We start from the raw sequence: 57,671 nt of genomic DNA, 5'->3' as shown, positions 1-57,671 counted from the left end.
ACAAGGATGTGAACATTTTAGGAGGTTGCATATGAAAACAATCAATTCGGCTCTTTTTTTAGCGGTGTGGATGCTGGGCGGTATGGCAGTTGGCAGCGGATTCGCGGCGGATGCCGTGGGGAATCAGCAAATGAAGGTGTTTTCAGAAGCGAAGAAGGGGTACGTCATGACAGACAAAGTTGAAAAAACCGAGGCACAATGGAAAGCGGCGTTGACCCCTGAGCAATATAAGATTATTCGTTTGAAGGGAACGGAACCGGCATTTGGCGGTGCGTTCTGGAACCATCATGAAAGTGGTATTTACCAGTGTGTTGCCTGCGGTAATGACCTGTTTAGTTCAACGACCAAATATAATTCCGGGACCGGCTGGCCCAGTTTTTGGCAGGCGATTGCTATGGCGAATATCTCACTCGCCCCGGATCGTACATTGGGTGCTCCGCGCACCGAAGTATTATGCAGTCGCTGTCAAGCCCATCTGGGGCATGTTTTTGATGATGGGCCTAAACCCACGGGAAAACGCTACTGCATCAATTCGGAATCTTTGAAGTTTGTAGCGAAGTAAAAAATCAGCCGGAGACTTTGTAACCTTTCAAAACCAGCAGGGGCCGGAGTTTTTCCCGGAAATCCCCCTGGATTTCAATATGGTGATCTTTGACCGTGCCGCCGGTGCCGCATTTTTGTTTGAACTCTTTGCATACCTTTTTTAGCGCGTCGTCTGATAGTGCCAACCTTTCAATGATGGTCACTGATTTTCCGCCACGTCCTTTTTTTTCGATGCGTAAAAGCGCTTTTCCCAACCCTGGTGCCTTTTTACCCGGGGTTGCTTTTGGGGGAAGGTCAGAGTAGACGAGTTCGTAATCCGGATCAGACATGAAAGACTCCTTTGGTTAGGTTGGAAGTATCCTATAGGAAAAAAAGGGAAAAATCAATTCCATAGGGCGCCGGCCACCGGAATACGAAAAAGATTAAAAAAAAAATTTTTTTATTGACCTTTCTAATCATTACCAATACCATCATCTTAGTAATGATTAGAAAGGTGTTGGAATAATGAAGGTTTCTACCAAAGGGCGGTATGCACTGAGAGCGTTGCTGGAAATGGCGGAAAATAACTCGGGAAAACCGATTTTTTTATCGTATATTGCCAACCGGCAGGCGATTCCTGAGAGGTATTTGATTCATATTTTTGGGGCGCTGCGCAAGGCAGGGATTGTGAATAGCTATCGTGGCGCTAAAGGCGGATTTCAATTGGCCCGACAACCCAAGGATATTTCTCTGGCAGATGTTCTCGACGCAGCCGAAGGTCCGGTACAACTATTGGACTGTCTGCAAAATCAGTATGAGAATTGCAACCGGTTGTCTTTTTGTGCGACCCGGTCGATTTGGGAGAAGGTTAATCAAGAGGTGAAAGTTGTTTTTGAGAATATGACGCTGGCCCAGATGCAAATCATGTTTCGCAAAGAAAAGGAAAATGTTGAAGGGAATTATTCAATCTGAAAAAAATCAATAAAGGGATCATATCCACAAAAACAAGAAAGAGTGATGAACATGAAAATCAGTAATAGTATTTTGGATTTAGTCGGGAAGACACCTTTGGTACGCTTGAAAAATATGGCCAAGGATTTGAAGGCTGAGGTTTTGGTGAAGTTAGAGTCGTTTAACCCCGGTGCCAGTGTGAAGGACCGTATTACGCTGTCAATGATTGCTGCAGCGGAGCAGCAAGGCGTATTGCGCCCGGGTGGGGTTATTATTGAACCCACCAGCGGGAATACGGGTATTGGCCTGGCCATGGTTTGTGCGGTTAAGGGATATCGCTTGATATTGACCATGCCGGATACGATGAGCATGGAACGGAGGCAGATATTGAATGCCCTGGGTGCGGAGATTATTCTCACACCCGGCGCAGAAGGTATGCGCGGGGCGATTTCCCGGGCGGAAAAACTCGCGGCCGAGATGCCCGGGGCCCACATACCCCAGCAATTTAAAAATTCGGCTAATCCTGAGATCCATCGCAAAACAACCGCAGTGGAGATATGGGATGATACGGATGGCAAAGTGGATATTTTTGTGGCAGGTGTGGGAACCGGCGGAACTATTACCGGGGTCGGTGAGGTTTTAAAATCACGTAAACCGGAAGTGAATGTGGTGGCCGTGGAACCCGCCACCTCGCCGGTTTTATCCGGCGGGAAACCGGGACCGCATAAAATTCAAGGGATCGGTGCCGGGTTTATTCCGGACGTGCTTAATCGTGATATTATTGATGAGGTGATCACTGTGGTGGATGAAGAGGCCGGTGAAGCAGCCAGGCGGTTGGCACGGGAGGAAGGTATCTTAGCAGGGATTTCTACCGGGGCCAATGTTCATGCTGCGCTGGTGACGGCACGCCGCCCGGAAAATGCCGGCAAGACAATTGTGACAATTGGTTGTGACACAGGTGAACGCTATCTTTCTACCTGGGTTTTTAATTAAAAATATTTTTGTCTGACTTTAAAAATACAGCACTTAGAGCGACTAGCAAATAATTTTGACAGCAGAGAATTGAAAGCAAAAACACTAGTAAAGGAGATTTGGAAAATGAGTGATAAAAACTATCGTTTTGAGACCCAGGTTTTACATGCCGGGCATGTGCCGGATTCGGTAACACTTTCCCGGGCGGTTCCGCTGCACCGGACCAGCAGTTTTGTTTTTCGTGATACCGAGCATGCAGCCAATCTATTCGGGTTGAAGGAGTTGGGCAATATTTACACGCGCCTGATGAATCCCACTCAGGACGTGCTGGAAAAAAGAATTGCCGCGTTGGAAGGCGGTACGGCAGCACTGGCACATGCTTCAGGCACAGCTGCTGTTTTTAACACGGTGATTAATATATGTCAGCAGGGGGATGAGGTGGTGGCGGCCCGCAATTTATATGGCGGGACCTACACCATGTTTGACGCTATTTTGCCGAAATTTGGAATTAAGGTCCATCTGGTGGATCCGGGTAAGCCGGAAGAATTTAAAGCAGCTGTCAATGAGCGCACCCGGATGTTATTTATTGAAAGCATCGGTAATCCGGCGCTGGAAGTGACGGATATTGCAGCTATCGCGGCTGTGGCCCGGGAGCATCATTTGCCCCTGGTGGTGGATTCGACTTTTGCCACACCTTATCTGCTCCGGCCGCTGGAACACGGTGCAGATGTTGTGATTCATTCACTGACCAAATGGCTGGGCGGACACGGGACCGGCATCGGCGGTATTGTTGTGGACAGTGGTAAATTTGACTGGACGGATAAAAAATTCTCCCTTTATACCGAACCGGAACCAAGTTATCATGATTTGCGGTTTGGACTGGATTTGGGTCCTTTGCAGCCCCTGGCCTTTATTTTGCGTATGCGTCTTGTTCCCTTGCGCAATCTGGGGGCGTGTATTGCTCCGGACAATGCCTGGCAGTTTTTGCAGGGGATCGAGACATTGCCTTTACGGATGCAGCGGCATTGTGAAAATGCGCAGGCCGTGGCCGAGTTTCTGGCAAAGCATGATCAGGTCAGCTGGGTTCGCTATCCGGGTCTGCAATCCGATCCGGGGCATGCGACAGCTGCCAAGTATTTAACTAAGGGTTTTGGCGGTATGGTAGTATTTGGGATCAAAGGCGGCGGCACCAAGGGTCAGAAATTTATTGAGTCGCTGGAATTGATTTCTCATTTGGCCAATGTCGGGGATGCCAAGAGTCTGGCCATTCATCCGGCATCGACCACACATTCTCAATTGACTGCCCAACAGCAGCAGGAAGGCGGGATTACACCTGATCTTGTCCGGCTTTCGATTGGGATTGAAAATGTGGAAGATATTATTGATGATATAAAACAGGCGCTGAATAGAACAGTTTAAGCTTGGAAAAAAAGTGGAAACCATAATTTGGCATAACACTGTTGAGATAAGACATCCGAAGGGTCTTTTGGAAAAACATTGCGCGGCAACTGCAAAAATATGGTGGTTTTTAAAGCCTTGTTCGGCTGGGCAAATTGTGAAAACGATTTCCGCTTCAATATTTTTTCAAAAGACCCTTCGGATGTCTGTCAAAATATGTTTATTTTACAATCATGCGCGTCAAAATTGAAGAATCAGTGGTCAATCGAGATCACCATGGATGCTGATTTTTCCAGGAAAAAACGCACCCCAAGTGTTCAGGGGACATGGTTAGACCTTATCGGCATTGCCGGCTCTAGCGTGTGGACACAGTGTCGGTTTTCCTGAAAAAACCGGCATCCATGGCGATTCAGTGACAGTGGATAACGTTTATTTGGACAGCAATATTTTACAATAGGTTTATCAATCCAAAAGTGTCTAACGCTTGTTATTTAGACAGTCACGATAAAGATAGGATGCGGCTATGAAAAAAGCAATCGTCCTTTATTCCGGAGGGTTGGACAGTATGTTGGTGATCGGTTTGATGCAGCGGGCGGGGGTCGAGGTCATTCCTGTCATGTTTCAAACCCCGTTTCACAATCCTTATAGCAAATCAGGGATGATTAATTACGGGAAAGTCGTACAGGATCAATTTTCAGTGACATTGCGTGAAGTTCCTTTGACCGATGATCTGCTTGACGTGATCCGCGACCCCAAACACGGCCGGGGAAAAAACATTAATCCCTGCATCGATTGCCATTTATTGATGCTGCAAACGGCCAAACAGCTCATGCAGACATGGCAGGCTGATTTTATTGTGACCGGCGAGGTGTTGGGACAGAGGCCCATGAGCCAGCATAAGCAGGCGTTGGACTTGATTGCACGTAAGTCAGGTTTGGATGGGCTGGTGGTAAGACCGCTCTCAGCCAAATTGCTGCCGCCAACAATACCTCAGACCGAGGGGTGGGTTGCTGAGGAGTTTTTATTGGATATTGGCGGCCGTGGGAGGAAGCGGCAGATGGCGCTGGCCCAGGAATGGGGTCTGCAAGATTACAGCACACCGGCAGGCGGCTGTTTGTTAACAGATTCAGGTTACTCGCGTAAATTGAAAAATCTTCTGGAATCGGATATGCTGGATATTGAAAATTGTCATTGGATCCAATTAGGGCGTTTTTTTAATCTGAGTGAGAAATGTAAACTGGTCGTGGCACGGAATGAAAAAGAGTGTAAATTACTTGTCAAACATTCCCGGACAGAGGATTATATTATAGAGCCCCGAGAGGGCAAGGGGCCGACCGCGCTGTTGCGCGGAGTAGGGAGCGAGGATCATGCCGGGCTGGCAAATGCAATTGTGGCTTATTACTGCAAGCATGACGGCCCCCTTGATCTGGTGATCAAGCATGGTCAGGCACCGGAACGTATTGTGACGGTGGCTGCAGCCGATGAGGCGGAGGTCAAGCAATGGCTGGTGATGTAATATGAGGGATGAAAAATTCGGGGTAGAGAAAATCGCTGCGCAGCATACGGCATCGGATGAGCACGTGATGACGATTATGGTGGTGGGCAAAAATGCGATGCTTCGGGACACCCTTGCCCGGCAGGCTTTGGCCCGGGGGCACCGGGTTGGCGTGGTGGTCTCTAAGGAAAAAGAAAATACGTTTCAGGAAGAAGATGGAATTTCGTGTATTGTGTCGGAAAATTTTTTAACCGCCGATGCCGCCAGGGTCTCTCTGACAGGCTATGATGCCGTCATTGATGCCACCACACCGGAGTTCGTATCCCTTGAACGCAATGTTGAAAAATATGCAGAAAGTTTGCAGGCGCATAAAACACGCCTGCTGCGTTGGGGAAAAGAAGCGGATGTGAAAAAGATTGTGATGGTTGATCAGGCGGCGCTCTTCGCTGCGCCGGGAGAATCATCCGTCGCCCGGGAGACGCATGCAATCAATAAAATTGGGTTCGGCAGGGCCTATTCCCTTATTTGGGATGATTACCTGCAGCAGTGCCGGGAAGCCGGAAATGTGATGCGTGTTCATCCGGCGGAAATTTATGGTCCCGGCGGGTGGCTGCAAACGAAGATTGTGGAGCCGCTTAAGTATACCGGGCATGTTCCTGTCATCGGGGAAGGTGGCAATCGGATTCCACCTTTGCATGTGGAGGATGCGGCCGGAGCGGTTTTGGTGACACTGCTGCAAGGGAAGAGTAATGAGGATTATATTTTTGGCGGCCCGGCAGTGGTTTATCATGATTTTTTAGAAATGGTCACAGGGTTGATGGGGCTGGCGTTTCATCTGAAAAAAACATCATTGTGGTGGGAGAAAATCCGGCGCGGGATCATGGCATCAGAACACAAAATAGCCGGTTATGCGGTGGATACGAGCAAGGTCCGTCAGGCGTTTGCGTGGGAGCCACTCTATGGAAATCTTCAACAGGGTATCGCCCAGGCGCTCAAGTCGCTGGGTGTGCTGGCCTGGAAATAATTGACCTGACATGTGAAATAGTCGGTGCCTGGGAATCGTTTGCCGGGACCATACAGAAAATCAACCCGGAGATACTATGCCGTCTGTAAAAGAAAAATTTAAAATACTTTTTTTGTGTACGGGGAATTCCTGCCGCAGCCAGATGGCCGAGGGCTGGGCCCGTTTTTTGAAAAATAATCATCTGGATGTTTATTCAGCTGGGATTGAAACGCATGGACTCAATCCGCGTGCGGTGAAGGTGATGGCTGAAGCGGGTGTCGACATATCCCGGCACCAGTCAAAGTTGGTGAATATACTTTTGGATGTTGCGTTTGATTATGTTATCACGGTATGCGGGCATGCCCGGGAAAATTGTCCGGTTTTTCCGGGTTCAGCTAAGGTGATTCATCAGGGTTTTGACGATCCTCCCCAATTGGCGCGCGATGCGGATTCGGAAGAAGACGCGCTGGTGCATTATCGCAGGGTTCGCGATGAAATTAAAATATTTATCCAGGCCATGTCGGAAAACATTGTCAAGGGCGGGGCGGATCATGTCTGAAAAGAAAAAGTATCTGTTTGGAAATATTGAAACCGCGGCCGGTCCGGTGATGCTGACAACGTCGGGTTTGTGCGCAGCCGATCATTGGGGCGGATTTCTGGCGCGGTTTGATATTGGGCGTATGGATTATACAGTAGCACCGGGGATCTATGGGTTGAATCAGCCGGATGCGAATTCACCGGTATTTGTGTCAGCCAATTACAAAATGAGCTTTGATGCATTGCGCAGCCGGTTAAAAAAAATCAGTGCCTGGATTTTGGTGCTGGATACCCACGGGATCAATGTTTGGTGTGCAGCCGGCAAAGGGACGTTCGGAACCGGGGAAATGATTGCGCGCGTCAAGTCGGTGCGCTTGGATGAAATTGTGACGCATCGCAAATTAATTGTGCCCCAGTTGGGTGCGCCGGGTGTGGCGGCCCATCAGGTGAGGCAGGCCGGCGGGTTTCAGGTTATCTATGGACCTGTCCGCGCCAAAAATATTCCGGCATTTATTGAGAATGAATTTAAGACAACTGAAAAAATGCGGCGTATCTATTTTACGGTATTTGACCGGGCGGTTTTAATTCCCGTTGAAGTCATTGGGCACATGAAATATGTTTTTTGGGCATTGCTTTACTTTATGCTGCTGTCCAGTGTCCATCGTTATGCATTTTCTTTGAATGCCGCACTGGCCGGCGGGATTATCGCGGCGGTATTTTTGTTTGCCGGCTTGGCCGCCGGGACGATTTTAACCCCGCTGCTGTTGCCGTTTATCCCCGGACGCGCTTTTGCAGGCAAAGGGGCGCTGATGGGGGTGCTGGTCTATGGTGTTTTAAAAATGACCGTGCCGGCGATGGCCGCTTGGGTGATCTGGGATGATTTGGCTTGGAGTCTGATGGTGGTTTCATTGGCCTCTTTTTCAGCTATGAATTTTACCGGGACATCAACCTATACATCTTTGTCCGGTGTGCTCAAAGAGATGAAAATTGCCGTTCCGATTCAGATCGCCGTATTTGTGATTGGTGTGGTGATATGGACCGTGGGTCAATTTACTTAAACAGGAGGAAGCCGTGCTGGGGAATCACTACTTAAAAAATGTTGTCACACTTAAGTATGATCGTGAAAAATGTATTGGTTGTAAAATGTGCGTTCAAGTATGTCCGCATGCCGTCTTTCGCATGGAAGGGAGCAAAGCGGTCTTGGTGGAAAAAGATGACTGCATGGAATGCGGCGCCTGTGCGCGTAATTGTCCGTCTCAAGCCATCACGGTCCGTGCCGGGGTGGGGTGTGCTTCAGGGGTTATCAAAGGATTTTTAACCAATAGCGAACCGACCTGTGACTGTGTCCAGGACGGGAAAAAATCGTCTTCATGTTGCTGAGGTATTGTTGGCGCCATTGTGAAAAACAGCTTTTCTCCTGAATCGATCAACGTTACAATAAACGTCATGCGAAAATTTTTCTTTCTGTTGACCGCTTGTTTCATCGCCGGTCCTGCAAGCAGTGCGGTTGATTATCAAAATAGTCAGTGTGCCTGTGTGGGATCGAAAACACCCGCACACAGGGATGCCAGGGAAATTCGTCAGGCCTATCCTGCGGATGACCATATCCTGCGTTTTATTTTTAAAACCCAAACCTATTATATTCTTGTCCGGCGTCATCGGGTTTTTCGTGTGTTTTCAGGTTGGGAAACCGGGGAAGGTGATACCCATGTCTGGGCGGTACTGGACAAGCAGGGTCAACTGGTGGAATGGCTGGTTTTTCCCGGGGGGGAACGAACGGACATGCAGGCCCACCGGTATTCCGCAATCCTAAAAGACGGACCTTTGGGAAATGTGTATCCGGAAGTATTGGAACTGTTGCGGCGGAATTTGGCGGGTCACTGGCCGGCATTTATAAAACGTGTACGAATGAATATTTATCGTGTGGATACGCTGGGGCAGGCGACGCCATGAAAGGGATATTATTCAGCGGGGTCATGGGGGTGTTGTTGATTTATGCCGGTAATACCTGGTGCGCCTGGGATGGCCGCGTAAAGCAGGGGTATCAATCACAGCAACAGTTTTTTGAACCAACCAAGGTTAGGCCCTGGCTGGATGATACGGTGAGTAGTGCGACGCGCACCATGGATGAAGCCGGACCTTTTACAGAAATCGAAGCAATCTATGATTTTGAATTCCTGAAAGGGACGCTGGGGGTGGGTGTTTTTGCCAGGGTACTTGAGTATGCCGGGGCTTCGTTTCATGCCATTGTAATTCCGCAAGTAATCTATCAAAATCGCAGCCATAAATTCCAGGCAGGCCGGTTTCGTCCCGGTGTCCGGGGGAGTGGTTTGCTGATTGCGGATAGTCCGGTGGCAGGTGTTGCGTATGTAAATCGTTTTTTCCATTGGGAGCATGAGGTGTTTTATTTCGGACTGATGGAACCGTCGGCATTTCAAAAAAAGGCGGTATATTTTTCCGGCTATAGCGAAACCATCCACATGGCAGGCGGGAAATTGTGCGCGCTGTTGGTCTATGATGCGTCAACGCCGTTTGCGGACGCATCCCGTGCGATGAGTGATCCGGGGTTTTATTCCAGCCTGTCCGGTGACTGGGAATTTGAAAATAAATGGTTTTTGCAGGGAGAGGCTGCCTACGGAAATCAGGCGGGCTCGGTTTTGGCGGGCCTGGATATGCCTTTGTTCCCGTTTTTATCCTGGCAGACGCGGATACGTTATCAAGATGAGGGGTTTGCGCCGTTGCTGGGAATGTATTCCCGGGACAGCGGGAAGCAGACATCTTTTTTGCTGCGTTTCCCCTGGGATTTTTATTCTGAACAGTTTATTATTGCACCCCAATTTGGTGTGAAGCATACGCCGGAACAAGACTATTGGATGCCGGGGATCAAGCTGGAAAGTAGTTTGTGTGATGTGATTTGGATCAGCGCACTGCTGGCAGCCGAACAACCGCAGGGCGACTGGGGTGCTTACGGTCATTATGAATATTCCCGGATCAAGGTGGTCTGGATGATGACAGAATCATTCGTGCTGGATTACACGTGGTCTAAGACGTTTGATGGTTTTTTTGATTGGAAAGAAATTCAGAATCAGGTTGGGGTAGTATGGCGATGGTGAAGATGAAAGTCCGCAGATTGATGCTGTTGCTGTTGGCTGGGATGGTGATCACCGGAGTATTTTTCGCAGCGCGCAGCATCAAAGTGACTGAGACGCGCAAGGCAATCGGTACCCGGGTCACGATTACTGTGATCGTGAAAAATCAGCCTCTGGCAAAAAAAATGATTGCGGGGGCGTTTGCTGAGATCAGTCGGTTGGAACTGATCTATAGCGATCGGCTGGAGAACAGTGAATTAAGCCGTATCAACCGCAGCGCGTATTTAAAGCCAATGCGTGTTTCAGATGAAATGGGCGCAACCCTGGACCATGCTTTTTACTGGTATGAGCGGTCCGGCAGCCGGTTTGATATTACCGTCGGGTCGCTGGGGCGGCTGTGGGGATTCAAAGGTGCGCGCATCTCAACGCCGCCGGGCCAAGCTGCGATTCGCCAGGTGACCGAGCATTTGGGCATGGATAAAATCCAGTGGGACCCATCATCCAAAACCATTCGACTGGGCCACGCAGATGTTCAACTCGATGTGGGCGGGATTGCCAAACTCGAGATTCTTCGCAAACTCCGGGACTATTTTCAGGCAGCGGGCCAATACAAGTATCTGGTCAATTTAGGTGGGGATGTCCTGACCGGACAACGGGGTGAATTGGTTAAATGGAAAGTCGGCATTTCCGATCCCGATGATCCCACAGCGATTATCACACGTTTGGAATTGGAAGACAGCCTGGTGCTTACTTCCGGCGACTACTTCAGGCACTATGAGGTTGAGGGCCGGCGTTTTCACCATATTCTTGATGCGAAAAGCGGCTATCCCGTACGGACGATTAATGCCGCAACTCTGGTGATGCCTGCCAATTATCCTGATCCCATGCCCTCGATTGTGGTTTTTCTGCTGGGCCCGGAAGCTGCCCTGGACATGATTGAAACTTTACCTATGGTGGAAGGTTTGATATATTCGGAGGGTCAATTGGCCCGTTCCACCGGATTTGGCAGGCTTGAGGTGGAATGACTATTGGTAAGGATATACCGGGTTTTGCGTTTCACCCGTGGTGTTTTCAGCATTGGAAAGTGAAAAATCTCCGGAAATATTCATGGGGTGCTGTTGGGCTAATGGTTTTTGGCGGGCAAATTTTTTTCCAACGCTGAAAACATCATCGGGGTGAAGTTTATTAATCATTAGGACAATGGTTAAGTAGTTCCTGCGAGTATTTGTTTTGTTTATACGAGCTACGCTATAAAGGATATGGCAAAAAATATTGCCAAACAGACAGTACTGTGAATTAAGCGGGTTTGCGTTTTCGTATAAACAAAACAAATACTCGCAGGGACTTAAGCGAAGTAAATATTTACCATAATTTTCATAAGTTGAGTATATCAGGGAGGGAATGTTGAAAAAAACGGTTATCATGTTTATGCTGTTTTTAATCCCCAATGCGCTTATGGCTCAGGTCTATACCGGTCAGGTGGTTGACGGGAGCACTGCTGCGGCAATCGGCGGAGCGAAGATTTTCGGGGCCAAGGGCGTTGTGGTCACAACCGACCAAGCCGGTTATTTCATACTTGAGGCAGATACTGCTCAGGTGGAAGTATCTGCACCGGGATACCGCAAGAAAACACTCGAACTCGATTCCGGCAATACCCGGATTGAGTTGTATGATTTTAATGTTTACGAAATGAGCCGGTTTGTGGTCAAAGCAGATCAGGATGAAGCTGTGATCCAGATAAGTAAACAGGATTTAAGTGCAGAGATCATCAATCAGACTACAGCCTCGCTTTTTCCGGATGTCATGAAGGTGGTGCAGCTGCTGCCCGGTGTTGCCACCAATCACGAGATGTCGAGTCTGCTGTTTATCCGCGGCGGCGACCCGGATGAGATGTTGGCCATCCTGGATGATATGGTGATTATTGATCCCTACATGTGGGGCGGGATGATTTCGGTGTTTAACCCCAATATGGTGGAAAAGCTTGAGTTTCAATCCGGTGGTTTTTCCGCCCAGTGGCCTCAAGCCATGTCCGGGATTTTGAATGTCAAAAATAAAATTGGCAATCCCGAGAAATTCAAGGGGTTTATCGATCTCTCAGCGACAACGCTTGATGTTTTTGTTGAGGGGCCTTCGCTTGGTCCGGCAGACAGTTCATTTATGTTCGGATTGCGGCGTACTCATTATGATTTATTAATCAATCTGCTTTATGCGGATGAAAGCCTGGTTTTTCCTTATTTTTATGATGGGCAGCTCAAATTGGCGTTTCCTTTTGACAAAAATATGGTGACACTTAATTCGATTTTTTCCTTTGAAGGCATGCATATGAAAAGAAGCCCGGAAGAGGGCTATTCATCTGAAAACACGGGAGAAAGGGAATTTATGTTTTGGGATGTGAATTTTAATCTCAGTCTGGCATCGGATTATAAATTTTCCGAGACCCTTTCCGCCTTGACCTTGTTGGGGGCGTATTATAATCAGGGGGAATATAGTTTCACGGATGCTTTCACGCCGTTTAATATGGAAAAAGACCAGGTGATCATTCAGTTGCGGCATGTCTGGCAATGGGATATTTCGGAAAGTCAACATGTCCGGGCCGGCGTATATTTGTTTCCTGCCTGGGGTGAAGTAAGCATTGTAAATTCGGTCCGGTTGCCGACCGGGAATAATAGTTACTATGTGGATACGATTGATGAACGAATGCAGACCGGCGGGGTATCTTTTGCAGGAGTTTTTCTACAAGATGAGATCATGCTCTTGCGCGATCTGTTCTATATCAATCCGAGTATCAATGTGCAGTATTACACCCCCAACGAACAATATATTGCCAACCCGCGCATCATGCTCAAAGTGCAGCCGCTGCCGGTGTGGGAAGTGAATCTTGCAACCGGTTTATACAGCCAGTATCCGATCTCCGGACAGCAGATTGATGATTCACTGGGGAATCCGGATTTACTGGCCGAAGAGGCCTTGCACTATGTTGCAGGAACCAAGGTTACTATTATGGAAGATGTTTCCATTGTGGTGGATGGTTATTACAAGGATTACAGCGGATTGATTGTCTCTGATGCTGATCCTGACATCAATTACACCAACAATGGTGATGGTTATGCCTACGGCCTGGATGTGATGCTTAAACGTGAGATTGGCGGCAAGTGGGACGGCTGGCTGAGTTACAGCTGGATCAAGACCCAACGCCGCATCAACGGCCGCACCGATCCTGAGACCCTGGGCCGGCCTGAGAGCGCCACGCCGGTCAATGAATGGTATACACCTATCACGGAACAGCCGCATACCCTGAATTTGGTGGTAAATTATAATTTTACTGAGACGTGGAAACTGGCATTGACCCAGAAATATTCATCCGGCAGTCTCTACACCCCCATTGTGAGCGGGGAATACCAAGCAGCGATCAATGAATGGACACCCGTGTATGGAAAATATAACAGCGAGCGTTATCCGGATTATTTATCAACCGATATTAAACTGAGCATGCCGTTTTTTGGATTGGCAAACTGGCGTTCTTATATCCAGGTTACCAATTTATTTGGCAATGCCAATGTCAATTCCTATCAGTATAAAAATGATTACTCGGATAAACGCGAGATTAACCAGTTGCCGCGCCTGATCATCGGCGGCATTCGGTGGAATTTTTAAAAACTTTAAAAGGCGCTATCCACAGATTGCACAGATCACACGGATTATGCCCTGCGCTATGATGTTAAAGTATTTGATTTGTAGGACCAGCAGGTTCCGCGGATTAAAAACTTAAAAATAAATCGGGTTAAAGAGGTAAAGGCAAATAGGAAAAATTTTAAAAATATTTAGGTCTTAACCCTCAAATGGTTTGAATCTTGATTTTGGAAAAACAGGTGATTATACTTTTGTCATAAAAGCTTTTGTGGTTTTATTCTTGGGAGATTGAATCTGTGGAATTTGCGAAATCTGTGGATGAAGGTTTTAAGGTTTTTTTCAGTAGATGGGAATTTTATATTAAAAGTTTGTGTTTTTCTGTCTGAACCAATAAAACAGGCGGTGGTGTGTGCGGATTGTGTGTTGGGTGTTTTTATTGATGCTGCTGGTGAACGGATTATCCGCTCATCCGCATCTGTTTATAGAATCTTCCTTAATAATTCATTTTGATGAAAAGGGTTTGGCCGGTATTGAGGAAACCTGGGTTTTTGATGAAATGTTCAGCGCGTCGGTTATTGACGATCAGGATAAAAATCAAGACGGGAAATTTGATGAAGCGGAAACTGCGGTGATCAAAGAAGAAGCATTTGATAATTTAAAAGATTTTGATTATTTTACCTATATCCGGATTAATGGCGAGCCGTTTGCTCCGGAATATGTTAAGGGTTTTAAGCCGTCGATTGAAAAAGACAAACTGGTTTATAATTTTTATGTACCCTGTCATGTAAGCGCATCTGTTGCGAACAAAAAAATTGAGGTTTCCATATTTGATACCAGTTATTTTACAGCTGTGACGATGCTGGATGAAAAACCGGCATTGCAAGGTACGCCGGATGCTTTTGAAGTATCCACGTTAATGTACCGTAACAAAGATTTTGTGTTTCTGGGACGGGATGGGTTTCCTGAAACACTGACAATAAAATTAAGGAATAAAAAATGAAGCAGATAGTAATATTGCTGGTGATGGTTCTTCTGACGGCAAGTCTGGCAGCCTGTGCCTATGCGACCAATCCGTTTACAGGAAAAGGCGCTTTGCAGAAAAAAAGTATGCTCCAGACAAAAGGCAAGGTCAATCCCTGGATACAGCCGATTGTCACTTTCAGTCAAAAACATCAAAAAACATTCAAACAAAAGCTGATCAGTTTTGCCAAGCAGATGAAAGAAAAGCCCTTTGGGAAGGCGTTTTGGCTTTTTTTGTGGTTCGCTTTTTTGTACGGTATTTTTCATGCATTGGGTCCCGGTCATGGCAAGTCGATTGCGATTTCATATTTTTTGAGTCGTCCGGGAAAAATTGTTCACGGATTTATGATGGGGAATTTACTGACGTTTAGTCATGTATTTTCAGCAGTCGTGCTCGTCATGATATTCTATTTTGTTTTTAAAGTCAGTGGATTAACCGCGTTCGATCAGTTCAGCGGCTATATCAAAGTGCTTAGCGCAGTATTACTGATGGGCGTTGGGGTGTATTTAATCGGCCATAGTATTCATGAATACAGACACTGGTCTTTTGCGGTGGAAGAAGACGGCCGGAAAGTGCCGGATATAAAAAGCCTGGTCATGACGTCCTTGGTGACCGGACTGATACCCTGTCCGGGAGCCGCGATCATACTGTCCTATGCCATTTTAACCGGTATTGTTGTGCAGGGATTGCTGGCAATGATCGCGGTATCGCTGGGCATGGGACTCACCACATCGTCGATTGCATTGTTTTCCATTGTGTCGCGCCGGACGTTTTTAAAAATAGTCCGGAAAAGTACCGGTCATTTTAAAATAGCGTACACATCATTTTCATGTGTCGGTGCATCCGCCATTATTTTAATAGCGATATTCATGCTGGTTGGTTAGGTGTGTGTGGAATACGTCCCCATCGGTGATTGGTGCCAGGCACCGAATTATCCTTTAAAATAAATACTATTATTGCATATTTTATTGCAAAAGAAAGGTTAACTTATATTTGACAAATGAACGAATAAGGTATAATATTACAAATAACGTTAATTTGATATAAAAAGGTAAAGTCATTATGGAGCAAAATCCCAAATATCAACAAATTCTCGAAACCGCGCGCAAACTCTTTATCAAGCACGGGTTCAGACGCATTACGATTGAGGAGATCTGCCGGACTGCCAAGGTGAGTAAGGTCACATTCTACAAGTTTTTCAAGAACAAGATTGATATCAGCAAGAAGGTGCTGGATGGGATTGTGAATGAATCATATGAGAAATATGATCGTATTATGGCATCGCCGGTTCCTTTTCGGGAAAAAGTGGAACAGGTGTTATTATTCAAGATTAAAACAGCCCGGGAATTCAGTGGAGAGCTTATCCGGGAATTGGTGGAAGCGGATCCGGAGATCTGCTGGTATCTTCAAAAGCAGCAAAAACGAAGCTTTCAATCTGCCATGGAAATGCTTGAACAGGGGAAAAAAGAAGGTGTGATCCGGCAGGATTTGGATCCGCAGTTTTATATGTTTATGCTCCGGCATGTCAATGAGATGTTGAAGGACGAACACCTGAAGGCGATTTTTCCGGATACACGCAAACGGAGTGAAGAATTGATGAAATTCTGGTTTTACGGCATGTTTGATGCCAGGGGTTAATCGTGAGGAGGCAAGATGATGAAACGCGTATTGATGATCAGTGTGCTGTGCATGCTGCTTCCGGGGATGTCTTGGGCGCAGATGACAGCCAAGGAGATTATTCAGAAGATTGATGACAATCAGGTTTTTGACAGCCAAGCTTTTAAAGCCCAAATGATTATTCAAAAAGGCAAACGGACTTTAACCAAAACCTTTTACGGTTATGGAAAAAAAGAGGGCGGGAAATCTTTTATGGAATTCACCAATCCGGAGGACAAAGGGGTGAAGTATTTAAAGATGGATGACGAACTTTGGATCTATTTTCCGGATGCCGATGACGTGATGAAAATATCCGGGCACATGCTGCGCCAGGGGATGATGGGCAGTGATTTGTCGTATGAAGACATGTTGGAAAATGACAGCCTGGATGAACAGTATGCCAGTCAGCTGAAAGAGGATGTGATGATCAATGACCGGCCTTGTTATGTGGTTGAGCTGATTGCCAAAGTGCCGGATGTGAGTTATGCCAAGCAGATATTATTTGTGGATAAGCAATGGTATCTTCCGGTGAAGATCGAGATGTATGCCCGGGGCGGCAGGCTCTTGAAAGAAATGATACAATCGAAGATCGAAAAAAACGGCAACCGCTGGGTGGCCATGGAAGGCAGTATTCAGGACAAGCGGAAGCGTAATTCCATGACGACCTTTAAGTTTACTGAAATTGAATTTGACAAGCCTTTGCCGAAAAAGATTTTTACCAAACAGAATTTAAAACGATAGGTTTAAATGCACATGTAGGGGCGTGGTTCCCGCGCCCAACATAAGTGCATGGGAAGGTTCTGGATCTGCCCATTGCCATCAGGAGCGCGTAAAATGAAAAAAGCGGTTTTGGTTTTCATTTTTAGTTGTTTTTTAACTTCGTCGGCACTGGCCGGGCTTGATCTGAGCGGCACGGTTCGCAATGATGCGGTCTGGTTCTTTCAGGATTCGGATGCCGTGTTTGTGAACCTTCTGGAGAACCGACTGCGTTTCATGCGTAAAACACCGGATTGGAAATTTTATTCAGACCTCAAAGTGGATGTGATGTACAGCGATCAACTGGCAGCGGAATTCGGAATGCCTGCGGGCACAGATATGGTCACTGCGGATTTGTTGCGTGCCTTTATCAAGGTTTACTCGGAGTATGGAGATATCACGGTGGGTAAGACCTATGTGAATTTCGGGATTCCGGGTGTGTTCAATTCCTTTGAGCTGGACCAAAAACTCAATATTTCAGACCTCAATGCCACCAAATCCGGTATTCTGGCTGTGGCATATGATTTTGATTTCAGTGACATGACCATTGGCAAACTCTATGTGAGCCCGGAAGCCAGTGAAGGCAGTGTTTTAGCCGGCGGCATGCTTTCCACCAACATAGGCAGCTTTGATATGGGAATGGTGATGAATCGTCTTGGTTGGGATGACAATGTGGCTGGCCTTTTTCTGCAAGGAGACCTGGAACTGGGGGTGCAGGGAAGCTGGGCAATACACTTGGATGACGACGGGCAATATCAGTATTTTGAAACAACGCTGGGCTTGGATTACAGTTTTTTTGACGGCAAAGTGACGGCTGCGATTCAGGGGTGTGTTTCAGACAATTGGATTAGAATTCCCGGAACCATGTTTACCTATGGGAGCATATTGGTGGGCAGTTTTGATCCGCTGGAAAATGCACATCTTTATGCCAACCTGACCTATGCACCCGATGAATTTATCCAGTGGCGCATAGATGGTTTCTTCCATAATTATGATGCCAGCGGCCTGGTGATCCCATCTGTGCAGACTGTTGTGGCGGACGGATTGACCTTATCTGTGCAGTGCATTTTCCCGACTGGCACCAGCGACTCGGTCTACGGCCACGAGGCCTATGGTAATGCGATTGCGTTGGTTCGGCTGGAAGCGAAATTATAAAAGTGTTCATCGCTGAGACGCAGAGAACGCAGAGAACGCAGAGAAATATTGGGGAACTAAAAAGTCCGGTCATTGGGGAGCGATACCACGTGTGAAGATGTGATGAAGAAATTTTAGGAAAATCATAGCGATTACTTTGCTTCGCTCGTAAGGATATGACGGGCAAGGAAAATGTGATGTTCGTTTGTTAGATTACTGAAAAACAAGGTATATGCAAACAAAAGGAGATGATTGCAATCATGCTATTGGAAGTGAAAAATCTCAACAAAACTTATCGCTCAGGCAAAGTACATTTTCAAGCATTACATGATGTTACGGTAAGCATTGACAAAGGCGAGTTTACAGCCATTGCCGGTCCTTCCGGATCTGGCAAGACCACGTTGCTCAATTGTATCGGCACAATTGACAGCGCGGATAGCGGGCAACTTCTTTTGGATGGGATTGATCTCATCGGCAAAACATCCGATCAACTGGCCAAGCTGCGCAAAGAATATTTTGGTTTTATTTTTCAGACGTATAATTTAATTCCGGTATTAACTGTTTACGAAAACATTGAAATGCCGCTCAAACTTCTTCGTCAGGATGGTGCAGATGTTTTGGGAAAAAAAGTCATGACGATGCTTGAAAAAGTCGGTCTGCGGGGATTGGCCAAACGCCGACCTTTGGAACTTTCCGGCGGCCAGCAGCAGCGGGTCTCGATTGCCCGGGCCTTGGTAAAAAAACCGAAAATGGTTTTGGCGGATGAACCCACCGCCAATTTGGATTCCAAGACCGGTGAAGACATTGTTGGATTGATGCAGGATTTGAATAAAAATGAGGGCGTGACATTTGTTTTTTCAACCCATGATCCCTTGATTATGCGGCATGCCAAGCGGCTGATTGAAATTCGTGACGGGAGGATCGCGTCGTGAGTTATTTGTTTAAACTCGCCTTGAAAAATATTCAGCGTTCTAAAATCCGGACCGTGTTGACTTTTCTCATATTATCGTTTGGCGTTGGGATTTATATTTTTTTTTCCTGTCTCATGGATGGTTTTGACAAAGACTCCATAAAAAATGTGATTGATTTTGAAACCGGGCATGTCAAAGTCCGGAGCGCGATGTTTGATGAAGATCGCCCCTATGAAACGGAAAATTTCATCAAGAATTCTAAAATCGTCATCGGGAAAATAAAGACCTTGGGATTCGTTACCGGTGTGACGGAGCGACTCCAATTTTCAGCGGAATTGGATAATGGTATGGATGCCATGCCGGTTATTGCAGTTGGGATTGGACCGGCAGACAACGCTGTTTTCAATATGGAAAAATATATTGTTGAGGGTGCATTGGAAGAAAACGGCGCTATTATTGGTAAACCGTTGGCCAAGGATTTGGGATTACAAAAAGGGGATATGGCGTATTTAACCTTTCGTAACCAACAAGGCATGATGACCTCGGCGGAAGTCATGATTACCGGACTGATTCAGTCAGCCAATCCGCAAGTGAATTCTTCCGCAGTCTTTATCAAGCTCGATGAGGCGCGTCAATTAATGATGACCCGCGATGCTGCGGAAATCACCATTAAAACCAATGATTTTTTTAAAGCCGAGGAATATACCGCCAGGCTTCGCGATACCCTTGAGGGGTTGGATGTCGGCGTATTTAGTTGGAAAAAGCTATCTGAAGATTTTCGGGCCATGATGACCATGAAGAAAAAATTCCAAAATATATTTGTTCTTATGATTATGGTGATTGCCATTGTGGGTATTGTCAATACCATGCTCATGTCGGTATATGAGAAAAAACGTGAGATCGGGACCATGAAGGCCTTGGGTTTTACGGACAAAGAGGTTCAGAAATTATTTCTTGTCGAAGGAACTTTGATTGGGGTGGCGGGTGGCATTATCGGTTTGGTGCTGGGGACTCTGTTCAATGCTTATTTTGCGTTTAAGGGAATGAATATGGATGCCATGCTGGGTGATCAGGATTGGGGGATGCCTGTCATGGGCGTTATTAAGTCTACCTGGATGCTCAGCGCTTATGTTAAGGCCATGATCTTTACGCTCGCGGCCAGCTTGATTGCCAGTTATTATCCTGCGAAGAAAGTAACCAAAATGCAGGCCATGGAATGTCTGAGAACCGTGCAATGATATTTTTGTAGGGGCGGACCCATGTGTCCGCCCTGATGGGCACGGATTTGGGCCGACACATGGGTCGGCTCCTACGTTCACCGCAGAGAACGCAGAGAAAACCAATTGTTGAAGGCATGGAAATGATTAAAGGTTTTAATTATCAAATATTTTCTGCGCCCTTTGCGCCTCTGCGGTGAAGGGTTGAAGATTGGAGGGTTTGACCATGTTGTTCAAATTTGCATTTCGCAATGTGCTTCGAAATAAACGGCGCAGCTTTTTAACCGCCTTGGCCATTTTTTTCGGTGCTTTAATCGTCGGTTTGGCCCAGGGCTGGATTAATGGCATGATTGATCTCATGATGGACAATTATATTGTCTATCAAACCGGCAATGTAAGGATTACAAGTTCGGACTATATCGAACGCGAGCGCTTCATGCCGGTGGATGCTCTGATGCCGGGTGGTTCGGCGATTAAGAAAAAGGTTCAGATCATTCCCGGTGTCGCGCAGATTGAAGAGCGGATTCGTTTTGGCATATTGTTGGGCCACCGAGAGTTGACCGAACAAGCGCTGGGTATTGGATTGGATCTTGAGAATACCAAGATAAAAATTAAAGATAAGCTCATTGAAGGTGTGCTGGGGCAAGATGGGCTTTATATTGGCGCTGTCTTGGCGAAAAAACTGGGGATTTCACTTGGTGATGATCTTTTGTTGGCAACCAAAACATCGGAAGGCGGGTTGAACGGCATCAAGGTCAAGGTGCAGGGGATTTTTCATATGGGTATTACCATGTATGATAGAAAAATGTTTTTCATCAACCTGGTTGACGCAAAAAAGCTGTTGAAGATATATGAGGGCACAACTGAATTATATGTTTATACTAATGAAGAAAAATTAACCGATTTGGTTGCGGACAGTATTAATGGGATGTTACCGGAAGCGATGGTTGCCCAAACGTACAAACAACAAATCGGACCAATGTATTCCTACATGGCGTCTATGAAAATTGTGTATATGTTTGTTGAGGCGTTGATTCTGTTTTTGGCGTCTTTTATTGTCATCAACACCATGATGATGGCTATTTTCGAGCGGTTGCATGAAATCGGGACGTTAAAGGCCATGGGGATGACAGATAAAGAATTGTTTGTGAATTTTACCCTCGAAGGTGGCATCATTGGGGCGATGGGTGGTATTCCCGGCGCATTGGCAGGTTATGGGATTATTGCCGTCATGTCGGTTACAGGGGTTAATTTAGAATCTGCTTTGAGTTCTATGGATATGCCGATCGAATACATTCTTCATCCTAAATTATCAGCGTTTGCTCTGATCATGGCGGTGGTTATTTCAATTATTGTTCCAGCTTTGGCGGCGATGCTGCCGGCTCGTTATGCTGAGAAATTGCAACCTGCCGAAGCATTACGGAAATAGGGTGGTTTTTGATGAGGAAAAAGCGGTGCCGCAAAGGTGCTGCTTTTTTTTGAAAAATAGAATTGTCGGTTGATGGGGATTTGGTTATGATGAGTTCGGTTATGCGATTTTTAAAAATTTGTGGGGGTGGGAAATGAAAAGAGTTGTTTTGGTGATGGGGATTTTCAGCTGTATCGCGCTGGCAGCATGCTGTGGTCCTAAACGGTGGATTCAAGGTGATCCTGGGGATGCGACGCCGTTGCCCACACCGGTGGTACTGGATTCGGTTGAGATCGGGGTTGGGGTTGACGGCGGTAGCGGCACCGAGTCTGGACCGGAATAGGGCTAGTTATCTTCTTTGCTTTTTAAAAGTGCGTCCTGATGATTTTTTACAATGAATTCAGGCCAGCGGGAATGATAGGCATGCCCGTATTCAGTCCAGGCAGCCAACTGCATGGCGCGTTGCGGGCAGAGATTCACACAGCCCAGGCATAGCACACAGGTCCCTTTGGCTTTGGGAAAACCCTTGTGTATAAAAAGACGTTGGGTGGGACAGTGCCGGACACAGAGACCGCATTGGATACACCGTTTTTTCCTGACATAGTTACGATACAGCGCGATATCGATCCAGCGGTTGTCCAGGAGCATACCGGCAAATGTAAAAGGTGAGGGCCATAGAATCAACGGATGGCCGGCTCTGTTGCCGCACACAAATTCTGCACCGGCATGCTGTACAGCTTCGAGTGTTTTTTGGAAGGGTACAAGCCGGTCCAGCCATTTCCAAACGGCATTGAATCCAAGACGGAGCGTCGGGACATTGTTTGGATAAAATGCCCAGTGCCGTCCGCGGACCCGGTATCCTTTGAGCGTGAGTAATAACCAAACAACAATGCCGGCATTGTCCGGGCCACCCATGGATGTATAGAGAATAAACGCGGGTTTGCCTGCGCCTGCCGGGAGTTTTTTCCACAGATAGGCTATCAGGGTCCAGGGCGGTTTCCAGCAGATGACCGGGAAGGCCACGGCCAGTCCGTCTCCCGTGAGCATGGGTTGAAATGTATCTGCATAGTGAAATCGGTGAGTCACACAACGGGTGCCTTGCTGTTTGGCGCCTGTGATGAAGTGCTCCGTATAATGGGCCGTGTGACCGGAAAAGGAGCAGAGCAGAATATCCAATTGTTTGATGCCCGGTGTGGTTTTTTGAAAGAAAGTTATCCAGTGGAGTATTCCGGCTGTGGCGACAAGCCCCCAGAGGAGCCAGCCTACAATGCCGGGGGAGTGTATCAGAGACAGATTTGACCGGGAAAACCAGATAATTGCCAGGGCGAGGAGAATCGGCTGGATGAAGCGGTGTCGGGTTTGCCAGCTAGCCCAGATCAGCAGCGCGATCATGAGCGGGAGAAAGAGAAGGAAAGGGTCGGTATAGCCAACCAGTCGCATCAGTAAGTAAAGTAAAAAAAGGAGTGAAGTCTCGGCAGTGGGTTCACGATGTCCGGCTATGCGTTCCGGCAGGAGCAGACCTGTCCAGAGGATGCCGGGCGAAATGGGGAGCTTCAAGTAGAGAACAATAAACGCAGCGCCTACAAAAAGTGGGGTGATCCAGTGGGTGATGATGCGTTGTTTTTTTTCGGAATGGGCCATGAGACGTCCTTTTTAGAATGTAGTACGATCATAACCGTAAAACGCCGGAGGCGTCAAACGTATTTAATAGGTTAGTCGTGAATTCCCGGCATCTCGCATTCGTCCTCGCATACGCGGGGCGAGCTGGACTTTTAAACCGCTGTAATTTTTTTCAAAAAAAAATGAAACCTTTTACCTTGTTGTGTGTTGTAGTTAAAGTAGGGTTTGTGTCTGTCGGGCGAAAGCCCCGGTCGGAGGAATAGTACGCCGGAAAAGAAATCAAGCGGATTTTACAAAAAAAATGGAGGTCAGGCATGAGACGGTATTTATCTTTATTTTTGATCGCAGTATTTTTAGGTGGTTTGACAATGGCGATGACCAGCTGCATGGTGGTGGTCAAACGGCCGCCCCGGCCCGCAATGCGGGTGGAGATGAAATCGGTCCGTCCGGCGCCGCGTGCCGTCTGGGTGGCAGGGCATTGGCAATGGAAGCCGCGCGGCAAACGCTGGGTTTGGGTGCCGGGACATTGGCGGCGGCGCCGCTAGAGCGTTATACGGTTTTTGTGGGGGAGAAACGATTGCCGGTAAAACCAAGCGCCTAAAAGCAGCAGGAAGACGCTGTAAAAAACGCCCCGGCTCAGACCCAGGATCAAAGCTGCATCCGGTTCGCGGAATTGCTCGCCGAGTAACCGCAGCAGGGTATAAGCGATCAGAAATTCTCCGCTTAAGCGGCCTGGAGAATTCAAAGCATTGGTTTTAAAACAACGCCATTGTGTCCATATCAACAGGACGAGACCTTCCAAGAGGGCCTCATAAATTTGGGAAGGATGCCGGGGCAAAACAGCCGTGATGGGCGTCCCGGCCGGCATACTCTGGGGAAAAATCACCGCCCAGGGAACTGAGGTGATTTTTCCCCATAACTCACCATTGATAAAGTTGGCAATCCGTCCCAAGAGCAGCCCTGGCGGGACCAGGGTGCTGATCATGTCAGCCAGCTTTAAAGCCGGGATACGGAACCGTTTTGCTAAAATCAAAACCGCGATCAGAACACCTATGAAGCCGCCATGGCTTGCCATGCCGCCTTCCCAGATTTTGAGTATCAAACCCGGATCGTTCAGGGTCTGGGGAAGTGCGTAAAGTATAATATATCCCAACCGTCCGCCAATGAAAGTACCGAGAATCAAGCTCCAAAGCATCCAGGAGAGTTGGTCGTTGTCCAGCGGCAACCGGCCTTTTTTTTGGAATTTTTTAAGCAGCAAGTATCCGATGAGAAAGGCCGTCAGGTAGGCCAATCCATAATAGCGGATGGCAAGCGGACCCCAGAGTGGCAGCAGCACGGGGTTGAGGGTATGTATCCAATAATGGGTTGATTCCATACTTGCTCCTTTAGTGCAGCATCATAACTGTTTTTTTCAAAAAGTCCATGAAGAAATAAACCCAGACATATAAACAAAACGTAATATAATAAAAAAAACTATGTTATAAAAAAAGGAGATTGTTTTTATGTCCGTTGAAATTACCGCTTACAAATGCCCGCAGAATCATCCTTGCCCGGCAGTGCGGGTATGCCCGGTCAATGCGCTCATGCAGGACAGATATGAAGCACCCCGGGTTGATGAGAAATTGTGCATGGACTGTGGGAACTGTGTGGCAGTCTGCGCCATGAGAGCCATTCAGCTTAAAGTCAAGGTTTGATCCGTAGGATAAATGTAAGATAGGAAAGTAAAAATATAAAGCTTCATCCACAAATTGCCCGGATTAAGAACTTAAAAATACAAAATTTAGGGAAAAAGTATCAGAGCATCTAATTTCTTGGATTGAGTTCGTAATGGTTTTAGCCCGGGGATGTTCTCTGCGCTTGTGTTTTTTCATCTGTGTAATCCGCCGGTCCTGCAAATCAAATGTTTTAATATCAGCGAGTAAGGTGTAATCTGTGGATAACGGTTTTGAATTTGATAAATACTCATTAAATTTGTAAGAAACATGCTACCATAGGCGTCCAATAAGCTGGATAAGTATTTCAAGCATTGAGGTTTTTTATGAAATTGTCCTTTTATCGTGCCAGCGCGAACACGATGGACAGCCTGCCCAGCTTGCCCTGCGTATGCGGGGGCGAATGTCGGGTAAGTCCATCGATGAAGCGAGTAAAAATATCGCCGCCCCGACCGGAAGAGATATACAAGCATCGGGAGGATTCGCACAAGGCGAACACCTCCCGACAAAAATACCACGGGCATCCTGCCCGGCGTACTGCGTCCGGCGGACTTGCCCGGCTTGCCCCGCGTATGCGGGGGCGAATGCCGGGTAAGCTCGTGGATTTTTATGGCGGTATTTGTTTTTTATTGATTTCATTTTTTTTCTTAGCGGTTATCCATACAGCGTCTGCAGGCGTTATGCAAGATGCCGAAAAAGCGTTGTTTGTTAATTTTATGGTGGATTTTGCGACCCCGGAAGGTGCGGGATTTTGGAAAGGCTGGAATTACAGCAATGACAAGGTCCGGCATAATCCTGAGACAAAAGATGCTGCCGGCAGACGGGACATCGCATCCTGCTATTATCCAGTGATCGGGATTTATGATATGACTGATCCTGATTTGGCAGCCTATCACTGTCAATTGATGAAAATGAGCGGAATTGACGGTGCGGTTTTTACCCTGGGTTTTTACAAAGACCCCAATCACGGCAACAATAAACGGGGCAACTATCATCAAAAGGTGATGACTAATTATTTGACCCAGATGGAACAGTACGGTTTAAAAGGAGCGCTGCTCTTTGAGGATAAAGCCAACTGGCTATGGAATTCAAAACTGAAAAACCGGACCGAGACGGTCTGGGCGGCATTTCATGATTTGGAACAATGGATAGAATCATTTGAACCGGTCCAGTACCGGATCGCAGGCCGTCCGTTGGTGTTTCTTTTTAGTTACGGCACCAAGATCCCGGGGCGCGGAGAGAGCCGTTTTTCACCCACGGAACTGAATCAATGGAAGCAGGGTTTAGAAGCGGAAGCGCAGCCGGTTTTTGTGGCCCAATGGTTTAGTACCTCGTATGTCGGGGCGTTGGACGGTTATTTTGAATGGCCGTTTATTTCCGGAAAGCCACCCGAGGGGGTTGTCTGCCGCCGGTATAATGATTATGCAAAAGAAGTTTCCATCTGGGAAGCCCGGCATGAAGAGATGTACGTCAATCTCTCTAATGGCAATTATCAATTTGTGGCCGGCGGCGTATGGCCCGGTTTTGAGGACAGCGGATGCTGCGGTTGGGGTAAGGGGAACCGTATTATTCCGCGGTTTGACGGTAAAATTTATACTTATCATTGGAAAAGGATGATTCAGTCCGATTATCCCGTGGTCCAGGTTGCGACCTGGAATGATTGGTACGAAGGGACGGTGATTGAACCGACGCATGAATTCGGCTACCAATATCTGGAAATGACCCGCGCGTATGCCGCGCAATGGCGGCGTGAAGAGATACCGGAAGGCAACTTGAAAGTTCCGGAGTGGATTTATAAAATCCGGAAACAAAGCCGGAACAAACGTATTTTGCGTAAAGCCGCCAAAGCCGGCACCGCGATTGCCGAGGGTGATTATAAAAAGGCGGAAGCGTTGATCAAACCGTATGTGGAAAAATTATCTTTGGATAAAACGGTCTTTTGATGCAAGACGCCCCCCCTGTGTGCCGGACGTCTACCAAAAAAAATCTTAAATAGGAATAAAAGACTCGAAAAATCGGGTAGTCCTGTTTAAAATATGCGGTATGGGATAATCCTCTTAAGGAGAATTGATTTATGAGAAATTTTGTCCGGATTTTTTTCTTGCTCTCTTTGGTATGGCTGGCAGGCTGTCAGAGTGTGCCGGTGAAAGTAGACCCGATCAAGCTTTCTTACCCGGCGGATACGGAGAAACGGTATGTGTTTGCCCATTATGTGATTTGGTACGGTACACCCGATTTTGCGCATAATTGGCGCCATTGGGAATGGAATAAAAAACCGCATCGGCGTTACCCGGAAAGAACGTTTCCTGACGGTCGTCGCGACATCGCGGGTGTTCATTATCCTGTGATCGGACCGTATGACTCGTCGGATGAAGCGCTGTTGGAATATCACATTCTGCTGGCCAAGGCTGCCGGCATCGATGGTTTTATGGTGAACTGGTACGGGGCGAAGGATGAATTCGGCAATCCGCGTTATGAAGATGTTAATTTTCGGAAGCTGTTAAAAATCGCGGAACAGTATAAATTTCAGGTATGTATCAATTTTGAGGATAAGAGCATGTTTCCGCCGTTTCAGCGGCATGCGAACCGGAAAGAGAGTGTTGCCGCAGCCAAAAAATCGGTTAGGAAAATTTGTTCCAAATATGGGAGCAGTCCGGCGTATTTCAAAATTAACAGCCGTCCGGTGGTTACAAATTTTGGCTGGCAGGATCCTAATCTTAAAAATGAAAGGCGGACATCTTTTTCGGCATCAGAATGGAAGACCATTTTAAATAAGTCGGGCAGCCGGAAACCCTATTTTATAGCGAACCATCACTGGCACTGGGGGAAAAGGATTTTTGAAACAGGTTTTTTGAATGTGGCGGAAAGCATTTATCCCTGGGTTTCAGGTGGGTCGGCTCCGCGTCTGGGTTTTTATAAAGATTCCGCGCGGGCACAGATGCGGGGCCGGCTAAAAATGGTGAGCGGCCAGGTTTGTCCGGGTTTTGACAGTTACGGTACGTGGGGATGGGGTGAAGGCCGGGTCCGGATCTCGCGCAAAGACGGTGAACGTTATAAATCTTTGTGGGAAGAGTGTTTTACCAATGGAGTGAAATGGATCCAGATTATCAGCTGGAATGATTTTGCTGAAGGCACGACGATCGAGCCGACGCGTGACTATGGATATGATTATCTGGAATTGACCAGCAATATTATTGCGGGTATGAACAAACAGACAGCGAATTACAGGGCTTTGCGGATTCCTGAAAAAATTTACCGTATTCATCAACAGCTGACGGAATTGAGTGATTATGATATGGAAGCATCTTTGTTGGCATCCTTACGGCGGGACCGCCAGCTTGCCGTTGGGATGTTTTTGCAAAAATCGTATGGATCGGCCGCCAAGCTGGTGGAGACGCTGAGCAACCGGGTGGCTGTTGAGTACGCGAAAATTGAGGCGGAAGATGCTCTGACGATTAGCATCGAACCGGCTGAGTTGGAAATGGAGGCGGGAGAATCCAGGATATTTACGGTAACAGCAGTCAATAACAATACAGAACCTGTGGAAGGCCGAATTGTTTTGGATACAGATCGCGTGATTCCCAAACAGTGGTTTAACAGCACGGTTGCGAAAATCAGCCTGGCGGCCGGGGGCCGCCAGACAGTTTCATTCACGCTTAAAGCACCGGCAGAGGCCGGGAACCGTCAAGCATTGCTTGAAGCACAATTGTATTGCGGCGGTGACTTTAAACGGTCACCGGTTTCAAAAGTCCGTGTGGTATCACGTTTTTTTCATGCAGATTTGGGTCCTAGAAATGTGCTGACGCTCAACAAAGAAATCAAGGTGTCTTTGACCCTGCAAAACGGTAAGCATGATTTTGGTGAAATTTTGCTGGAAGCACCCCGGCAATGGAAGGTCCGCCCGGAAAAAATCAGCTATGATTTCGGTGATGCATATCGAAGCGTCATGGATTTTTATATCACCGCAACCGACACACAAAAAGGTGTTATTCAGGCAAAAATCAAGAGCAAGCATTACGGCAATCATATCATTGCGGAGCCGTTTCAGACCACACAACCGGGCCAGGTTGTGCTTTTTCACGGCGATTTGAACAATGACGGCGCGAGGGATTTTGTTTTGGCTAATGACCGTATTGAGGTCCAGGTTGCGACGAACCTGGGCGGACGGATTATTGGCTTTTTTTTCAATGAGAGCGGGAGCAATCAATTGTACATGGGTTATCCCTGCGGCGACATTCCGGTCGCGAGCGCGACAGGTGAGTGGGCGGAGTATGGCGGGATCAATGATACTTTTCCGAAAAATTGGCCGGGTGATATTTGGAACGATCAATGGAAATTCAGGATCTTGAAATCAACCAACCATTCCCGATCATTGTTGATGTCCTCCAAATCCAGGAATGGACTTTATCTTCAAAGGACATTGATATTGAAATCTGATGAATCCGCTGTTGGACTTCAGTATGTTGTGGCCAATAAATCCAGTGGCATAAAGCGTTTTTCCTGGAGCAATCATCCGGATCTGGCCGTCGGTCCTTCAACAATGGCGGATTCGAGTAATCAAATTATTGTGCCCACGAAAAGTGGTTTGGTCAAAGAACCGTTTTCAGCATTGCTCGATAAACTGCATTACAAACCTTCAAAAAATTGGTGTCTTGCCCTGGACAAGGATTCTCAGGAATACTTTGCCCAGCGGTGGCATGGAAACCCGGTTAAAAAAATCGGGGTTTGGCAGGGGAATGATTTTTATACCATGGAATTAATATTTAAAGAGTTTTCAGTAAAACCGGGGAAGAGCAAGCGGTTTAAGCTTGAGTATATGACGGGCAAAGGCGATTGGAAAGAGGCGGTTCGCTAAAACGGCATGACGGAGCCATTTCGGTATCAGGCGATTCCCCGGATTATTGCCCACCGTTGCAATGATCTGACGTCAGTCACTCAGGTTGTTGAACAGGCCAAGGGCGGGCAACTGTTCTATATGGAGTGTGATGTGCGCACAACGGCGGACAAAGTTTTGGTGGCGCATCATGATCCGGTCTATCAAGGACAGGTGATTGCCGAAACGGTTGCGGCTGATTTGCAGGGTGAAATACTTTCTCTGGATGGGCTTTTAGACGCTATCCGGGGAAAAACAATTATTTTACATCTGGATGTTAAGGCCAATGAATCTAAGGGGAAATGGCAGGCTGCTGCCGATAGCGAACAACTTTTTGCCTTGCTGGAAGAAAAACAACTTACTGAAAAAGTGATCATCACAGCCGTGGCCGGGGCATTTCTGCGTCATTTCAGGAAATTATCCAAAAAAATAAAATTGGGTGTTTTGTATGATGAAGATTACGGCACCCTTATGCCGCCGAATAAAAAAGCGGTGAATGTGTTTGTGAATAAAATTTTGGAGTATCATCAGCAAGTTGTTATTGACGGTATTTTTATGAATCAGAAATGGCTCCAGGTATTTGAGAAACAATATGGTGTTTTGGACACTTTCTTTTATACCATCCATAAGGCGGGAATTAAAATTGCCATCTGGACTGTCAATGATCCTGCTTTGGCCCGGCACTTTGTTGCGCAAGGCGCGGAATGGATTACCACCGATTTTAAAGTGAAACATCAGGATTTAGGTTTTGATTGATACGGATCGCGGTTTTGCATTAAACGGGGGTTACAGGGAATGACTGTTTTCGGAGGGGGTGGTTGATGTTCCGGAAGTATGTCGAATAGACTTGACTTATGAAGCATTATTGTTATGCTCATAAATTCCCCTTCTGGCAACAAAATACAATACTCACAATAAGAGTATCGTAGTCGGCGGACGATACAGTGTCTGCGAGGGCGGTTTTGGCTTTGAAAGCGATGTAGTCGGTGTTGCGAACTTGTAGGCATCTGAAAATTAGGGGGCGTGTATGCGCTGGCAAGAAGAATTACAACATAATATTCATACGATTGAAGCAGTGAAAAAGTATATTCATGTTCCCGATTTGCATGTGGATGATTTGCAGAAAATTATCGACATCCATCCGATGAGTATTCCCCGGTATTATATGTCATTGATTGATAAAAATGATCCCAACGATCCTATTATGAAAATGATTATTCCGTCCATGTATGAATTTGACATGGACGGGTCCTATGATACCAGCGGGGAGTTGGATAACACGGTTGTTAATGGGTTGCAGCATAAATACAAAAATACTGCTTTGATTACCACCACCAATCAGTGCACCGCGTACTGCCGCTATTGTTTCCGGAAACGCGTCGTGGGGTTACCGGATGAGAACATTAAGACGAAGATAAAAACCATTGCCGAGTATGTTCGTGAAACACCTGTGATTCACAATGTGTTGGTCAGCGGCGGGGATCCCATGGTGTTGGACAATGGGCTGTTACGCTATATTTTAGATGCCTTCGCGTCGATTGATTCGTTGGATTTTATTCGTTTTGGCACGAAAATTCCTGTGGTGTTTCCACAACGGATTTTAGAGGATGATGAAATGGTGGCGATGTTTTCACAGTATGCCAACCGTTTTAAACAGATTTATATTGTGACCCATTTCAATCACCCCAAAGAAATTACCGACCAATCAACAGCTGCAATCGCCAAACTGCGTAATGCGGGTTTGATTATCAATAATCAAGCTGTGTTGATGAAAGGAATCAATGATACGCCTCAGGTGCTGGAAGCATTGCTGCGGGGATTGATACGGATTGGCGTGAATCCCTATTATGTTTTTCAATGCAGGCCGGTAAAAAGGGTGAAAAAAAACTTCCAGGTAACCCTGCAACAGGGGATTGAAGTTGTGGAGCAGACACGTGCACGCTTGGACGGTCATTCCAAGCGGTTTAAATATATAATGTCACATAGGAGCGGTAAGATCGAAATTCTCGGTTTGTTGGGGGATGAAATTCTTTTGAAATATCATCAGGCGCAAGATTTCGCCAATCACGGCAAACTGATACGCCGCCCCCTGCACAGTGAGGCTGCCTGGTTGGATGATCTGTCGGAACGGTGTCCGACCTCGGTTTTATAAAAGTAATGAGAGCTGTTGCGTAACGCTAAACGCCGGGATGGATTCCAGATGATTCCACAAACTGCTTCATCCAGTCATGCCGGTGTACAACGCTATTTAGTTAAACATGCCATGCCGCCCGAGTCGGCGGAACAACTTCCCAAACCACTGTCTTTGTTGAAATTATGTGTTGTTATACCTGCCATGGCAGAATCGGCCTATATCACTCGCGTACTGGATTCATTGACCATCGGCAGTTCCCGCTTGGCAGAGGCGGAAGTCATTGTGCTGGTAAACAACCCGGCCGGTTCAGATGAAAAAACAGTTGTTGACAATCAAACAACCCTCGTCATGTTGGCGAATCGACCCGTTGCCGGGTTAAACGTTCATGCTGTGGATTGTGCCTCGCCGGGAAAGGGATTGGCACGAAAAACTGCGGGTGTGGGCATGGCGCGGCGGTTGGGGATGGATCTGGCTTTGCAGCGGCTGTCGCAAAGCGGACATGTGATGGATGGCGCCATTGCTTGTTTGGATGCGGATTCACCGGTAAGTCCCGGCTATATTGATCAACTTTTGGCGTGTTTTGCTTCGCCCCTGCCACCGCTCGCCGGATTGTGTGCTTATGCCCATCAGCTGCCGGATGAACCGGAATGGAAAACGGCCATGATTCTATATGAAATGGGACTGCGCTATTTTGAACTGGGATTGACCCTGGCCCGGTCGCATTTTGCAGCAACACCCATCGGGTCTTGTATTGTTGTGTCTGCCGGCGGTTATGCTGCTGCCGATGGGATGGTTGTTCGCAAGGCGGGCGAGGATTTTTATTTTTGGCAGAAACTAGTGAAGATAAGCAGGCCGAATCAGTTGAAGCGGCTCACCCGGGTCGGGGTGTTTCCCAGTGCGCGTATTTCGGACAGAATGCCTTTTGGCACCAGCCGGGCGCTCTATCATGCCATGCATCAAGAACGTGGGGCGTTTCGCCGGGTAGATCCTGCGAAAGCCTTTTTTGTATTGAGGGATTTTTTTGAAGCGATACCGAAATTTTATACGCATCCTGAAGCCATGGTATCGTCAGGCGATGCTTGTTTGCGGTCCTTTCTTCAGACGGAGCAGGCTGTGGTTGAAGCGGAAAAAATGCGGCGGATTTATCCCACGCCGGAGCATTTTTCAAAAGCGTTTATGCAGTGGTTTGACGGATTGCGCAGTATTCGGTTTATTCATCGTTATACAGCAGACCATGGCAAGCAGGAGCTGTTTGAAGCAGTGGCGGATGTTGTTGCAGCCGGGGGACATCCTTCTGTTCTTCTAAACCGAAGGTTGCCCGAACAAGGTGAGGAGGCTTCTGCAATGGTTTGGTTGGAAGCGCTGCGTCAAGCGGCCGCTCCAGATTTTTTTTAGTTTGTACAATCGGCGCAGCGTGCTGCGGACATCCGGCAGGAGGGGACTTTAAGAATATTGGGTGTTAAGTCTGTTTGGGAGGTTCCGTTAATAATCATTGTAGGATTACTTTTTTGGGGAAACGGACCGCAATGACACTTGAAAATAAAATTCTCATGATTGTAGACGATGAGCAGGCGATTCGGGAAGCCGTGGATTTTCTGTTGGTTGATTCAGGTTATACCGTGATTACCGCCAAAGATGGGAAGGATGCACTGCGGAAACTTGAATGCATCAAAGTGGATTTGGTGATTACAGATATTCTTATGCCGGAGATGGATGGGATTGAACTTATCGACCATATTAAAAAAAATAATCCTCAAATTAAAAGCGTGGTAGTCTCGGCAGGTGATCCGAATTATTTGGTTGTGACCAAACACCTCGGGGCAGACCGGGTGATTGAAAAACCGTTCTGCAAGGATGACCTCATCCAAGCCGTTGAGCAACTCCTGGTTTGAAAAAACCACGGACAGTGTCGCGCCCTGGCAGGCAGCCCGTGGTTTTTTATCGTGCCAGCGCGAACACAATGAACAGCTTGCCCGGCGAATGCCGGGTAAGCCTGTGGGTTTTTATCATTTTGCTGCGACACAGTGGGTTTTTATCAGTTGACAAGTATTATGGTTTTTGATAACGTGTCGCGAATATGTGGTCAAGATTTGCTTTAAGACCCCCTCCCTAGTGGTTGGACAGTACCTCCTGGTTGAATCGGGATTTTAAAATAGGAATGGATTTGAGTATGCATAAAAATATTGTTGCATTCAGCATCACTGCTGTTTCCGCCTATATGTTTTATCTTTTTTTTACCGCCGGGACTTGGTCCATCCAGGAACTCGTCGCGGGTGCGTTTCTTGCAGTTGTTGTTGCGGCCATCACGACCAGTTTTCATTTTCGGGATACAGGCATGAAAAGGACTCCGCTGCGGACGCTCCTGTTTATCGTCTATGCTGTTTTTCCTTTTTTTATAGAGTTGACCAAAGCCAACATTGAGGTTGCAGTGCGCGTGGTGACCGGCCGTATTCGGCCGGGGATTATTAAATATACTACCGGTCTTAAAACTGATTTTGGGATCATGCTGCTTGCCAATTCAATTACATTGACCCCGGGAACACTGACAGTCAATGTCGATGAATCCACCAATGACTTGTATGTTCATATATTAAATATCAAACCGGGCATGGAAAAAAAACCGATTTGGGAGGGAAGTGAACTTTTCTCCTTTTTTGATCTGTCCAAATGGATAAGGAAAATTTCAGAATGATTACAGCCTGGAACATCGGTGTTCTCATCCTGAGTATTTTAATTTTTGGCGCAGCCTTTCGGCTTATGCTCGGTCCCACAGCACCGGACCGGGTGGTTGCGTTGGATGCAATCAATACACTGGTGGTCGCAATATTGATTATGTTGAGTGCAGTCTACCGCCAGACGATTTTTGTAGATGTTGCAATTGTTTATGCATTACTCTCATTTGTCGGGACCCTGTTTATTGCCAGATTTCTTGGGAAAGATTACAGATAATGAATACCTTAACCTTGATTTTATTCATTTTGCTCGGTATCGGCGTGTTTTTTAATATTATCGGCGTTATCGGACTGCTTAGGTTTCCTGATGTTTATACGCGTCTGCATGCTGAGACCAAGACCACCACATTTGGGACGATTTTTGTGGCGCTTTCGGTCGCCATCTACGGTCTTCATCAATATTTGACCGGGGCTGACCATGCCGGGCTCGCTTTGTGCATCCATGTGGTGATTGCCATTGTGGTGCTGGCATTTACCAATGCGACCGGATCGCATGCGATTGCCCATGCGGCTTACAATCGCGGGCAAAAACCGGTTCAGGCGGTGGTAGATCATCTGGACCAGACACCCTTGCCTCCGGAAAGTGAGGAGCAGGTATGATCGAGACCTATATTCAAATTGCAATTTTATCCGGCATGGTTCTGATGGGATTGCTGGTTTTTTATCTGAAGGATTTGGTCCATGCCGCCATTGCTTTTGCAGCATTCAGCTTTCTATTGTCGGTTGAGTTTTATATTCTGCAGGCGCCGGATGTGGCCATTGCAGAAGCGGGGATTGGCGCCGGGCTGACGACCGCCATTTTGATTATTGCCGCCCGCAGCACGAACCGAAGGGAGATCGATGTCTCATGAAAAAGGGGCTGTGGATTGCGGTTGTTTTGGTTGTGTTCGGAGGCGTCTTTGTCTATATGACAACCGGGAGCCAATTGAAATTCGGAACACCTGATCAAACCGCCATGGATGATTATTTTATTGCCCATGGACAGGAACAAACCGGGGCAAATAATATTGTGACCGCAGTGGTCTTTGATTACCGTGCGTTTGATACCCTGGGGGAGGCTACGGTGCTTTTTGTAGTTGTCTTGGGTGTCGGGCTTATGTTTCGGCGTTTAAAAGAGGATGAAGAAGAGGACTCGGCATGAGTAAAATTGTAAGAGCGGCAGCTGATTTTCTTTATCCCTTTGTCTTGATATTTGGCTTTTATATTGTTTTGCATGGGCATCTCACCCCGGGAGGCGGTTTTCAGGGCGGCGCGGTGATTGCGACCGGTATCGCATTGATGTTTGTGGCGAATCACTATCAAGAGATTTTAAAATATTTTAAAAAATCTGTTTTCCATACCTGTGAAATCGTCGGTCTGCTTTTGTTTGCCAGTGTTGGATTTATCGGGATGTTTCAGGGAAAAAGTTTTTTTTATAACTGGATGGTCAATGCCCGGGGCTTGTTCGGCGATGTGGTCGGTTTTGGCCCGAATGCCGGAAATTTAAATACCGGCGGTATTATTCCCTTGTTGAATATTGCTGTCGGGGTTGAAGTTCTAGGCGCCTTATCGATGGTGATTTTTTATCTGCTGTCCCATGCCGCAGAATACGGAGAAAGAGAAGAAAATGTACGCTAATCTGCCTTTTATCATGGTCGGTGTAATTGCAATTATCGGCATCGCGACCTTGGTTTTTAAAAAAAATATTATTAAAATTATTATGGGCATAGCGCTTTTAGAAGCGGCGGTGAATCTGTTTTTAGTCACCCTGGGTTATCGTCACGACAGTGTGGCGCCAATCTTTACGGACGCACCTTCTACGCAGATGGTGCTGCCGACCGTACAGGCACTGACCCTGACTTCGATCGTTATCGGCGTTGCCACCATGGCCTTGTTGCTTTCTTTTGCCATGATTATTTATAAAAAATACGGCACACTCAACAGTGAAATGATAAAAAGGTTAAAAGGTTGATGCTGCATTCCATCGCAAAACACATTCCGGCATTGACGGTTGCCATCCCGCTTTTGACGGCTTTTTCCGTTCCGGTTGTCGGGCGGTTCAATGTTAAGCTGCGCAATATTCTCGTGGTATTGGGGACGGTGCTTACATCAGCGGCAGGATTATTTTTGGCATATCTGGTTTTTACCCAGGGCAGTCTGACCTATGCTTTTGGTGCTGTTTCACCGGAGTTGACAGTTCCACCGGATTCCGGCGGCATTCCGATTAGAATTATTTTTTCAATCGATGCTTTCAGCGCCTTTATGGTGCTGATTGTTTCGATTGTCGGTATGGTGAGTACGCTTTACTCACTTTCAAGTGAGAAAATGCGTACGGGTCAGGATGGTTTTTTTTCGCTATTGCTTCTCTTGATTACCGGTGTGATCGGTATGGTTTCAACCGGCGATTTGTTCAACCTGTTTGTTTTTCTGGAGATCGCATCCCTGTCCGGCGCTGCGTTGGTGGCGTATAGAATTGACAAGGGGATTGCGGTTGAAGCGGGATTGAAATACGCGATGATCAGCACGACCGCAGGGTTGTTTGTGCTTTTGGCTGTCGGGATATTTTACAGTCAGTATGGCAGCCTGAACATGGCTGTGATTGCAGATAAAATCCAGTTCACGCAGTTGGATATGTTTGCCTTGGTTTTTCTTATTGTACCCATGGCAATGAAATGTGGGTCTGTCCCCATGCATTTATGGACACCGGATGCTTATTCCCGGGCACCGGCGGGGGTTACCGCATTTTTGGTTGTATCCAGTCAGGCCAGTCTTTATGTTTTGTTTCGGGTTTGTTTCTCCCTGTTTAACATCACTATGAATACGCAGGTGTTCGGTTGGATTGTGATTATCTTTGGGGTCCTCTCCATGTTTGTGGGTGTGACCATGGCATTACCGCAGAAAACCGTTAAGCGGCTTATGTCTTATCATGCTGTTTCGCAGACCGGCTATATGCTGCTGGGTGTGGGTGTGGGTCTGGCAACCCTGGGCAACCCGGAAGCGTTGAATGCGTATGGAAAGACCGCGATGGTTGGGGGTGTTTTCCATATTATTAATCATGCGCTGTATAAGGGACTCCTTTTTCTGACGGCCGGTGCTGTGATTTATGCGACCGGCAAGCGTAATTTAAATGAGTTGGGCGGTTTGGGACATACCATGAAATATACCATGGTTTTTTTCCTGGTCGGTGCCTTTGCCATTGCCGGAATGCCGCCGTTTAATGGATATGCATCCAAATTTATGATTTATGAGTCGGTCTTTAAATTTAATCCTTTGCTGGCCATTGTGGCCATTATTGTGAGTATTTTAACGCTGGCATCCTTTATGAAGGTATTTCATTCTATGTTTATGGGACCCAAACTTCCCAGCGTAGGCGAGGTCAGGGAAGTACCCAAGCCCATGCTGGTTTCCATGGGTGTTCTGGCGGTCTTGGTGGTACTCGGCGGGTTGTTTCCCGATATCATTATTAAATCGGTCATTGAGCCGGCAGTGAATGCTTTGCTTGCGCAAGGAGATTACATTGGCATGGTTTTGGGGGGGCAGTAGACATGGGTGCGTTTGAAACACTTCAGAGCGGGTTTGGTTTTTGGAATCCGTTTGTCTGGCTTGGGGTTTTTCTTTTAACAATGCTGATTGCCCTGCTGATCAGGGGACTGGGAACAAAAAAATATAAACCGGGGACACCGCAAACGAAGCCGTTTATATCCGGAAATCGTGAAGAAAATATCGAGCAATTGCATGTGCGGGCCGGTAATTTATACTGGGGTTTTTTGGAGAGCATGAAGAGTTATTATAAACATGTTGTGCGAATTCATTCCGGGATGATCAGTGATTACTTATTGTGGTTGTTCGCCACCATGGCGATTATTCTTGTTATTGGAATTTATTTATGAGTATTTCAAAGGCGTTAAATAAATCATTATGGGTTTTTCATATAAATGCGGGATCGTGCAATGGTTGTGATATTGAAATCGTTGGCGCGATTACCCCCCGTTATGACCCCGAGCGGTTCGGGATCAAGCTGGTCGGATCACCCCGGCATGCCGATGTGTTGATGGTGACCGGTCCGGTTACCAGGAAGATGAAAGAAAAACTAATCCTGGTTCATCAGCAAACACCTGATCCGAAATTGGTGATGGCGGTTGGTGCGTGTGGTTCAACCGGCGGCCCGTTTTATGAATCCTATACCTTGGCAGGACCGATTGATGATGTGATTCCGGTGGATGTGTATGTTCCCGGATGTCCGCCGCGACCGGAAGCAATTACGTATGGTGTTGTATTGGCACTAAAAAAACTTGAGGAATTGCAGAAAAAAATATGACATTGACACCTGCAGAAATTATTGAGCGTTTTCAAAAGTTACTTGGTGAGGGATTGCGCAACTCGCGTATTGTGAAGCGCAGCGAAGGTAAACAAACCAGGGAAAGTGTACAGGTTTGGCTGACCCTGGATAAGTCATTGCTGCATTCTGCGGTGAAGCAATTGGCGGATATTCATTATCCGCATTTGGCGGTTATTTCCGGATGTGATGTTGGTGACGTCATTGAATTGAATTATCATTTTTTCATTTATTATGAAGTCCCGAATGGGGAAGTTAATGTCACGATCAAGGTGCTGCTCCCGAAAACGGATCTGACGGTCCGGACAATTACAGATATTTTGCCCGGCGCATTGGTGAGCGAACGTGAAAAGCAGGAATTTTTCGGTATCAAAGTGATTGATATTCCGGACAGCCGGCGGCTCTTTTTGCCGGAAGATTTTCCTGAGGGTGTTTATCCGTGGCGTAAGGATGAGACCGGTATTCCGGAAGATATGGTGAAAAAGCTCTACGAAGTTGGAAAAGGTGAATGCGGGATGCGAAAACGCGATGACAATAAACAACCAGGGCATGAGGAAAAGGCACCATGAATCAATCAGAAAATAAATTAAAGCATAATATCAAAACAGTTATAGGCCCTAATCATCCGGCACTCAAAGAACCGGTAAAGTTTATTTTTGAGATGGAGGGTGAAAAAATATGCAAAGTGGATATTGCGCCGGGTCATGCGCATCGCGGGTTGGAATGGATGGCTTGGCGCCGGAACTGTATTCAAATTATTCACTTGGCGGATCGTGTCTGCGGTATTTGCGGCGTTGCGCATTCGATGACTTTTTGTCGTGCGGTTGAACAGGCGGCCGGTATTCAGGTGCCGCCGCGTGCAGATTATTTGCGTACCATTTATGCTGAACTGGAACGGATGCATTCGCACTTGCTATGGGCCGGCGTGGCAGCCATGGAGCTCGGGTTTGATACCTTGTTTTACAAAGCTTGGGAAGTGCGTGAAGATGTGATGGATTTGCTTGAGTATCTTTCGGGTAATCGGGTGAATTACGGTGTTATGCAGGTCGGTGGTATGCGTCGCGATATTACATCAGATCAGATTCCCCGCATTAAAAAATCACTTAAATATTATGAAGACCTGTTTTTTCAACTGGCAGACATGTTTTTGGAAGACTCGGTTATTCGGATGCGTTGCCGTGATACCGGGGTGCTTTCCAAGGACATGGCGTTAAAACTAAGCACGGTTGGACCGACGATTCGTTCCTCCGGGGTCGCGCATGATGTGCGTCAAGATGATCCCTATTGTGCCTATGGTGATTTGGATGTCAAAGCAATGACGCCGGATATGCTTGGTGGCGAAGTGCATGGAGATGTTTTTGACCGGATTATTGTCCGCTTACTGGAAGTGAAGCAGTCGGTTGAGATTATTAGGCGGAGTGTCGATGAAATGCCCGGCGGCGAGATCATCACGGAAAAACGGATGATGGTATTGCTTAACAATTTAAAAAAAGCAGAAGGCGAAGGAGTTGGCCGGCATGAAGCCCCGCGTGGAGAGGTTTTTCATTATGTGAAATTAAAAGCGGGTGATGAGAGTCCGGAAGCCTGGAAGGTCAAGGCATCGACCTATAGTAATCTTATGGGATGGCTGGAAATACTCAAAGGTGAGCAGATTGCCGATATTCCAATTATTATTGCATCGCTTGATCCGTGTATTTCATGTATGGATCGGGTTGCCATTGTGAGGAAAGGCAAGACGAATATACTGACTCAGTTGGAGCTGAGAGAATTATCCCGGGAAAAGACCAGGGAGTTGCGGAAATGACGGCACTTTTATTGAAAATTATTTTGGGTGTGTTCGGTATGACTGCGCTGGCAGTTGTCGGCGGGTTTATTGCACAAGGTGTTGACCGCAAACTGGTGGCAATGATGCAAGCCAGAATCGGACCGAAGCTGCGCCAGCCCTATTGGGACTTTCTTAAACTCATGCAAAAGGAAAATATTGTTCCCGAACATGCGGTGGCCTGGGTTTTTAATGCCGCGCCGGTGATCGCCTTTGCCGCAGCGGTTTCCATCATGCTGTATATTCCATTTGCCGGGTTCGGCCCTGTTTTGGAGGGCTACGGTGACCTGATCCTGGTGATGTACCTGTTGGTCATGTCAGCCCTGGCCATGGTGATCGGTGGGTTTTCCGCTGCGTCCCCCTATTCCGCGATTGGCGCCCAGCGTGAAATGGTAACCATGATTGCCTATGAAGCGCCGCTGGGTGCGATTGTGATTTCCTTTGCCTGGAAGCTTTCCCAGGTTGGTTTGGACAATCCTTTCTCGCTCAAAACCATTGCTGAAAATCCTGTTTGGAATATTGTCGGTCCTTTTGGTGTGATCGGTTTTGTTCTGTTATTATTTGCTCAGATTATTGTGACCCCCGGAGAGCTTTCCAAGGTGCCGTTTGATTCTCCGGAAGCCAAGTCCGAATTGGCCGATGGATTGATGGTTGAATACTCGGGAAGAAATCTGGCCATGTTTTATCTGGCGTTGGGCACCAAAATGATTGTCATGTCCGCGCTGACCATTGCTTTGTTTTTTCCTTACACTATTTCCGGCTGCCTGCATGTGAGCTCGGATTTGGCGGCGATCATCGATATCGCATTTTTTGTATTGAAAATATTCGTGGTTATGTTTTTCTCCATCACACTGATGCGCGCATCCATGGCACGCTTCCGGATTACCCAAGTGGTGGAAGTTTATTGGAAATTTGGCGGAACGTTGACTATTTTGGGGCTGCTGCTGCTGATGTTGGACAGCCTTATAAAGTAAAACAGGAGTTGGACTATGTTCAGTTTACCGATGGTGCGTCGGGTTTTTAAACAACTATTTAAAAAGCCCGTCACCAATCTGTTCCCTTCAAAATATTTGCCCGGTTCCGTGACTGGTTTTTTAAAATCAGTCGGCGAAGGTACGGAGACCATCAATCCGCCGATAGCAATACCCGCAGGTTTCCGTGGGAAGATCGCGTATAAAAGTGAAGGGTGCACCGGTTGCGGAATGTGTTCGCGCGTTTGCCCGTCACATGCGATTGATCTTTATCGGGAAGAAAAACGAATCGTCGTTTTTGCCGTCCAGTGTATCCAGTGCGGACAGTGCACCGAAGTTTGTCCTAAAAACTTACTTTCCATGACAGATGAATTTTTAACAGCCACAACAAACCGCTATGATCAAGCGAATGTGCTGGAGTAAAACCGGTTGATGCTAAAAGGCGGCGCTTTCGCGTCGCCTTTTTTATACACTATTCGTGATGCCGGCCATCAGGCAAAGACTGGAAAGAAGGACGATAATTAAAATGAAGAAACTTTTAATGGGTATTGGTAATCAATTGCGCGGTGATGATGGCGTGGGGAATTACATTGCGCAAAACTTTCAGGCGGAAGGGTGGCTGGCACTGGATTGCGCTACGCTCCCGGAAAATTATACGTCTGTGGTAAAAAAACATCAACCGGATTACCTTGTGATCGTCGATGCCGCTCAAATGGATATTAAAGCAGGCGAGTTTCGGCGAGTCGACTATGAAGAAATACAGGACATGGGCGGGGGAACCCATTCACTGCCATTATATATTGTGATTAATTATATGCGCCAGTCTGTTCAAAAAGAGGTGGTTTTTATCGGTATTCAGCCGGCAAAGGTGGAAGATGGGCAGGAACTCACACCGGTTGTCAGAGACTCCGCAGACCGTGTTATTGAAATGATCCGCAGCGACACATTCAGCCAAATTCCCGAGCTTTAAAAAAAATCGACGGAGGCAAGCTGCCGCTTCTAGAGATTATTCCCAGGTAATTTTCCATGTCCATTGTTGGGGATCACTATCATGATGCACGACGCGGACATTTTTTGCACCGGTGGCCTCAACCAGGACGGCAATGTGGGCATTGGCAGCTTCGCGCAGTGTAAAGGGAAGCTGCGGAAAAGCACGGACAATAAAATCTAAAGATTTATTTTCGATATTTTCAACAGAAGCATTGCCGGTGTCATAATAACTTCTCCAAACAGCGGCGGCCCGGCGGGCAATAAAAGGAATAGTCGGGATGCGTAAAAAGATTTTGTATATACTGGAATAGGAGCTTTTCGCCAATTCACGGTGAAGTTGCAGGATACCCCGGTTGTGCCCGGGAAATAGGGTTGCGGCGGCAACTTCATAAATTTTTGCCTGGAGGTGGATGGGCGTCCAGGTGGTAGTGATTATTTTTAGGAAAGCTTCAGTGGTTTCTTCGTCAAGTTTTTTCAAGAAATCCCGATAAGTTTCTTCGCCGCGATTTTTAAGTATTTTTTTTAAAGTAACAACATCAGTGCCCTTGGTGTTCGGCATGCCGTATCGGCCCCCCCTTGGTGGAGATGTTTGCAGGCTGGCAATAAATAATTTAGGATGAAAAATATTAAAAATCATTAAGCAACCTGAAATATTCATTAAGTATAACAGAAAAAACGGCGGAATATTTTTTTTTGGTCGGATTAATGCCGAGAGTGGGGCGTTAAAAGTAGGTATAAAAAAAAGGGCGGCCAATCTTGGCCGCCCTTTTGATGAATAACCGAAATTAGAACTTGGCGGAAACAGTGAACTTGTGGGTGGAATCCAATTCCTGAACCAAACCAAACGCATAATCAAGTTGGAAGATATTCCAGCTAAAGCCCAGACCGGCGGTTAAGCCTTCCAAATCGTAACCTGTTTTGTAACCTAAACGAACGGCCGTTATGTTGTTGAATACATATTCAGCGCCCATGTGAACATTAAGATCGGCATCATTAACCTTGACCAAATCAACTGAAAATAGAGTTGAATGCAGGTCGGCAATGGCAGCTTTATAACCGGCGCCCAAACGTATGGTTAAAGGCAGGCTGTCACCTTCGTCAATGTACTTAATTTCAGTACCAATGTTTTGAACACTAAGACCAATTGACAAGTCTTTATCAAGAGCAAGTAGAAGTCCTAAGTCTCCGGCAAAGGCAGTAGCAGTATATTCATCGATCAAGGTACTACTATAGTATTTTAGGCTGGCACCAACACTCAATTTTTTAGTTAAGGTGTAACCATAACCACCCATGATGACCAGATCGTTTTGAGCTTCAACCTCACTGCCGTCATCCAGTTCAAAAGCACCACCCTGGAGCATGATGATGCCAATACCAAAACCGCCGTTTTTTTCAAGATTTTGAGTGTAAAGGATTTGTTCGTAAGTGGTTTCAGCCAGACCCATCAAGTAGGTTGCACTGATTTGCACGCCTTTCACATTAGTAAGACCGGCGGCATTCCAGTAAAGGGTGCTGCTGTCATTGGCAATACCAACAAAAGCTTCACCCATACCCAGGCTGCGTGTGCCGACAGCTTGTTCCAATACCAGACCACCGGATGTGGATGAACTGCCGGCCATGGCTGAAGTTGTACCAAGACCGATAAGACAAGTTAAAGCGATTGAAACCAGCGCTTGGTTAATTTTCATACTGATTTTTCCTCCATTCTTTTATTTATTATTTTACTACCGCAATTTTAAGCGTTTTGGTTATTTTAGGTGTTTTAATATGTACAATATAAATACCACTGGCTACCAGGTTGCCATTCACGTTTTGAGCAGCCCAGGTAATTGAGTAAGTACCTGCCTGATGATAACCTTCAACCAAAGTTTTAACCAATTTACCTTTTAAGTTATAAACCTTGATGGTGATTAGGCCGGCTTTGGTTGTGGAATAATTAATAGTGCTTGATTCACCGCTGCCGGGTAATAATTTGCGATTAACAATTGAGGCTTCATTAACTGTTGTCGCCGGTGTAGCTGTGGGTGTTGGATCAGTTTTATAATAATTAACTTCCAAAGTGCCGGTTGGAACAGCATTGTCGAACATATTGAGGTGTATTTGAGAGCTCGTAAGCGTATCTTGCAGAAAAGCAACCATGGCTTTGCCTTGATTGTTAATGCTTGCCACCGGAATATATGTATTCTGTAAATCACCGATTTTGGAGTTCAATAAACCTTCATATTCAACGATATCCTGCCAACCGCCCGTATGAGGATTGTATGTATTATAATAAATATCAGATGTAGATGCTCCTTGAATAGCAAATGCCACCATGGCATGTCCATTATCATTGATATCCAATGATGCTGATTCGGCATTTGCTGCTACGTTTGGACTTATGGTAACAGCTTGATCCCAACCGGTACCAGTACCGCTTTGAAAGCGGGCTGCCTGGATGGTTGATGTACCGTCAACATCTTGTTCGAACACACAAAAACCCTGATTGTTATTATCCATTTTAGATTGTGGGTTACGGGCACTTTCTATTGTTGAATGAGCACTTATCGTTACATTGTCATACCAGGTTGTGGTTGGATCATATTCACGGGCAAAAACACGATCAGTTCCAGGTAAACTGTGAAGATAGGTTACAAGCACACGATTGGAATCATTGATGGATACTGATGGCATATCATCATCATCAGTACTAAACTCAGGGTCAATTCGATCCGGTGTTAACCAGGAACTGCCATTATATTGCGCAACATAAATACGGTAGTCAGGGCTGCCCATATCTTGTCTGAAAGCAGCAGCAATTCTACCGGTATTATTAATATCAACTGAATAATTACGATAAGTTGAATAGCCGGTAACATCAATTTGAACAGGATCAGACCAATATTGATTGTTAAAGTTGAATCTGCGGGCATAAAGGATATCGTATGAGCCGGTTGTTTGGGCAAAAATCATAACTGCCTGACCATTGGCATTTAAATCAACAACCGGAATGCCTATTACATTGTTATTGTTGGCCTGCAATGTTACAGAACCATACCAGCCTGTTCCGGGAACATACCAATTCGCATAGATATCGTTATTAGTATGATAAATACAAATAGCTTGACCACTATCATTCATGACTATTCTGGGATTAGTTGCGTCTGTAGCAACTGTGAATGAAACAGGATTATACCAACCGTTTTGTTGAGTATAACGACGAGCCCAGATAAAAGGAAGACCTGAGAAGGCATCAGGTTGCCAAAAAGCTAAAAATGCTTCGCCGTTATTATTGAGTGCCAGTGTCGGGGTATCAGTCGGCATTTGTGCGCCATTATCCTTACGTTCTGCACCTGACCAGGTACCAACCGGGGAAAATTTGATTAACCCAAGAGCCGGATCAATGGCCACGGTATTTGCAAGGGGATAATTATCATTGCTTAAGTTAGAGCTGGTTAAATTACCGCCTTCAACGGCAAGATTTTTTTCTGCAATTAAATCTTTGTTGTTTTGTAAGATTTTGAAGTCAGTACCATAATGATAAGGTATGTCAGCATTGGTGAGTGACGTCCCATCCGGCATGGTTATTTGAAAATCTTCATTTTGTGAATCAAAATGGTAAGTTGCGTCACTGGTGTCATCGGCATTACCTGCCTGACCACCTAAGACCTGGGTGGCTGAGCCGACATCACTTATTGCAGTAATGAGCAATGCACAGAAAAGCCATGTTGCGATTTTTCTCATAAAGTCCCTCCTGGAAATATTTTTTATATTACAAAAGAAAGATAACGGATAAACCGGTAAAAAGCAATGATTTTGTTAGATCGAATAAATAATAAACAACTCCTTATTTTGTCATTGACGTAGGATTTTTAAAAGTTTTTCCATACTATAATTCCAAATAATATAATCCGTACAATTTTTAGAAATAAAACAGCTGCATTCCTGGAAATCATTGGCAAATTGATTAAAATAGAATAAAATTTCCTGAGTTATTAATTCGAAAAGAGTTTGCTGATGCACAAGTTTTCCATTTGTCAGAATTCGGTTGAAGCTATTTTGGATGCCATCAAGACGATGCAGCCCCGGCCCAAACGTTTGCCAAGTGCACACGTTGTTACAGGGCGTATGCGCCGGATTATTTCGCAATTTTTGGAATCAGCGTATGCGGCTTTAATTCAGGATACACCGGCGGCGGGCTTCAAGCTGAAAATCACAGAAGTACCGATCACTGCCAAATGTTTAGCGTACGGTTAGGTCAGTGGGATTACATCGCCGAACTTTGTTTGTCCGGCGCACTTGCCCAGCTTGCCCCGCGTATGCGGGGGCGAATGCCGGGTAAGCCTGTGGGTTTTTATAAACCAAGGAATTGAATGCTCAAACCACAAATGCAGATGGTGGCACCGGCAATGGCATGCATGTAGCGTTCAATGCGTTTGAGTGGAAACAGGTTAACGCCCAGGGATGCAATTGTCACAACAGCCAGCATGGTTGTGATGGTTGTCGCCATAAAAACTCCAGTGATAAAAATAAGACCGGCCAAGCCGGCGTTTGCAGCCGGATACATCAGGATCGGGATCAAAGGTTCGCACGGACCCAGCACAAAAATTGTGAATAGAACCCAAGGCGTAAGGGAAGGCTTGCGGGATGCAGGATGCACATGGGCGTGTTCTTGCCGGTGCTTATGAGTATGCACATGTTGGGTTCCGTCGGCATGGGTGTGCAAATGAGTATGTGATTTATTCAAAACAGCTTGGCGGACACCCCAGATGAAGTACGCGAAACCAAAGGCAATGAATGCCCAGGCAGCCAGATTTCCCCGAAATCCCTCAAAAATTTCCAATTTTGTCACCAAAAGTCCCAAAGCAATTCCGCTAAATCCAAGCAGTACTGAGCTGAAAACGTGTCCGAGTCCACAAAGAAAAGTAATCCAAAGGGTTTTTAAAAGAGACCAGTTTCTGGCGCGTCCCATGACAATAAAAGGAACATAATGATCAGGTCCTAAAAGAGTATGGAAAAAGCCGATGGATGCGGCGGTGCCTGCCAAAAGAATTATTGTATGAGACATTGTTAACTCCTTGAAATAAACAATCAAATCTGCTGTTTAGGCTGCAAATCGACGGATTTGAATTGCGCGTGGTCTGAAAACCGGATGATACTAACATGAAAGGCATGGGAAGGCAAGCTGGATAAAAGAACGAAAAATGGCCCGTTGGGTATAAAAAAAGCGGTTATTATGTAATTGTGAGGAGTATATCAATTGACATGCTTGTGCCTCGGCAGGGTGGCAACGAGGCGCGACCACTGTGTGTTGCCTAAAAACCAGGTAAGAAGATACCGTGTGAATAAATAAACGTGAGAGAAAATAAAACCTCAGCGTCTCTGAAAACCATTGGCAAATCCATCAAAATAGAATAAAATTCCCTGAGTTGGTTTGTGAGTGCAAGTCTGCAGGATATCCGCCTGAACTAGAACATGTGTTATCGCGGAGTCGCCTATGATCACCGGTTGATTTCTATGAATTGGAAAAGAGACATTGATGCATGAATTTTCTATTTGTCAGAATTTGGTTGAAGCTATTTTAGATGCCATCAAGACGATGCAACCCCGGCCCAAACGTTTGCTAAGTGCACACGTTGTTGCAGGGCGTATGCGCCAAATTGTTCCGCAATTTTTAGAATCGGCGTATGAAGCTTTGATCCAGGATACACCGGCGGCGGGCTCAAAGCTGAATATTATAGAAGCACCCATCAAAGCCAAGTGTTTGGTGTGCGGTCAGGTCAGTGAGATTACCCCGCCGAGTTTTGCCTGCCAAGGGTGTCAGTCGCAATCACTCGATACAATCAGTGGTATGGAATTGTATTTAGATCATCTGGAAGTTGAGGTGGAGAATGAAACAGGAAATTAAAGTCTATCGAAATTTGATGGGGGCCAACGAGGAATGGGCGGCTAAGACCCGAGAGGTCCTCAAAGAAAAAAAAATTACCATGATTAATATTATCGGTTCTCCGGGTGCGGGAAAAACTGCGCTATTGGAAAAAATCCAGACGTTTTTGAAGGGTCGGCTGCGATTTGGTGTTTTGGAAGGGGATGTGGAAACAACCCGGGATGCAGAGCGGCTGGCGACTTTGCAGATTCCGGTTAGTCAGTTGTTGACTGACGGTGCCTGTCATTTGGAAGCCAAACTTGTCCATTATGCGCTGCTTGATCTGCCGTTGGATGAATTGGACCTGGTGATTGTGGAGAATGTCGGGAACTTGGTATGTCCGGCTGAATTTGACATTGGTGAGCATGCCAAGATCGCAGTCTTAAGTGTGACCGAGGGTGAAGACAAGGCCTTGAAATATCCTTTGCTCTTTCGTGAATCCAAGGCAGTGATTTTATCGAAGATTGATCTTCTGCCGTATTTGCCTTTTCAGATGGATGTTTGTCTTGCGGCGGTTAAACAGATCAATGGTGATGTTCCGGTTTTTGCGCTTTCCGCTTATAAGAGTGAAGGGATGCAAGCCTGGGTGGACTGGCTGTTGACGTTTTCGGAAAAAAAATAAGTGTGTGGGAAATAGTATGATAGATGCGATTTTAAACAAAAAATTGCCGGATCAGATGATACGGATTCGGGCGGAGATCAGCGGCCGTGTCCAAGGAGTTGGGTTTAGACCTCTGGTGTATCGCTATGCGACCCAGGCCGGGTTGAGTGGATTTGTGAATAACACCGCCTCCGGTGTTGTGTTGGAAGTTCAGGGAAACCGAAATATGCTGGCGCAATTTTTCAGGCAATTGGAAATCGAGCCGCCCCGGATATCGCATGTTGAAACCATGCAGCTCCGGGAAATTGATCTGGTTTTGGAACAGGGTTTTTTGATAACAACCAGCGAAGCGACCGGAGAAACCGTACCGGCTTTTCCGCCTGATTTAGCGACCTGTTCTGAGTGCCAAAAGGAAATCAAGCAACCCACGGACCGGCGTTTTGACTATGCTTTTACCAACTGCATTCATTGCGGACCCCGGTTTACCATTATTCATTCACTGCCGTATGATCGTCAACGGACCGCCATGCGGCAGTTTGTAATGTGCCCTGCCTGTCAGCAGGAATATGGGAGTGTCCATGATCGGCGGTTTCATGCGCAACCCAATGCTTGTTCTCAATGCGGGCCCGCACTTCAATGTGTTGGCGCAAACGGACAACCTTTGCCGGGGAATCCCCTGGAGACGGCAAATACATTTCTCGGACAGGGGAAAATTCTTGCACTCAAAGGAATCGGCGGGTACCATCTGGCTTGTGATGCAACCAATCATACCGCCATTGCAGCATTGCGAAAGAGAAAACATCGGCCTGACAAGGCTTTAGCAGTGATGTTTGCCACCATTGAGGCTGTTCGCAGGGTCTGTGTGTGTTCGCCGCAAGAAGAGCACTTACTGCGGGATTGTGCAGCACCGATTGTATTGCTAAGAAAAGTCCCCGGATTTGATCTGCCGGAGAATCTGGCGCCTGATACAGATGAATTGGGTGTGTTTTTACCGTATTCACCGGTTCATCACCTCCTGGCGGCCAGACAGAGTCCCTTGGTCATGACCAGCGGAAATTTAGCGGAAGAACCGATTGCCCAGGATATCGCCGGGTTGGGAAAAATTTTAGGGACAATTGCGGATGCTGCATTGGACCATGATCGGCCGATCGTGCGGCGCTGTGATGATTCGGTGATGCGTGTGGTGGGGACGACATCGACGGTGTTGCGCCGGTCCCGGGGGTATGTCCCGGAGCCGATTGAGCTGCCCTTTGAGGGACCGAGGGTTTTTGCCGCAGGTGCTGATCTGAAGAATACCTTTTGCTTCACCAAAGGAAATTTGGCATTTTTATCACAACATATCGGCGATCTTACCGATAAGTACGCTTATGATTTTTACCGCGAGCAGATAAAAGATTTCAGCCGCTTACTCAATATTCAGGCGGATGTGGCGGTTTGCGATCTTCATCCCGATTATCGTTCATCCCAATATGTACGGGCCGGCCGGGAAAAACAAATTTTTGAGGTGCAGCACCATCACTCCCATATTGCTTCTGCCATGGTGGAGAATGGTTTGAATGAAAAAGTGATTGGGGTGGTGATGGATGGCACAGGATATGGACCGGACCGTACCATCTGGGGCGGAGAGATTTTGCTTGCGAATTACCATGGTTTTGAGCGATTGGCCCATTTTCAGCCTATTCCCATGCCCGGTGGTGACCAGGCAGTACGCCATCCTCAGCGAATGGCATTGGCATATCTGTATACCTATTTAAAGGCAGAAGGGCTTGCGGCGGCGCATCGTCATTTAACCTCTATTCGCAAGGATGATATGGCGATGCTTACCACCATGTTAGAGCAAGGTGTGCAGACATCCTTGACATCCAGTGCCGGGAGACTCTTTGATGCAGTCGCCGGATTGATTGGGTTGCATGATCCCATTACTTATGAAGCGCAGGCGGCGATGGGTCTGCAATTTTTAGCTGATCCGGATGAAGAACAAGCTTATACAGGAACGCTTGAAGATCATGACGGCGTGTTGAATATTTCATTTGAAAGGATGTTTCGGCAATTATTGGTGGATATCAGCAGCGGGGCAAAACGTGAAAAAATGGCGGCTAAATTTCATAATATGCTGGCAAGTGTTTTGTGTGATGCTTGTTGCCGGATAAAATCAGATACAGAGATTTCGTCAGTGGTTTTATCCGGAGGTGTTTTTCAAAATGATCTGCTTTCTAAAAAGCTTCGGATAAATTTGGAGCAAAAGGGATTTACTGTGTATGGCAACCGGCTGGTTCCTTCAAATGATGGTGGGATTGCACTGGGGCAGGCGGCGATTGCATTGGCGAGTTTGCAGAAATAAATCGGGAAGTATTTTGGTGCAGGGGTATCGCCGCTCAGATTACTCATTTTTAAAGAAAAAAACGCATCGACACGGACAGGTTGGGTAAAAGGAAACCGTATCGTCAACGCCGGTGCTATCGGTTGGAGACGGTATCAGTTTTTTTTTAAAAACGAGCAGTCTGAGCAGCTCAATAACCGGGAGTTTTATTGATGAGGAGAGTTGTGAAAGGAGACGGACGATGTGTTTGGCAGTGCCTGTAAAAATTATCGCATTGACAGGTGATGAAGCGCTGGTGGAAGCGGACGGCGTCCAACGGACGGTGATCGTGAGTTTAATTAAAAATCCTAAAATCGGTGAGACGGTATTGATTCATGCGGGTTTTGCCATTCAGAAATGGACAGAGGAAGATATGCGTGAATTTCAGGAGATCCAATCTCAGCGCGGGGATGTAAAAATATGCGATCAATGAAAATGTGTCTGGAAACCATTCGGGTAACCCTTGCCCGTATTGACAAACCTCCGGCGTTTATGGAAGTTTGCGGGACACATACCATGAGCGCTTTTCGTTCCGGGTTGCGGTCAATTCTGCCGTCCGGCATTTCGCTGCTCTCGGGCCCGGGGTGTCCGGTCTGTGTCACCCCATCGGGCTATGTGGAACAGGCGGTGGCACTTTCTGAAAATAAGGATGTTATCATCACAACGTTTGGGGATCTCTTGCGGGTTCCGGGACAAAACGGATCTCTGGAAAAAGCGCGCGCCCGGGGCGGAGATATTCGTGTGGTGTATTCACCGCTGGATGCATTGGCGCTGGCAAAGCAAGAAACAAAACGGGAAGTGGTTTTTCTGGGAGTTGGGTTTGAAACCACCACACCTGCGATTGCGGGTACGATCAAACTGGCGGAACAAAACGGGATTACGAATTTCACGGTTTTTCCCGCGCACAAGACAATGCCGCCGGCCATGACAGCGCTTTTAAAAGACCAGGATGTCCGGGTGGATGGATTTATCTGTCCCGGGCACGTGAGTGTGATCATTGGGTATGACGCGTACCTGCCACTGAGCCGGGAATATCATATCCCTTGCGTGGTGGCAGGTTTTGAACCGGAAGACATGGTGGCTGCAATCGAGCGGCTGGTTTTACAGGTCGCAGAGAATAAGGCTGAGGTTGAAAATGTGTACTCGCGCAGTGTTACTCAAGAAGGCAACACTGCGGCCCAGGAATTGATGACAGATGTTTTCCACCCTGTCGATGCTGTCTGGCGGGGACTGGGGATGATCCCGGGGAGCGGTTTGGATATCAAAGAAAACTACGCTGATTTTGACAGCCGGAAAAAATTCGGTCTGGGTAGAGATTTATCAGCTGCGGAACCTGTCGGGTGTAAATGCGGCGATATCCTGCGCGGGACCCGGTTGCCTCCGGACTGTGTGCTTTTCGGGAAAGCCTGTACACCGGAAAATCCAGTCGGTGCTTGCATGGTTTCCAGCGAGGGAACTTGTGCGGCGTATTTTAAATATGGACGGAAATAATATGTTTTCAAGATAAAAAATATGATAATGAATTGTCTTGCCCTGTTTGTGCTTTACAAAAGTCATTGCGAGGAGCGATTTTTACAACGAAGCAATCTGTTTTGAACTTGAAGTGTTTGGAAAACCGGGATTGCGACCAACGGAAGTCCCATACGATCCTCCATCCGGTCGGGGCTTCGTTTTGCTCGTAATGACAAAGGTTCCATTATTTAAGAAACACTACACGCGTGGGCCAAAATAAAATAATAACTGTAAGGGGTGAACGGAAGTATGCCGGATGAAATGATTTTGTTGGCGCATGGCGGGGGCGGGGTTCAGACGCAGCGTCTCATCAAGGATTTGATTTTCAAATATAATGATAATCCGATTCTGCATAAGATGGATGACAGCGCCTGTTTGACATTGCCCGGCAAAGACTTGGTTTTTACAACTGATTCCTATGTGGTGGACCCGATTTTTTTCCCGGGCGGGGATATCGGCCGGTTGGCGGCCTGCGGCACCATCAATGATCTGGTGATGCAAGGGGCGCAACCCCGGCATATGAGCTTAGGGTTGATTCTTGAAGAAGGCATGTTGATTTCTGAGTTGGAAAAAATTATACGGTCTTTTTCTGAAGTGCTGCAGCAAACCGGTGTGACCTTGGTTACCGGGGACACCAAAGTGGTGGGCAAAGGTCAGGCCAAGGGATTGTATATTAATACATCGGGTATTGGTGTGCCGGTGACCGCGGATAATCCGGGTGCCCATTGTGCCCGGCCGGGCGATGTGGTGATTCTGACCGGGACCATGGGTGACCATGGCATGGCGGTGATGGGACAGCGGGAGGGTCTGAACCTGAAAACAGAGTTGCAAAGCGATGTGGCACCGCTTTGGGATCTCATCAAGCCGGTGTTGGAAAAAAAAGATGCGGTCCATGTGCTGCGTGATCCCACCCGTGGCGGGGTGGCGGCCGCCCTGTGTGATATTGCACAAGCCTCGCAAGTGGGTGTCGAGTTGATGGAGCAAGCCTTACCGGTTCGCAAAGCGGTCCACGGTATGTGTGATCTTCTCGGGATTGATCCATTGATGGTTGCCAATGAGGGAAAGGCCCTGGTGATTTGCTCCGAGCAGGAAGCATCGTGGGTAGTGACTCAGCTTAAGCAACATCCTCTGGGGAAAGAGGCTGTGGTGATAGGTCGTGTTCAGGCGGTGGACCCTGGTTTTGTCTCTTTGCAAACACAGGTCGGCGGGTTACGGGCGGTAGAAATGCCCCAAGGGGAAATGCTGCCGCGGATTTGTTGAAATAGTTACTAAACTACGGGCGTTTGCGTGACATAGCGGTTGGATAAACGCCGTGGACGCTTGACGCTTTTTTTCTTTTTGCGAAAATAAACCAATTCTTGTGCATATTCCTTTGTCAACGAGTCGATCAGTTCTTTGACGGTTGTGATTTTTTCCAATCGGTAGGCATTTGTTCCAGCGAACGCAAAACCCCGATTTAAATGACCGCCTTGTGCATTCTGGAGTGCTTGAGCGATGCAATATGGCGCCTTTTTATAGTCGCAAGTCCGCAAACATTTCCAGGAACATTTTATAGGATTCAGGTTACCCTGCGAAACATTGTGCAGAAAAGAATTTTGAATGGCCCGGCCCGGTAATCCGACCGGACTGTCGATGAGAACCAAATCTTCTTTTTTGCACTGTAAGAATGCTTCTTTGAAAGAAAGCGACGCATCACATTCTTGTGTTGCGATAAAACGCGTTGCCATCTGAACGCCTTGTGCCCCTAATTGAATATGGCGGAAAATATCTGAGCCGGAATAAATACCCCCGGCAGTGATAATCGAAATGGGTTTTTTGGATTCCGTTTCAAAAGGTTTGATGGCGGAGATGACCTCGGTTAAAATATTTTCCAGCTGGAAATGAGGGAGATCGATCTGTTCTTTACGAAAGCCCAAATGTCCGCCTGCCTGGGGTCCTTCCACCACAAAAGCGTCCGGAATAAATCCATACTGTTTTTGCCAGTGTTTACAAATAAGGCGTACAGCTCTGGCGGAGGATATAATCGGAACGGTTTTTTGAAGAATTTTTATCCAGTTTGTTCGGGAAAGGGTATCGGGTTTTTTGAGGGGCAAACCGGCACCTAAAAAAATGAGATCAATCGATTCTTTCAAGGCTGTCATCGCCAGTTCCGCAAAGTCAGATGCGGCGATGAGAATATTGACGCCCAAAATTCCTTTGGTTTTTAAGCGGGCTTTGCGGATTTCATCTTGCAGCGCAATGAGGTTTACTTTACGGTAGTTGCGGGAAGCATCAGGATGCAAGAGACCGATTCCGGTGGCGGAAATGACCCCGATACCTCCGCAATTGGCAACAGCGGAAGCGAGGTTTGCCAGGGAAATGCCGACCCCCATACCACCTTGGATGATCGGGATTTTGGCTTTGATACGACCGATGGTAAGACGGGGAAGTTTTGAAAACAGCATAAAAGTACTCCTTGTTATTTCAAAATACCCTGAAGCAGGAAAGCAATGGTTGCTTCAATGGTTGCGTTGGAATGGATTGTTCGTTTATTTAAAACATGAATATACATGGTACCATGCAGGAGGTTGGAAATGATGACGGCGGTTTCCTTGGGATTGCCGGTACGAAAGCAACCCTGTTGAATTCCTGCTTCGACAATGGATTCAATATATTGGAGATTTTTTCTAAAAATACGTATATAAACCGCTTCCGCATGTCTGAGCACTTCGCCTCTTCCGATTACCATAATTTCGGCCAAGAGAGAATCATGATCAAAAAAACTGAAATACGCCCGCACCATGGCCTGGATTTTATCATCCGGTGCATCAACGTTATCAACTTCGGTAGTAATTTGTAGCGCAAGTTTTTTTACCGCATGTTCCACGGCGGCCAGAAACAGATCATATTTAGAAGGGAAATAAAGATAAATCGTACCTTTGGCAATCGCGAGATTATTTGCGAGTTCCTGCAAATCAGCCGGGTGGTAGCCTTTTTCCGCAAAAAGTTTGATGGCAGCGGTTAAAATTTGATTTTTTCGTATGGCGGGGTTCTGGCGTGGACGTCCGCGCGTTTGGACACTTTGCATGAAAACTCCTTATTATACTGACTGGCGAGTCAGTATAATAAGGTAAGTGTCCGGGTTTGTCAAGGAATGGATACCAAAAGAATAAAAACCCCCAGGCAGTCTGCCCGGCGCACTTGCCCAGCCTGCCCCGCGTATGCGGGGGCGAATGCGCAATGATTACAGCAGACCCTTTTCGTTTTACGCCTGCCCCGCGTATGCGGGGGCGAATGTCGGGTAAGCCTGGGGATTTTTATCTTACTGGTGAATTGTAACCACAAGTGCAACAGTTTGACGAAAAGGTAATAGAGGTCTTGTTATTAAAAGGAGGCTCCTTGCGTTGTTATCCCGGCAATCATTAAGCCGGGATCCAGGACTTTGCTAATAAACAAAGTGATCACCCGGCATACGCCGGGCAAGAGTCCGGGGTGACGATTTTTTGTGCTATTAATGCTATGATAAAGTCTTTAGAGAGAAGAAAAATATTCTTTTTTCTAAAAATTAATAATGTTGCAATATGAGTTACAATCTGCCGGATTTTTATCTTACTAAATATTCTCCTTACAATTCTTGACTGAAAATTATATAATAATAAATCTAAAATTTAAATTATTACTTGGGATTGATTGAATTATCATTTGAAATGTATTTTTTTGGAGCGAGAGGGGATGTCGACGTGAAAGTTTCCAATATTATAATGTCCTTATTTTTGATTTTGGGGATTCTTCTGGTCATGCTGGGGTTGAAGATTATTTCTTTAGGCTCTTTATTCCTTTTGGTGGTTATTTTGGTGGTGGTTTACAGTATTTTGATTGCCAAAGCCATGAAAAAATCCAAACCCAAAAAAGAAGAAGCGAAGATTGCGCCCAAGGTTCCGGATATCTTTAGTCAGAAAACCGCAAGTGCTGCAACGTCTGTGCCTTCCCAGCCGGAAAAAAAACAGACGCCCGGTGAACTCAAACAAGCAGACGCTCGGAAGTTGGCCGCAGAGTCAAAGAATGCTGCGGAACTGGTCCGGGAAAAAAACGAGGAAATAAATTCTTTTCGGGAAACGATAAAGAAAAAAACTGAAGAAATCAAACAAGCTCAAGAAGCAGCCGGCAAGTTAACTGATGAAGAAGCCAAGAAAAAATCGGAAGAAGAGATAAAAACACTTTCTGGGAGTTTAAATCAAAATGAGGAAGCAGTTAAAAAGGTTGAAGAAGTTGGGCGCAAGGCCAAAATCGATTCTGAACAACTTTTAGAGCAGTCGCAGAAAGCTGAAACTGATGCGAAAAAAATGTTAGAGGAAGAAGAGGCGGCAGCCAAGCAGAAGTCTGAAGAAGCAGCAGCAGCCAAGCAGAAGGCCGAAGAAGAGGCAGCAGCCAAGCAGAAGGCCGAAG

At 46.7% G+C, this 57,671-nt stretch carries 62 protein-coding genes; 53 read left to right on the top strand and 9 right to left on the bottom strand.

What is annotated here, in order from left to right:
- Nucleotides 1–166 precede the first annotated feature (166 nt).
- Entirely contained in the window at nt 167–562 is a 396-nt protein-coding gene (gene msrB / locus K8S19_10310; GenBank protein ID MCD4814068.1) for a peptide-methionine (R)-S-oxide reductase MsrB, read from the top strand.
- A gap of 4 nt (nt 563–566) precedes the next feature.
- Here the strand turns inward: msrB and K8S19_10305 are convergent, their stop codons facing one another.
- Nucleotides 567–872 carry a translation initiation factor gene (locus K8S19_10305; GenBank protein ID MCD4814067.1) on the bottom strand — a complete coding sequence of 102 codons (306 nt, stop codon included), beginning with the start codon at nt 870–872 and terminating at the stop codon, nt 567–569.
- 175 nt (nt 873–1,047) lie between these two features.
- On the opposite strand from K8S19_10305, the gene K8S19_10300 reads away from it, so the two are divergent.
- The 21 genes from K8S19_10300 (at nt 1,048) to K8S19_10200 (ending at nt 22,043) form a co-directional block, all read left to right on the top strand.
- Nucleotides 1,048–1,494 carry an Rrf2 family transcriptional regulator gene (locus tag K8S19_10300; protein ID MCD4814066.1) on the top strand — a complete coding sequence of 149 codons (447 nt, stop codon included), beginning with the start codon at nt 1,048–1,050 and terminating at the stop codon, nt 1,492–1,494.
- A 51-nt stretch (nt 1,495–1,545) separates the two neighbouring features.
- Nucleotides 1,546–2,466, top strand: coding sequence for a cysteine synthase A (gene cysK, locus K8S19_10295; protein MCD4814065.1), 921 nt, complete (start codon nt 1,546–1,548; stop codon nt 2,464–2,466).
- A 105-nt stretch (nt 2,467–2,571) separates the two neighbouring features.
- Nucleotides 2,572–3,864, top strand: coding sequence for an O-acetylhomoserine aminocarboxypropyltransferase/cysteine synthase (locus K8S19_10290; protein MCD4814064.1), 1,293 nt, complete (start codon nt 2,572–2,574; stop codon nt 3,862–3,864).
- Between the two features lie 502 nt (nt 3,865–4,366).
- Nucleotides 4,367–5,359 (top strand): tRNA 4-thiouridine(8) synthase ThiI, encoded by a 993-nt coding sequence (locus tag K8S19_10285; GenBank protein MCD4814063.1) that lies wholly within the window; start codon nt 4,367–4,369, stop codon nt 5,357–5,359.
- Between the two features lies 1 nt (nt 5,360).
- Nucleotides 5,361–6,362 (top strand): NAD(P)-dependent oxidoreductase, encoded by a 1,002-nt coding sequence (locus K8S19_10280; GenBank protein MCD4814062.1) that lies wholly within the window; start codon nt 5,361–5,363, stop codon nt 6,360–6,362.
- A gap of 76 nt (nt 6,363–6,438) precedes the next feature.
- Nucleotides 6,439–6,900, top strand: coding sequence for an arsenate reductase ArsC (locus K8S19_10275; GenBank protein MCD4814061.1), 462 nt, complete (start codon nt 6,439–6,441; stop codon nt 6,898–6,900).
- The gene (locus tag K8S19_10270) at nt 6,893–7,936 is read left to right on the top strand and encodes an acetyl-CoA synthase subunit gamma (GenBank protein ID MCD4814060.1); all 1,044 of its coding nucleotides are present in this window, start codon (nt 6,893–6,895) and stop codon (nt 7,934–7,936) included. The genes K8S19_10275 and K8S19_10270 overlap by 8 nt, the downstream gene beginning before the upstream one ends.
- A gap of 16 nt (nt 7,937–7,952) precedes the next feature.
- Complete coding sequence (locus K8S19_10265) at nt 7,953–8,258, top strand: 4Fe-4S binding protein (protein ID MCD4814059.1); 306 nt, start codon at nt 7,953–7,955, stop codon at nt 8,256–8,258.
- 66 nt (nt 8,259–8,324) lie between these two features.
- Complete coding sequence (locus K8S19_10260) at nt 8,325–8,831, top strand: hypothetical protein (protein MCD4814058.1); 507 nt, start codon at nt 8,325–8,327, stop codon at nt 8,829–8,831.
- Nucleotides 8,828–9,991 carry a hypothetical protein gene (locus K8S19_10255; protein ID MCD4814057.1) on the top strand — a complete coding sequence of 388 codons (1,164 nt, stop codon included), beginning with the start codon at nt 8,828–8,830 and terminating at the stop codon, nt 9,989–9,991. Before K8S19_10260 ends, K8S19_10255 begins: the two co-directional genes overlap by 4 nt.
- A complete protein-coding gene (locus K8S19_10250; protein MCD4814056.1) occupies nt 9,979–10,992 on the top strand; it encodes an FAD:protein FMN transferase in 1,014 nt (337 codons plus the stop codon). The genes K8S19_10255 and K8S19_10250 overlap by 13 nt, the downstream gene beginning before the upstream one ends.
- Before the next feature lie 376 nt (nt 10,993–11,368).
- Entirely contained in the window at nt 11,369–13,621 is a 2,253-nt protein-coding gene (locus K8S19_10245; protein MCD4814055.1) for a TonB-dependent receptor, read from the top strand.
- A 385-nt stretch (nt 13,622–14,006) separates the two neighbouring features.
- Nucleotides 14,007–14,597: a DUF1007 family protein gene (locus tag K8S19_10240; GenBank protein MCD4814054.1), complete on the top strand. Its 591-nt coding sequence runs from the start codon at nt 14,007–14,009 to the stop codon at nt 14,595–14,597.
- Nucleotides 14,594–15,502, top strand: a complete 909-nt coding sequence (locus K8S19_10235; protein MCD4814053.1) for a hypothetical protein — start codon at nt 14,594–14,596, stop codon at nt 15,500–15,502. Before K8S19_10240 ends, K8S19_10235 begins: the two co-directional genes overlap by 4 nt.
- Before the next feature lie 178 nt (nt 15,503–15,680).
- Nucleotides 15,681–16,256 (top strand): TetR/AcrR family transcriptional regulator, encoded by a 576-nt coding sequence (locus tag K8S19_10230; GenBank protein ID MCD4814052.1) that lies wholly within the window; start codon nt 15,681–15,683, stop codon nt 16,254–16,256.
- A 15-nt stretch (nt 16,257–16,271) separates the two neighbouring features.
- A complete protein-coding gene (locus K8S19_10225; GenBank protein ID MCD4814051.1) occupies nt 16,272–17,015 on the top strand; it encodes an outer membrane lipoprotein-sorting protein in 744 nt (247 codons plus the stop codon).
- 93 nt (nt 17,016–17,108) lie between these two features.
- On the top strand, nt 17,109–18,185 hold the full coding sequence (locus tag K8S19_10220) for a hypothetical protein (protein MCD4814050.1): 1,077 nt from the start codon (nt 17,109–17,111) through the stop codon (nt 18,183–18,185).
- A gap of 236 nt (nt 18,186–18,421) precedes the next feature.
- Entirely contained in the window at nt 18,422–19,096 is a 675-nt protein-coding gene (locus tag K8S19_10215) for an ABC transporter ATP-binding protein (protein ID MCD4814049.1), read from the top strand.
- A complete protein-coding gene (locus K8S19_10210) occupies nt 19,093–20,313 on the top strand; it encodes an FtsX-like permease family protein (GenBank protein ID MCD4814048.1) in 1,221 nt (406 codons plus the stop codon). Before K8S19_10215 ends, K8S19_10210 begins: the two co-directional genes overlap by 4 nt.
- A 205-nt stretch (nt 20,314–20,518) precedes the next feature.
- On the top strand, nt 20,519–21,721 hold the full coding sequence (locus K8S19_10205; GenBank protein ID MCD4814047.1) for an FtsX-like permease family protein: 1,203 nt from the start codon (nt 20,519–20,521) through the stop codon (nt 21,719–21,721).
- Between the two features lie 133 nt (nt 21,722–21,854).
- Complete coding sequence (locus K8S19_10200) at nt 21,855–22,043, top strand: hypothetical protein (protein ID MCD4814046.1); 189 nt, start codon at nt 21,855–21,857, stop codon at nt 22,041–22,043.
- A 2-nt stretch (nt 22,044–22,045) separates the two neighbouring features.
- Here the strand turns inward: K8S19_10200 and K8S19_10195 are convergent, their stop codons facing one another.
- Complete coding sequence (locus K8S19_10195; GenBank protein MCD4814045.1) at nt 22,046–23,341, bottom strand: 4Fe-4S binding protein; 1,296 nt, start codon at nt 23,339–23,341, stop codon at nt 22,046–22,048.
- 293 nt (nt 23,342–23,634) lie between these two features.
- Here K8S19_10195 and K8S19_10190 point away from each other — a divergent pair, with 293 nt between their 5' ends.
- Nucleotides 23,635–23,865, top strand: coding sequence for a hypothetical protein (locus tag K8S19_10190; protein MCD4814044.1), 231 nt, complete (start codon nt 23,635–23,637; stop codon nt 23,863–23,865).
- On the opposite strand, the gene lgt is transcribed toward K8S19_10190, so the two are convergent.
- Nucleotides 23,862–24,695: a prolipoprotein diacylglyceryl transferase gene (lgt, locus tag K8S19_10185; GenBank protein ID MCD4814043.1), complete on the bottom strand. Its 834-nt coding sequence runs from the start codon at nt 24,693–24,695 to the stop codon at nt 23,862–23,864. The genes K8S19_10190 and lgt overlap by 4 nt on opposite strands.
- 127 nt (nt 24,696–24,822) lie before the next feature.
- On the opposite strand from lgt, the gene K8S19_10180 reads away from it, so the two are divergent.
- The 22 genes from K8S19_10180 (at nt 24,823) to hycI (ending at nt 42,849) form a co-directional block, all read left to right on the top strand.
- Entirely contained in the window at nt 24,823–25,014 is a 192-nt protein-coding gene (locus K8S19_10180) for a 4Fe-4S binding protein (protein MCD4814042.1), read from the top strand.
- Nucleotides 25,015–25,454: 440 nt separating this feature from the next.
- Entirely contained in the window at nt 25,455–26,975 is a 1,521-nt protein-coding gene (locus K8S19_10175) for a glycoside hydrolase family 99-like domain-containing protein (GenBank protein MCD4814041.1), read from the top strand.
- 131 nt (nt 26,976–27,106) lie between these two features.
- On the top strand, nt 27,107–29,887 hold the full coding sequence (locus tag K8S19_10170) for a hypothetical protein (protein ID MCD4814040.1): 2,781 nt from the start codon (nt 27,107–27,109) through the stop codon (nt 29,885–29,887).
- A 6-nt stretch (nt 29,888–29,893) separates the two neighbouring features.
- Nucleotides 29,894–30,661 (top strand): glycerophosphodiester phosphodiesterase, encoded by a 768-nt coding sequence (locus tag K8S19_10165; GenBank protein ID MCD4814039.1) that lies wholly within the window; start codon nt 29,894–29,896, stop codon nt 30,659–30,661.
- Between the two features lie 271 nt (nt 30,662–30,932).
- Nucleotides 30,933–32,057: a KamA family radical SAM protein gene (locus tag K8S19_10160; protein MCD4814038.1), complete on the top strand. Its 1,125-nt coding sequence runs from the start codon at nt 30,933–30,935 to the stop codon at nt 32,055–32,057.
- A 48-nt stretch (nt 32,058–32,105) separates the two neighbouring features.
- Entirely contained in the window at nt 32,106–33,434 is a 1,329-nt protein-coding gene (locus K8S19_10155; protein MCD4814037.1) for a hypothetical protein, read from the top strand.
- Between the two features lie 113 nt (nt 33,435–33,547).
- The gene (locus K8S19_10150; protein MCD4814036.1) at nt 33,548–33,931 is read left to right on the top strand and encodes a response regulator; all 384 of its coding nucleotides are present in this window, start codon (nt 33,548–33,550) and stop codon (nt 33,929–33,931) included.
- 290 nt (nt 33,932–34,221) lie between these two features.
- Complete coding sequence (locus tag K8S19_10145) at nt 34,222–34,731, top strand: Na+/H+ antiporter subunit E (GenBank protein ID MCD4814035.1); 510 nt, start codon at nt 34,222–34,224, stop codon at nt 34,729–34,731.
- Nucleotides 34,728–34,988, top strand: coding sequence for a cation:proton antiporter (locus tag K8S19_10140; protein MCD4814034.1), 261 nt, complete (start codon nt 34,728–34,730; stop codon nt 34,986–34,988). Before K8S19_10145 ends, K8S19_10140 begins: the two co-directional genes overlap by 4 nt.
- Nucleotides 34,988–35,371, top strand: coding sequence for a monovalent cation/H(+) antiporter subunit G (gene mnhG / locus K8S19_10135; protein MCD4814033.1), 384 nt, complete (start codon nt 34,988–34,990; stop codon nt 35,369–35,371). The genes K8S19_10140 and mnhG overlap by 1 nt, the downstream gene beginning before the upstream one ends.
- The gene (locus K8S19_10130; protein ID MCD4814032.1) at nt 35,368–35,622 is read left to right on the top strand and encodes a DUF4040 domain-containing protein; all 255 of its coding nucleotides are present in this window, start codon (nt 35,368–35,370) and stop codon (nt 35,620–35,622) included. The genes mnhG and K8S19_10130 overlap by 4 nt, the downstream gene beginning before the upstream one ends.
- Nucleotides 35,619–35,912: a hypothetical protein gene (locus K8S19_10125; GenBank protein ID MCD4814031.1), complete on the top strand. Its 294-nt coding sequence runs from the start codon at nt 35,619–35,621 to the stop codon at nt 35,910–35,912. The genes K8S19_10130 and K8S19_10125 overlap by 4 nt, the downstream gene beginning before the upstream one ends.
- Nucleotides 35,909–36,388, top strand: coding sequence for a sodium:proton antiporter (locus K8S19_10120; protein ID MCD4814030.1), 480 nt, complete (start codon nt 35,909–35,911; stop codon nt 36,386–36,388). The genes K8S19_10125 and K8S19_10120 overlap by 4 nt, the downstream gene beginning before the upstream one ends.
- On the top strand, nt 36,378–36,722 hold the full coding sequence (locus K8S19_10115; GenBank protein MCD4814029.1) for a cation:proton antiporter subunit C: 345 nt from the start codon (nt 36,378–36,380) through the stop codon (nt 36,720–36,722). The genes K8S19_10120 and K8S19_10115 overlap by 11 nt, the downstream gene beginning before the upstream one ends.
- A complete protein-coding gene (locus K8S19_10110) occupies nt 36,719–38,293 on the top strand; it encodes an NADH:ubiquinone oxidoreductase (GenBank protein ID MCD4814028.1) in 1,575 nt (524 codons plus the stop codon). The genes K8S19_10115 and K8S19_10110 overlap by 4 nt, the downstream gene beginning before the upstream one ends.
- A 2-nt stretch (nt 38,294–38,295) precedes the next feature.
- Nucleotides 38,296–38,640, top strand: a complete 345-nt coding sequence (locus tag K8S19_10105; GenBank protein MCD4814027.1) for a hydrogenase — start codon at nt 38,296–38,298, stop codon at nt 38,638–38,640.
- Nucleotides 38,637–39,068 carry an NADH-quinone oxidoreductase subunit B family protein gene (locus K8S19_10100; GenBank protein ID MCD4814026.1) on the top strand — a complete coding sequence of 144 codons (432 nt, stop codon included), beginning with the start codon at nt 38,637–38,639 and terminating at the stop codon, nt 39,066–39,068. Before K8S19_10105 ends, K8S19_10100 begins: the two co-directional genes overlap by 4 nt.
- Complete coding sequence (locus K8S19_10095; protein MCD4814025.1) at nt 39,065–39,655, top strand: NADH-quinone oxidoreductase subunit C; 591 nt, start codon at nt 39,065–39,067, stop codon at nt 39,653–39,655. Before K8S19_10100 ends, K8S19_10095 begins: the two co-directional genes overlap by 4 nt.
- Nucleotides 39,652–40,890: a nickel-dependent hydrogenase large subunit gene (locus tag K8S19_10090; GenBank protein MCD4814024.1), complete on the top strand. Its 1,239-nt coding sequence runs from the start codon at nt 39,652–39,654 to the stop codon at nt 40,888–40,890. The genes K8S19_10095 and K8S19_10090 overlap by 4 nt, the downstream gene beginning before the upstream one ends.
- Nucleotides 40,887–41,882, top strand: a complete 996-nt coding sequence (locus K8S19_10085) for an NADH-quinone oxidoreductase subunit H (protein ID MCD4814023.1) — start codon at nt 40,887–40,889, stop codon at nt 41,880–41,882. Before K8S19_10090 ends, K8S19_10085 begins: the two co-directional genes overlap by 4 nt.
- Before the next feature lie 15 nt (nt 41,883–41,897).
- Nucleotides 41,898–42,302, top strand: coding sequence for a 4Fe-4S dicluster domain-containing protein (locus tag K8S19_10080; protein ID MCD4814022.1), 405 nt, complete (start codon nt 41,898–41,900; stop codon nt 42,300–42,302).
- Between the two features lie 103 nt (nt 42,303–42,405).
- Nucleotides 42,406–42,849: a hydrogenase maturation peptidase HycI gene (hycI, locus tag K8S19_10075; GenBank protein ID MCD4814021.1), complete on the top strand. Its 444-nt coding sequence runs from the start codon at nt 42,406–42,408 to the stop codon at nt 42,847–42,849.
- A 36-nt stretch (nt 42,850–42,885) separates the two neighbouring features.
- Here the strand turns inward: hycI and K8S19_10070 are convergent, their stop codons facing one another.
- The 3 genes from K8S19_10070 to K8S19_10060 all read right to left on the bottom strand — a co-directional run bounded on the left by K8S19_10070 (nt 42,886) and on the right by K8S19_10060 (nt 46,592).
- Entirely contained in the window at nt 42,886–43,428 is a 543-nt protein-coding gene (locus K8S19_10070) for a hypothetical protein (protein MCD4814020.1), read from the bottom strand.
- 226 nt (nt 43,429–43,654) lie between these two features.
- Nucleotides 43,655–44,557, bottom strand: a complete 903-nt coding sequence (locus tag K8S19_10065) for a PorV/PorQ family protein (GenBank protein ID MCD4814019.1) — start codon at nt 44,555–44,557, stop codon at nt 43,655–43,657.
- Between the two features lie 28 nt (nt 44,558–44,585).
- Nucleotides 44,586–46,592 (bottom strand): T9SS type A sorting domain-containing protein, encoded by a 2,007-nt coding sequence (locus K8S19_10060; protein MCD4814018.1) that lies wholly within the window; start codon nt 46,590–46,592, stop codon nt 44,586–44,588.
- Nucleotides 46,593–46,865: 273 nt separating this feature from the next.
- Between K8S19_10060 and K8S19_10055 the strand changes: the two genes are divergently transcribed.
- Nucleotides 46,866–47,105, top strand: coding sequence for a hydrogenase maturation nickel metallochaperone HypA (locus K8S19_10055; protein MCD4814017.1), 240 nt, complete (start codon nt 46,866–46,868; stop codon nt 47,103–47,105).
- A gap of 97 nt (nt 47,106–47,202) precedes the next feature.
- Here K8S19_10055 and K8S19_10050 read toward each other — a convergent pair whose 3' ends face one another.
- Nucleotides 47,203–47,916, bottom strand: a complete 714-nt coding sequence (locus tag K8S19_10050; protein MCD4814016.1) for a hypothetical protein — start codon at nt 47,914–47,916, stop codon at nt 47,203–47,205.
- 471 nt (nt 47,917–48,387) lie between these two features.
- Between K8S19_10050 and K8S19_10045 the strand changes: the two genes are divergently transcribed.
- From K8S19_10045 to hypE, 6 genes are all read left to right on the top strand, one after another.
- On the top strand, nt 48,388–48,756 hold the full coding sequence (locus K8S19_10045; protein MCD4814015.1) for a hydrogenase maturation nickel metallochaperone HypA: 369 nt from the start codon (nt 48,388–48,390) through the stop codon (nt 48,754–48,756).
- A complete protein-coding gene (hypB, locus tag K8S19_10040) occupies nt 48,740–49,396 on the top strand; it encodes a hydrogenase nickel incorporation protein HypB (GenBank protein ID MCD4814014.1) in 657 nt (218 codons plus the stop codon). The genes K8S19_10045 and hypB overlap by 17 nt, the downstream gene beginning before the upstream one ends.
- Nucleotides 49,397–49,412: 16 nt before the next feature.
- Nucleotides 49,413–51,716, top strand: a complete 2,304-nt coding sequence (gene hypF, locus K8S19_10035) for a carbamoyltransferase HypF (protein MCD4814013.1) — start codon at nt 49,413–49,415, stop codon at nt 51,714–51,716.
- 220 nt (nt 51,717–51,936) lie between these two features.
- Nucleotides 51,937–52,167, top strand: coding sequence for a HypC/HybG/HupF family hydrogenase formation chaperone (locus tag K8S19_10030; GenBank protein ID MCD4814012.1), 231 nt, complete (start codon nt 51,937–51,939; stop codon nt 52,165–52,167).
- Nucleotides 52,155–53,225: a hydrogenase formation protein HypD gene (hypD, locus tag K8S19_10025; GenBank protein MCD4814011.1), complete on the top strand. Its 1,071-nt coding sequence runs from the start codon at nt 52,155–52,157 to the stop codon at nt 53,223–53,225. The genes K8S19_10030 and hypD overlap by 13 nt, the downstream gene beginning before the upstream one ends.
- Nucleotides 53,226–53,495: 270 nt before the next feature.
- Nucleotides 53,496–54,506 carry a hydrogenase expression/formation protein HypE gene (gene hypE, locus K8S19_10020; GenBank protein MCD4814010.1) on the top strand — a complete coding sequence of 337 codons (1,011 nt, stop codon included), beginning with the start codon at nt 53,496–53,498 and terminating at the stop codon, nt 54,504–54,506.
- A gap of 8 nt (nt 54,507–54,514) precedes the next feature.
- On the opposite strand, the gene K8S19_10015 is transcribed toward hypE, so the two are convergent.
- Both K8S19_10015 and K8S19_10010 read right to left on the bottom strand, forming a co-directional pair.
- Nucleotides 54,515–55,690 carry a nitronate monooxygenase gene (locus K8S19_10015; GenBank protein ID MCD4814009.1) on the bottom strand — a complete coding sequence of 392 codons (1,176 nt, stop codon included), beginning with the start codon at nt 55,688–55,690 and terminating at the stop codon, nt 54,515–54,517.
- Between the two features lie 14 nt (nt 55,691–55,704).
- Entirely contained in the window at nt 55,705–56,313 is a 609-nt protein-coding gene (locus tag K8S19_10010; protein MCD4814008.1) for a TetR/AcrR family transcriptional regulator, read from the bottom strand.
- A gap of 652 nt (nt 56,314–56,965) precedes the next feature.
- On the opposite strand from K8S19_10010, the gene K8S19_10005 reads away from it, so the two are divergent.
- Nucleotides 56,966–57,671, top strand: a 706-nt coding sequence (locus K8S19_10005) for a hypothetical protein (protein MCD4814007.1), incomplete at its 3' end; no start/stop codon positions are given.

The sequence above is a fragment of the bacterium genome, from assembly GCA_021108215.1.
Taxonomy (GTDB): Bacteria; Oederibacteriota; JAAXVQ01; order JAAXVQ01; family JAUVAV01; genus JAIORK01.
The sequence above is the reverse complement of the archived record's forward strand: the minus strand, read 5'-3'. Positions and strand labels throughout refer to the sequence as shown.

Bases quoted from the DNA above. Each gene is read 5' to 3' on its own strand.
- msrB (MCD4814068.1), top strand. From the start codon at position 167: ATGACAGACAAAGTTGAAAAAACCGAGGCACAATGGAAAGCGGCGTTG.
- K8S19_10305 (MCD4814067.1), bottom strand. From the start codon at position 872: ATGTCTGATCCGGATTACGAACTCGTCTACTCTGACCTTCCCCCAAAA.
- K8S19_10300 (MCD4814066.1), top strand. From the start codon at position 1,048: ATGAAGGTTTCTACCAAAGGGCGGTATGCACTGAGAGCGTTGCTGGAA.
- cysK (MCD4814065.1), top strand. From the start codon at position 1,546: ATGAAAATCAGTAATAGTATTTTGGATTTAGTCGGGAAGACACCTTTG.
- K8S19_10290 (MCD4814064.1), top strand. From the start codon at position 2,572: ATGAGTGATAAAAACTATCGTTTTGAGACCCAGGTTTTACATGCCGGG.
- K8S19_10285 (MCD4814063.1), top strand. From the start codon at position 4,367: ATGAAAAAAGCAATCGTCCTTTATTCCGGAGGGTTGGACAGTATGTTG.
- K8S19_10280 (MCD4814062.1), top strand. From the start codon at position 5,361: ATGAGGGATGAAAAATTCGGGGTAGAGAAAATCGCTGCGCAGCATACG.
- K8S19_10275 (MCD4814061.1), top strand. From the start codon at position 6,439: ATGCCGTCTGTAAAAGAAAAATTTAAAATACTTTTTTTGTGTACGGGG.
- K8S19_10270 (MCD4814060.1), top strand. From the start codon at position 6,893: ATGTCTGAAAAGAAAAAGTATCTGTTTGGAAATATTGAAACCGCGGCC.
- K8S19_10260 (MCD4814058.1), top strand. From the start codon at position 8,325: ATGCGAAAATTTTTCTTTCTGTTGACCGCTTGTTTCATCGCCGGTCCT.
- K8S19_10255 (MCD4814057.1), top strand. From the start codon at position 8,828: ATGAAAGGGATATTATTCAGCGGGGTCATGGGGGTGTTGTTGATTTAT.
- K8S19_10250 (MCD4814056.1), top strand. From the start codon at position 9,979: ATGGCGATGGTGAAGATGAAAGTCCGCAGATTGATGCTGTTGCTGTTG.
- K8S19_10245 (MCD4814055.1), top strand. From the start codon at position 11,369: ATGTTGAAAAAAACGGTTATCATGTTTATGCTGTTTTTAATCCCCAAT.
- K8S19_10235 (MCD4814053.1), top strand. From the start codon at position 14,594: ATGAAGCAGATAGTAATATTGCTGGTGATGGTTCTTCTGACGGCAAGT.
- K8S19_10230 (MCD4814052.1), top strand. From the start codon at position 15,681: ATGGAGCAAAATCCCAAATATCAACAAATTCTCGAAACCGCGCGCAAA.
- K8S19_10225 (MCD4814051.1), top strand. From the start codon at position 16,272: ATGATGAAACGCGTATTGATGATCAGTGTGCTGTGCATGCTGCTTCCG.
- K8S19_10220 (MCD4814050.1), top strand. From the start codon at position 17,109: ATGAAAAAAGCGGTTTTGGTTTTCATTTTTAGTTGTTTTTTAACTTCG.
- K8S19_10205 (MCD4814047.1), top strand. From the start codon at position 20,519: ATGTTGTTCAAATTTGCATTTCGCAATGTGCTTCGAAATAAACGGCGC.
- K8S19_10200 (MCD4814046.1), top strand. From the start codon at position 21,855: ATGAAAAGAGTTGTTTTGGTGATGGGGATTTTCAGCTGTATCGCGCTG.
- K8S19_10195 (MCD4814045.1), bottom strand. From the start codon at position 23,341: ATGGCCCATTCCGAAAAAAAACAACGCATCATCACCCACTGGATCACC.
- K8S19_10190 (MCD4814044.1), top strand. From the start codon at position 23,635: ATGAGACGGTATTTATCTTTATTTTTGATCGCAGTATTTTTAGGTGGT.
- lgt (MCD4814043.1), bottom strand. From the start codon at position 24,695: ATGGAATCAACCCATTATTGGATACATACCCTCAACCCCGTGCTGCTG.
- K8S19_10180 (MCD4814042.1), top strand. From the start codon at position 24,823: ATGTCCGTTGAAATTACCGCTTACAAATGCCCGCAGAATCATCCTTGC.
- K8S19_10175 (MCD4814041.1), top strand. From the start codon at position 25,455: ATGAAGCGAGTAAAAATATCGCCGCCCCGACCGGAAGAGATATACAAG.
- K8S19_10170 (MCD4814040.1), top strand. From the start codon at position 27,107: ATGAGAAATTTTGTCCGGATTTTTTTCTTGCTCTCTTTGGTATGGCTG.
- K8S19_10165 (MCD4814039.1), top strand. From the start codon at position 29,894: ATGACGGAGCCATTTCGGTATCAGGCGATTCCCCGGATTATTGCCCAC.
- K8S19_10160 (MCD4814038.1), top strand. From the start codon at position 30,933: ATGCGCTGGCAAGAAGAATTACAACATAATATTCATACGATTGAAGCA.
- K8S19_10155 (MCD4814037.1), top strand. From the start codon at position 32,106: ATGATTCCACAAACTGCTTCATCCAGTCATGCCGGTGTACAACGCTAT.
- K8S19_10140 (MCD4814034.1), top strand. From the start codon at position 34,728: ATGATTACAGCCTGGAACATCGGTGTTCTCATCCTGAGTATTTTAATT.
- mnhG (MCD4814033.1), top strand. From the start codon at position 34,988: ATGAATACCTTAACCTTGATTTTATTCATTTTGCTCGGTATCGGCGTG.
- K8S19_10130 (MCD4814032.1), top strand. From the start codon at position 35,368: ATGATCGAGACCTATATTCAAATTGCAATTTTATCCGGCATGGTTCTG.
- K8S19_10125 (MCD4814031.1), top strand. From the start codon at position 35,619: ATGAAAAAGGGGCTGTGGATTGCGGTTGTTTTGGTTGTGTTCGGAGGC.
- K8S19_10120 (MCD4814030.1), top strand. From the start codon at position 35,909: ATGAGTAAAATTGTAAGAGCGGCAGCTGATTTTCTTTATCCCTTTGTC.
- K8S19_10115 (MCD4814029.1), top strand. From the start codon at position 36,378: ATGTACGCTAATCTGCCTTTTATCATGGTCGGTGTAATTGCAATTATC.
- K8S19_10105 (MCD4814027.1), top strand. From the start codon at position 38,296: ATGGGTGCGTTTGAAACACTTCAGAGCGGGTTTGGTTTTTGGAATCCG.
- K8S19_10100 (MCD4814026.1), top strand. From the start codon at position 38,637: ATGAGTATTTCAAAGGCGTTAAATAAATCATTATGGGTTTTTCATATA.
- K8S19_10095 (MCD4814025.1), top strand. From the start codon at position 39,065: ATGACATTGACACCTGCAGAAATTATTGAGCGTTTTCAAAAGTTACTT.
- K8S19_10090 (MCD4814024.1), top strand. From the start codon at position 39,652: ATGAATCAATCAGAAAATAAATTAAAGCATAATATCAAAACAGTTATA.
- K8S19_10085 (MCD4814023.1), top strand. From the start codon at position 40,887: ATGACGGCACTTTTATTGAAAATTATTTTGGGTGTGTTCGGTATGACT.
- K8S19_10080 (MCD4814022.1), top strand. From the start codon at position 41,898: ATGTTCAGTTTACCGATGGTGCGTCGGGTTTTTAAACAACTATTTAAA.
- hycI (MCD4814021.1), top strand. From the start codon at position 42,406: ATGAAGAAACTTTTAATGGGTATTGGTAATCAATTGCGCGGTGATGAT.
- K8S19_10070 (MCD4814020.1), bottom strand. From the start codon at position 43,428: ATGCCGAACACCAAGGGCACTGATGTTGTTACTTTAAAAAAAATACTT.
- K8S19_10065 (MCD4814019.1), bottom strand. From the start codon at position 44,557: ATGAAAATTAACCAAGCGCTGGTTTCAATCGCTTTAACTTGTCTTATC.
- K8S19_10060 (MCD4814018.1), bottom strand. From the start codon at position 46,592: ATGAGAAAAATCGCAACATGGCTTTTCTGTGCATTGCTCATTACTGCA.
- K8S19_10055 (MCD4814017.1), top strand. From the start codon at position 46,866: ATGCACAAGTTTTCCATTTGTCAGAATTCGGTTGAAGCTATTTTGGAT.
- K8S19_10050 (MCD4814016.1), bottom strand. From the start codon at position 47,916: ATGTCTCATACAATAATTCTTTTGGCAGGCACCGCCGCATCCATCGGC.
- K8S19_10045 (MCD4814015.1), top strand. From the start codon at position 48,388: ATGCATGAATTTTCTATTTGTCAGAATTTGGTTGAAGCTATTTTAGAT.
- hypB (MCD4814014.1), top strand. From the start codon at position 48,740: ATGAAACAGGAAATTAAAGTCTATCGAAATTTGATGGGGGCCAACGAG.
- hypF (MCD4814013.1), top strand. From the start codon at position 49,413: ATGATAGATGCGATTTTAAACAAAAAATTGCCGGATCAGATGATACGG.
- K8S19_10030 (MCD4814012.1), top strand. From the start codon at position 51,937: ATGTGTTTGGCAGTGCCTGTAAAAATTATCGCATTGACAGGTGATGAA.
- hypD (MCD4814011.1), top strand. From the start codon at position 52,155: ATGCGATCAATGAAAATGTGTCTGGAAACCATTCGGGTAACCCTTGCC.
- hypE (MCD4814010.1), top strand. From the start codon at position 53,496: ATGCCGGATGAAATGATTTTGTTGGCGCATGGCGGGGGCGGGGTTCAG.
- K8S19_10015 (MCD4814009.1), bottom strand. From the start codon at position 55,690: ATGCTGTTTTCAAAACTTCCCCGTCTTACCATCGGTCGTATCAAAGCC.
- K8S19_10010 (MCD4814008.1), bottom strand. From the start codon at position 56,313: ATGCAAAGTGTCCAAACGCGCGGACGTCCACGCCAGAACCCCGCCATA.